Genomic DNA, 55096 nt, shown 5'->3' with positions numbered 1-55096 from the left:
GGGCGTTTGCCAAAAGTGACCCGCTGTAAGAGCGGAACCGCCAGCCGCCATTACCGCAGCAACGGATATACCCCCAATCTACCTAATCAAGCCCACCCCAGCCCAGACCGTATTCCACTACAATCCCCCCCATTCATCCCTGGGGGCTTCATGGACATCGAACTGGCACGCACCTTCCTCGAAATCACCCGCTGCGGCAGCCTGGCCGCCACCGCCGAGAAACTGCACGTCACCCAGACCGCCATCACCGCACGCGTGAAAAACCTCGAAAGCCAGCTCGGCAGCACGCTGTTCATCCGCAACCGCGCCGGCGCCCGCCTGACCGCCGACGGCGAGGCCTTCGTGACATACGCCAACCAACTGCTGCAAACCTGGGAAGCCGCAAAACGCGACCTGCCGTTACCCGACGGTTACCGCAATGTCCTACACATCGGCGGCGAAGTCAGCCTGTGCAATCCGCTGATGCTCGGCTGGGCACAAGCCCTGCGCGAACACATCCCGGGGCACGCCCTGCGCACCGAAGTGCGTGAAGGCGAATACCTGCTGCGCCAACTGGAACTGGGCGTACTCGATGCCGCCCTCGTGTTCCAGCCTCAGTATTGGCCGGGCCTGCAGGTAGAACAGGTGCTGGAAGAAAAACTGATCCTGGTGCAACTGGTGAGCAAGCCGGACCCTTACGTCTACATCGACTGGGGCCCAGGCTTTCGCCAGCAACATGACACCGCCCTGCCCGACAAGGCTCGCGCCGCGCTGAGTTTCAACCTCGGCCCGCTGGCGTTGCAGTACATCCTGGAAAACGGCGGCGCCGGGTATTTCCGCACGCGTGTGGTGCAAAGCTACCTGGGCAGCGGCGTGATGCAGCGCGTGCCGAAAGCGCCGGAGTTCAGCTTTCCAACCTACCTGGTCTATTCACGCGCGCGCGATTCAGCTGTGTTGCAACAGGCCCTGGAATTGCTGCGCGGCGTGGTCAAGGCCGAAAGTGACTGGTCCCAACGCTGGGACCCGCTGATTTGAATCACCCTGGACCTGCGCGCATGCTAGCCTGCGAGTGTTTCCTTTTGCAGCCTGACCGATGAACAAGAAAAAGTCCGTCACCATCAGCGACATCGCCAAACGGGTCGGCATGACCACCATCACCGTGTCCCGCGCGCTGAGCAAACCCGACCTGGTCAAACCCGCCACCCTGGCGCGCATCCTTGAAGTGGCGCGGGAGCTCGATTATGTGCCGAACGCTTTCGCCCGTGGGCTCAAGCGCAGTGAAAGCCTGATCATCGGCGTGATCACCGCCTCGGTAGACAACCCGTTCTACAGCGAAATGATCAAGGCCATTTCCCGTGAGGCCAAACAGCACGGCTACACCATCATGCTGGTGGACACCGACGAACTGGAAGAGCTGGAAAGCAAGGCCGTCGACACCCTGCTGGGCTACCGCGTGGCGGGGATCATCCTCTCGCCGGTCTCCGATGAGCCAAGCTACCAGCCCGATTACCTGGAGCGCCTGGGCAATGGCAAAACCCCGGTGGTGCTGCTCGACCGCACGCTTCACGACAGCCCGTTCAGCCGTGTAGTGCTCGACAACTACCACAGCGGCATCCAGGCCGCGCACTACCTGCTGCGCCAGACGCCCGAGCTCAAGCGCCTGCTGGTGCTGACCGGGCCTGCGCATTCACGTATCACCGTGGAACGCCTCAAGGGCCTGCGCGAAGTGCTTGCCGACCATCCACATATTGAAGTTGAAGTGCAGGCCGGCGACTACACGTTGATGCCGTCGTACCTGCACACCCTCGATTACCTGGCCGAACACACGGCACCGGACGCGATCATGGGCTTCAACCAGTTGATCACCCTCGGCGCATTGCGTGCGTTGCGCATGCACAACATCGCGCACGACAGCCTGACCATCTGCGGCATCGACCGCCTGCCCTTCGCTGATATCTTCGGCGTGCCCATCGCCTGTGTGGCCCACGACGCGTCCCTGGCCGGCAGCAGCGCGGTACGCCTGCTGCTCGACCGCCTGCAAGACCCGTACAAGCCACGCGACAAAGTGGTGATCGCAGGCGTACTGGAAAACGGCTAACGGCTGGTGTAGCCGCCATCGATCGGCAGGCTCACGCCGCTGATCATGCTGGCGGCGCTGCTCAGCAGGAACAGCACCGGCAAGGCCACTTCTAGGGTTTGAGCAAAACGCCCGAGCGGAATCGCCGCCAGCGCCGGGTCGCGCTTGGCGGGCTCGGACCAGGCCATGGTTGCCATCGGCGTGAGCGTGACCGTGGGATTGACGCTGTTGACGCGAATGCCGAAACGGCCCCATTCGGCGCATTGCACGCGGGTGATCGCGTCCAGCGCGGCTTTGGAAGCGCAGTAGGCAAGGTGATCGTCCAGCGCGACCAACGAGGCTTGGCTGGAGACGTTGACGATGCTGCCAGCGACTTTCGCCTCGATCATTTTTGCCGCGACACGGCTGGCAACCTGAGCGGCGCCACGGGCGTTGACCTGCATCACCTGATCGAACGCATCGACGCTGATCGCAACGGCGGGCTCGAGTCGGGAGATGCCCGCGCAATTGACCAGGCCGTGCATGGCCGGCAGGTCTTGCAGGGCCTGGTCGAGGGCGACGCTGTCGGCGATGTCCACGCATACGCGGTGGCAGCCCAGGGTGGCCAGCGCCTCGGCGCCACGCCCAAGCGCAAAGACCTCGGCGCCGCTGGCGATCAGTTGCAGGGCGATTTCGTGGCCGATACCGCTGGTGGCACCGGTAACGAGGATGCGCTGGTGGGTGAAGTCGAAGGCTGCGTTCATGGTCACTGTTCCATAGGCAATGAAGATCCCCTGTGGGAGCTGGCTTGCCTGCGATAGCGGTGGCTCAGTTAACCGATTTGTCACTGAGGCACCGAAAATCGCAGGCAAGCCAGCTCCCACCTTTGGACCGCGTTGTATCAGTTGGTTTGCAGGGCGTGCATGATCGGTTTGAGCGCTGGATACAGCTTCAAGTACTCGCCAAACGCCTGGTCATAGACCGCGACATTTTCGCGCTTGGGCTGCGCCCGCAACTCCAGCTGCACCCAGCCCTTCTCCATCGCCCCATCACTCACCAACCCCACCGTGTGCGCCGCCAGCAACGCTGCGCCCAGCGCCGCTTCCACCTCCTGCACAATGGTGTAGACCGGGTACCGCGTGACGTCCGCAATGATCTGCATCCACAAATCGGAATGGCTCGCCCCACCCACCACAATCAGGCGCGGGTCCAGTGAGTGCGCGCCCTGCGTGCCGGCTTCGATGTTGTGGCGCAGGGCGAAACTCACGCCTTCAAGCACCGCGCGGTACAGGTGGATGCGGCTGTGGTACAGGTTCAGCCCGACAAAACTGCCGCTGGCGCGGTCGTCCCACACCGGGCTGCGCTCGCCCATCAAATACGGCAGGAACAGCAAGCCTTCGCTGCCTGCCGGAACCTTCATCGCGCTCTGCTCCAGCAGCGCCAGGCTGTCCTGCCCGGAGGCCCTGGCCTGCAGCTCTTCGGCCTGACAGAACTGTTCGCGAAACCAACTGACCGACGCCCCGGCGGTGATTGCGCCGCCAAAAATGTACAGGTCTCGATGGCCGTTGTAGACATGCGGCATGCTCACCAACCCGTGGCGCGCGTCCACTTGCTGGTTCAAGTAGCCCCAGCACATGCTGGTGCCGATCATCGCCACGTGGTTGCCCGGTTGCGTGACACCGGCGGCCAACGTCGCCATGGCGGCGTCCACACCTCCGGCGAGGATCGGCGTACCCGCGTGCAACCCCAGGCGCGCAGCCCACGCGCCCAGCAAACCGCCCACGACTTCACCGGAATACACCAGCCGCTCGGGCATCATCGCCAAGGGAATGCCCAGTGCCGCGAGCATCTCTTCAGACCAGCCGCGCTGCGCCACATCGTAGACGCCGCCAATGTTGCCGGCGCTGCTGTGGTCCACCGCCAACTCGCCGGTCAGGCACCAGTTGATGTAACTGTTGGGCGGCAGCAGGTAACGTGTTTGCGCCCACACCTGCGGCTGGTGCTGCTTGAGCCAGAGCATCTTGGTGAAGCCGTAGTAGCTGTCCACCGAGTTGCCGGTGACCGCGAACAGACGCTCCAAATCCACCTGTTCACGCACCCATGCCACTTGCTCACCGGCGCGGCGGTCCATCCAGATCAGGCACGGGTGCAGCGGTGTGATCTGCGCATCCACGGCAATCCCCGAGCCGCCGTACAGGCTGCTGATGCACAGCGCCTTGACCTGCGCTGGCGCCACGCCGGCCTTGGCCATGCACTGCGCCACGCAGGCTTCCACGGCGTCCAGCCACACCTGCGGCCATTGCTCGGCCCAGCGCACTTTCGGGGTATCCACGCGATACCCCTGGCTGTGCTGGGCGATGATCGTGCCTTGACCATCCACCAGCAGCGCCTTGGTGCTCTGGGTTCCTATGTCGACACCTATTACGTATTCCATCATTCAGGCCACCGGCTTCAACAGCACCTTGATCGACTTGGTCGAGTTGGCCAGCTCGAACGCTTCGGCAAAGTTATCCAGCGGGAAATCATGGGTGACGATGCCTTTGGAGGTGACCAGGCCGCGCTCGAACAGGTCGATGGCAATCGGGTAGCAATACGGGCCCAGGTGCGCGCCGCGTACGTCCAGTTCCTTGCGGTCGCCAATGATCGACCAGTCGACGCTGGTCTCGGCGCCAAACACGCTGAATTCGACAAAGCGCCCGAGCTTGCGAATCAGGTCCAGGCCCTGGGTCACGCCGGCCGGTACGCCGGTGGTTTCGATGTACACGTCGCAGCCATAGTTGTCGGTGAGGCCGTTGATGATCTCGCGAGCGTTGTCGCGCGATGGGTTGATCACCACGTCGGCGCCCAATTGCCTGGCCAGCTCCAGGCGCGCGTCGACCATGTCGATCACCACCAGTTTTTTCGGCGTCTTCAACGCGGCGACCTGGACCATGCACAACCCAAGCGTGCCGGCACCGGCAATCACCACCACGTCATCGAGCTGGATTTCACCGCGGTTGACGGTGTGGATCGAGCAAGCCATCGGTTCCACCAGCGCCGAGTCTTCCAGCGACACCGACTCTGGAATCTTGTGCACGATCGCGGTCTTGGGGATGCGCATGTACTGGGCCATGCCGCCTTCGGCCACTTCACGCTGAAAGCCGAAGATATTGTGCACTTCGCACATCCAGTACTTGCCCGACTTGCAGAAGCGGCACTTGGCGCACGGCACGATCTGCTCGGCAATCACTTTGTCGCCGACAGCGACTTCAAAATGCTCCTCGGCGCCCTCGCCCACTTCCTCCACATAGCCGAAAAACTCGTGGCCCGGCACCACCGGCGCCTTGACCCACGGGTTGTCGCCGCCCCAGAACATCGCCGCGCCGGAGTGACATTTGCAGTCACTGGCGCAGATGCCGCAGGCGGCAATGCGGATCACCAGTTCATGGGCGCGCGCCTTGGGTTTGCCGATGCGCTCCAGGCGATAGTCCTTCGGGCCGTGGCAGACGACGGCTTGCATGTGGGTGTGCTTGTCCATGGTGTTCGGTCCTGTCTGGTGGGAATTTATTTGTGCCGCTGACGGCTGATAAAGATCGCCAGCAAAATGATTGCGCCTTTGATCACGCTCTGGACGTAGGGCGAAACGCCGAGCATGTTCAGGCCGTTGTTCAACACGCCCAGGAGCATGGCGCCGAGCAAGGTGCCGACGATGACCCCGCGCCCGCCGGCAATCGACGCGCCACCGAGTACCACCGCGGCAATCGCATCGAGCTCAAACGACACGCCCGCATTCGGCTGGCCGCTCATCAAGCGTGACGTCAGCACCAGCCCGGCAATCGCGGCGGTCAGGCCGCTGATGCCGTACACCAACAACTTGAAGCGCGCCGCCCGTACGCCAGACAAACGCACCGCTTCTTCATTGCCGCCAATGGCGTAGATGTAGCGACCGATGCGCGTGTGTTGCAGCAACACGTAGGCGGCTGCGTAAGTCATCAGCATGATCAGGATCGGCACTTCGATGCCGAACAGGCTCTGGCGCCCAAAGAAGCCGAACCACTCCGGCAACCCGGAAATCGGGTAGCCGTCGGTGTACATCAGGCCCAGCCCACGGGCGATGCCCATGGTTGCCAGGGTGACGATGATCGGCGGCATGTGCAGGTAGGCGACGAACAGCCCGTTGCCGATGCCAAAGGCCACGCCGATCAGCATCCCGGCGCCTATCGCCAGGCCTGGCGGCAAGCCCGCGACCATCAAACCGGCGGTCAACGTACCGGACAGTGCCATCACTGGCCCCACCGACAGGTCGATCCCGCCGGTGAGAATCACGCAGGTCATGCCCACGGCGATGATCGCGTTGATCGACACTTGGCGGGCGATGTTCGACAGGTTGCTGGCGGTCAGGAACGTGTCGCTGGCGAGGATCATCACCAGGGTCACCACCACCAGCCCCACGAACGGATAAAACGCCGGCGAACGCACCAGCCGCGCCAGGTTCAGGCGCAGCCGGCCGGTGTCGCCGGTGTTAATGGACATATTCACTTGAGCCCCCTGTTGCATGGCGCATGACCTCTTGTGGGTTGACGGCGGACGCTTCGAGTACCTTGACGATGGCGCCCTTGTGAAATACGGCGACGCGGTCGCACATGCCGATGACTTCGGGCAGTTCGGAGGAAATCATGATGATTGCGTAGCCCTGCTCGGTGAGGCTGCGCATCAGCGCGTAGATCTGCGCCTTGGCGCCGACGTCGATGCCGCGCGTGGGTTCGTCGAACACCAGCACGTCGCAGTGGTGGTTGATCCAACGCGCGATCACGACCTTTTGCTGGTTGCCGCCGCTGAGGTTGAACACTCGGCTTTCGCCGCTGGGCGCTTTGATCGACAGCTGGCGCATCAGGTCTTCAACACTGGCGCATTCCCTGGCCTTGTCGATCAGCCCGGAGGCGTTCTGGTACTTGGGCAGGTTATTCAGGGAGATGTTTTCGCGAATGCTGAAGTCCGTGATCAATCCTTCGCTCTTGCGGCTTTCGGGCAGCAGGCCGATGCCGTGGGCCAGGGCTTGCGCCGGGTCATCGAGGGTGACTTTCTCGCCGCGCAACCACACCTCTTTGCTCACCGACGGCAGCGCGCCCATCATGCCCAGCGCCAGTTCGGTACGGCCTGAACCCACCAGCCCGGCAAAGCCGAGGATCTCGCCCTTGTGCAACTGGAAGTGGTTATGCGGACCGTTGCGCACCAGCTGAATGTCCTTGACCTCCAGTAACAGCGGGCCGCGTGCATCGGTCGGCTTAGGCGGAAAACTGCATTCCAGGCGGCGGCCGACCATCATCTCGACGAGCCGATCAATGTCACTGTCGGCCACATCGGTCACGCCGACATTGCCGCCGTCGCGCAATACGCTGATGCGATCGCACACCTGGAAGATTTCCTCCAGGTGATGGGAGATAAAAATCACCGCCACGCCCTGGCGTTTGAGTTCGCGCATGATCTGAAACAGCAGCTCGGCCTCGCTGGGCGTCAACGTGGCGGTCGGCTCATCGAGCACCAGCAAACGCGCGTCCAGGGCCAGGGCCTTGGCGATTTCGACAAACTGCTGCTCGGCCACGCTCAGGTGCTTGACCGCGCACTGCAAATCGATGTTCACGCCCAGGCGCTTGAACAATGCTTGCGACGCCTCGACCATCTCGCGCTTGCGCAGCAGGCCGTAGCGGTTGCTCAACTCGTGGCCGAGAAAGATATTTTCCACCGCCGTGAGGTAGGGAATCAGGCTGAATTCCTGGAACACGATGCCAATGCCGGCAGCGATCGCATCGCGGTAGGTCGCGAACTGCTGCGCCTGGCCGTCGATCAGGATCTGCCCTTCGTCCTGATGCTCGACACCTCCGAGGATCTTCATCAGGGTTGACTTGCCCGCGCCGTTTTCCCCGAGCAAGGCGTGAATCTCGCCGCGTTCCACTTGCAGGTTGATGCCCTTGAGGGCCTGCACGCCCGGGTAACGCTTACAGATATTTTCCAGCTTCAGAAGACTGCTCATACCGGCGACCTCGTATTCAGAAGGAGACCTCAAGCCCCACGTGTGACGTGGGGCCCGGGCGATTTACCAGCTGAAGTCCTTGGCCTTGGCCTGATCGATCAAGGTGATGTCCACCGGAAGGGTGGCAGGCACTTGCGAACCCCACTTCTTGGCCAGCGCGATGCCAAGGGCCAAGCGGATCTGATCGCGTGGGTACTGCGCCGAGGTGGCGATGAACTTGCTGCCGAGCTTCTGGATCGCCTTGATCGCTTCCGGCGCGCCGTCGACGCTGACCAGTTTTACGTCCAGGCCACTGGCTTCGATGGCCGACAAGGCGCCGAGAGAACCGTTGTCATTGACGCTGAAAATGCCCTTGAGCGTGGGCTGGGCCTGCAGCATGTTTTCGGTGACGGTCAGCGCCTGGTCACGTTCCTGCTTGCCGTTCTGAATGCTGACGATCTTGATGTCCGGGTGCTTGGCCACCGCCTCTTTGCAGCCGCGCACACGCTCGAGGATCGGCACCACGGCGATGCCGTCGAGGATCGCGATGTTGCCTTTGTCGCCAATGTTCTTGGCCAGGTATTCACACGCCTGGAAACCGGCGTCGAAGTTTTTCGAGCCGACGAAGGAATCCAGTGGGCCGTCGGCTTGCGCGTCTACCGCAACCACCACAACCCCGGCGGCATGGGCGGATTTGACCGCCGATTGCACGCCGACCGAGTCGGTGGGGTTGATCAACAGAATGTCGATGCCCTTTTGCAGCATGTCTTCGACGTCGCTGACCTGTTTGGACACGTCGTGACGGGCGTCAGTGATGATCAGTTTTGCACCGATGGTCGCGCCGGCTTCTTCGAGGGCGTTTTTCATGGTGACGAAATAGGGGTTGTTGATCTCCTGGAAGGAGGCGCCGATGCGGATCGGTTTGGCGGCGTCGGCAAAGGCTGGAGCCGCGCTGCCGAGGGTGATGCTGACAGCCAGTAAACACAGGGTTTTGGGGAGCATTTTCATGGCGTGATTCTCTGTTTTGTTTTTATTGTTAGAGCAAATGTTATCGTTAACATTTTGCGAGAAGCTAGCAAGTAAATCAGGGCTGTGCAAGAGGCCATTGGTCGGTCTTGGTGCAAATGTGGGAGCGGGCTTGCTCGCGAAGAGGGTGTGTCCGTCACTGCATACCGCGACTGGCTAACCGCTTTCGCGAGCAAGCCCGCTCCCACATTTTGATCGGTGTACGGCGCAAAAACTCGCACATTCCCCACCACCAACTAAGCTCAGCCTCCAACAAAAAAATACCGAGCTGACCGCCATGGCCCACCCTACCGAGACCTTCCGCACCCGTTATCGCGCGGCCATAAGCCGCCATTACCACCCATGGCTGCACGCAGGTTTCGTCCTCGGTTATGGCATTTTCTGCATCCTCCTCGCCGGGGCCTCCACCGACCACATCACCGCGCTCCAGTGGCTGACCGTGCCCCTGACCCTGGTGTTCTTCAACCTGTGCATCTACCTCGTGCACCGCCACCTCGGTCATCACAAGCACACCCTCGCCCGGCTGTTTTATGCGCGTCACACCGGCGACCATCACAGTTTCTTCACGCCCGGCCACATGACCTACGACAGCCCTCGGGACTGGCGCGTGATCCTGTTTCCGGCGTGGCTGATCGTGCTGCACAGCCTGGCCATCACCCTGCCCGCCTGGTGGTTGCTCAACCACCTGAGCCCCAACATCGCCGGGCTGTTTGCCGCCTGCATGATCCTCGGTTACTTGCTGTACGAGGTGTTCCACGCCTGCGAACACCTGCCTGCCAACCACCGCGTGGCACGCCTGCCGTGGATCCGCCAGATGCACCAATTGCACGCCCTGCACCACCGCCGCGAACTGATGCAAGGGCGCAATTTCAATATCGTCCTGCCGCTGATGGATTACCTGTTTGGCACTCTGCAGTGGGAACCCAACGCCCACGACAACCAGGAACAGTCATGAGCCACCGCCGTCAAAATCTTCGCCATGGGCTGTTCGTTGTATCGCTTGCGCTGATCGCCTTTCTACTGCTGATGCCCACCCACGTACAACCGGTGAACTGGGCCCCGCCCAAGGCGCCCTCGATGAAGGACGGCACCTACGCCGAGAACCAGCGGCTCAAGACGGTGCAACGAATCGGCGCATCGAACATCGCCGGGCCCGAGGCCTTGTTGCTGGATGCGCAAGGTTTTTTGATCAGTGGCCTGCAGGACGGACGCATCATCCGAACATCGCCCGACAGCCACACCCTGGAAGTGTTGGCCAATACCGGCGGGCGTCCGCTCGGCCTGGCGTTGCACCCGGATGGGCGTTTGATCATTGCCGATGGGGTCAAGGGCTTGCTCGCGCTGGATGCCAATCGCCAACTCACACCGCTGACCAGCAGCGCGAATGGCTTGCCGTTTGGCTTTACCAATGACGTGACCGTTGACGCCAGTGGGCGCTTTGCCTATTTCAGTGACGCGTCAAGTCGCTGGGGCTATGGCCAGGATGGTGAAGCCGTGATCGAACATGGCGGCGATGGTCGGCTGTTGCGCTATGACTTTGCCACCGGCCTCACCGAGGTGTTGCTTGACCAGCTGCAATTTGCTAACGGTGTGGCGCTGGGGCCGGATGAGAACTATGTGCTGGTGAACGAAACCGGCGCCTACCGCATCAGCCGCTACTGGCTCAAGGGTGAGCACGTGGGTAGCCACGACCTGTTTATCGACAATCTGCCGGGCCTGCCGGACAACCTCAGTTTCAACGGCAGCGATCGCTTCTGGGTCGCGCTGTATTCGACACGCAACCCGTTGCTGGATGGCTTCGCCGGCTATCCGTTGCTGCGCAAGGTGATGGTACGGGCGCTGATGGTGGTGCCCAGGCCCATCGAGCGCAAAGCCTTTGTGCTGGGGCTGGATACCGACGGCAAGGTCATCGCCAACTTGCAGGATGGCAGCACGGGCAATTATTCGCCCATCACCACCGCGCGTGAATACGGCGACTGGTTGTACCTGGGCTCGTTGAAAAGCACGAGCATGGCGCGCCTGCCACTGAAGCAGGCACTGGCCCGCGAATAAAAAAGGCAGTCCGGATGGACTGCCCCTTCATGCTTGCGTCAACAGATCAGTGAATGATGTCCTGGGTGCAGATGTGCCCAAAGGTCACGTACGCCACATTGTCACCGCCCACCCCCACGCCGGGGAACTCGTCCAGCTCGATACGCCAGCCGCCGAAGTTGAAGGTGGTCTCCCAGTTGTATTTCACGCCGGTGCTGCTGTCCGGGTATTGCACGCGGTAATCTCCGAAACATTCGCCGAGCGCGGCGCTGGCCTGGGAGGTGCCGGCGCTGTTGGTGCTGGCCTTGAAGTCGGTCCAGTGGTACTCGGCGCCTACAAAGCGCTTGTCCACGCGCAGCACAGGCGTAACCCCCAACAGAGGTGCGCCCGTGGAGTCGGACCAGTTGGTGGTCCAGTTCAACGTGCGCCCGGCCTGGGTCGCCATCCAGAATATCGAAGCCGGTACCCGCACGATGTTGTCGCCCTTCACATCCGATGTGTTCAACCGTGGCGTCGAGCCAAGGCTCAAGGCGTACTGCTTGGTCGGGTCTTGTGCCACGCCCGGGTTGGCACGTACGCGCACCTTGACGGTGGTGCCCGGCGTGACGCTCGGGTAGGTCGACGTGGAGCCGGCCGGCACGGTGACCCAGTTGGCACCATCGAAACGCTCGAAGAGCCACTGGTTGCGGCTGCCATTTTCATCACCCGCCAGGTACATGCTCACGCTTTGGCCGCGCACCGCCTTGAAGTCGAAGTAATCAACGTCATTGGCGTTGTCGAGGTTGCCGGTCACCTTGTTCATCGAGTCCGGCAGCGCAAAGGCACTTTCCGGTGTGTCGTTGGGCTCAAAAGCGTCGATGTTGGTGTCCACCGCCACACCAAAACTGAACTGCGCATTGGTTGCGGTCTTGGCCACCATGAACCAGTAGTAATCACCCGCCGGCAGGATGCCGCCCAGGTATTCATCGGCGTTGCCCGGGTTATCGGACGTATCGATCAATTGCGGGTTGCCCTGGCCGTCATCGCGGAACAGGCTTAGCGACATATCGGCGCCGGCGCTCTGGTTGATCAACTGCACCAATACACGGGCGTTGTGCGGCAGGTTGAAGTGGTAGGGAAACTCCTGGCCGGTTTGCACCTGGTCGATGGTGTAGAGGGTGTTGATATCCAGGGTCGGAAACAGCGGCTCAAAGGCGGCGACGGCAGCACTTTTCAGGTTGGACTGGCTCGGCTTTTTCAGCTCGCCGATGGCAGTGTTGAACGGTGCGGATCTGGCCGCCTTGCCAGCGGGTTTTACCTTGCCGTTTTTAGCATCCAGCAGCTTTTGCAGCAGATCGTCCGGGATCGGCACAGGCGTCAGCGTGCCACCCGGTTTCAGCGCATCGATCACGCCTTGGTTGACCGTACCGGGGGTGAGTATCGGAAGGGTTGGCTCGGCCAGGGCAGAGGCCGAAATAAAGCAGGAGGCCATCATGGCCGCGCCCAGCATAAGGGCTTTTGTCGGTTTCATTTTTTATCCATCCATAGTTAAAAAATTGAAGCTCAGGTGATCGGTGACATCCGGTCACCTGAGATGGAATGTAGAACAAGACTGTATGCATGTACAGTATTTTTGCCGATTTTTTCACGCGCCCGTTTAAACTGAAAACCACCGACGCCTTCAGCCTATAGGCACGCCGATACGGCCCGGACACACGTTCAGGTGCGCACACTCACATTGGGAAGTTGCCTACCGGGCAGAGAAAAAGCGCCTGCACAGAGGCGCGTTAATACCCGGTCATTTCCAGGTACCCCACCCCACCCTCAAACTGCACCGGCCCTTCCCAGTACGGAATGCTCAGGTTCATCCAGGCCTTCGGATTGACGGCCTGGGGGGTGATATCCAGGTGCTTGCCGGGAATTTTCAGTGACCAGCGCGTCGGGATTTGGCGCCCGTCGATCGCGGTAGTGGTCAGTGGCGTGAGCTGGATATCGGCGTTGTGCAGCGTCTCGGTGCGGCCCTGTTGATCAATCCAGGTGCCGGTGAGATAGCCCGCGCCGTCTGTTTGTCGAACGCGAAACAGCATCAACTGCTCGCCGCGATCCAGGTGCAGGGAAAACCAGTCCCAGCCGGTCTGACTGGCCGCCAGCGGTTGGCTGCTCCATTCACGGTCGAGCCACGCCGGGCCGCTGACCTGATAGGGGGTGCCGTCGATGCTGACAGTGCCGGTCGCGGTGAAAAACGGCTGGCTGTAGTAGTAGGACGCCTGGCCCTGATCGGATTTGCGGCTGTAGCCGTTGTCACCTTGCAACACCAGCGGGCGGCTGGAGGTCAGGTGCAGGTCGTAGGCAAATTGCGCACCGCCGGCCTTGAGTTGCATCTGCGCCAGAGGGCTTGCGGCGCCGGGGCGGGTAGCGAAATTCCAGTCGTCGATCCAGGCGTTGAACGGCACCGCCTGGGCGCCGGCCTGGCCGATCCCGCCACGCGCGTAGCGTTCGGCAGCGTAGTGGTGAGTGGCGGAGGTGACGGCGGCGTGGCCGAGCCAGATCGTGGAGTCGTGCCAGCCGGGTTGCGCCGGCCCCGCCTTCAACGCGTTGCGAAACAGCGTCCATTGCACGCCGAACACATTGCCCTGGGCGTCCTTGAGGTTGGCGGTGACGTACCACCATTCAATGCGAAAACCGTCATGGGGGCCGTGGTCCTCGGGAAAACTGAAGACCTTGCCGGGCACCACCTGAGCAAAGTCCGCCGCATCGCTGCCCAGGCCGGCGAAACTTTGCGGCGGCGCGGGGGCTTTGTCGCACGCGGCCAGCAACAGCAAGGCGGTCCACAACCAGGCTTTAATCTTCATTGGCAAACGTCCTCAGCAGATCCGCCGGGCGACTGCGGTACAACTGCCACAACGGCCAGGCCGAGGCCAACAAGGTGGCCAGCAGCGCCAACCCCAACAATTGAGCAAGCTGCCACGGGAACACCTGCAATGGCAGGCGCCAGCCGAATGCCTGCACGTTGATCACCGCGTCCAGGCACCACGCCAGCAGCAGGCCCAGCGGCAACGCCAGCACCAGGGTCAGCACCGCCAACAGCCAGGTCTGGCCCAGGTTGAGCAACATCAATTGCCGACGCGTCACGCCCAGCGCCCACAGGGGCGCGAGTTGGCCCAGTCGACTCTGGCTCTGGGTCAGCAGGCTGATAAACAGCGCCACGCCGGCCACGCCGAGGGTGAGGCTGTTCAAGGCGGCGGTGGCGGCGAAAGTGCGCTCAAACACCTGGCTCGACCAGCCTTTGAGTTGCTGCTGATCGACAATGCGGCTGTCATCCAGGGCGAACGTGCGCTGCACCTCGCGCACCAGCGGTGGCACATCTTGCGGCTGCACCCGCAGGTTGAAGCGGGCCGGTGTCAGCGTTGGCCAATGCGCCAGCAGGTGGTGCGAATTGACCAGCAGATGGCCTTTGGGGTTGCCGTAGTCGGCGTAAATTCCCACCACCTTGGGCGACCAGAGACCCTCAGGCGTGGGGATCGCGATGGCATCGCCCAACTGCACCTTCAAGCGCCTCGCCAATTGTTCGCTGAGCATGACGGTGTCGCCTTGCAGCAACTGGTCCCAAGGTGTGCTTGCCGCCTCCAGCAACGGCCAGTGCTGGCGGTAGGTCGGGTCGTCGACCACGCCGAACACATCCGCCGGCCATCCCTGCAGTTGCACGGCAACCTGCCAGGTCGGTAACACCGCCTGCACCAAGGGTTGCTGCGTCAACCACGTCGCGAGTTGCTCGGCCTGAGCCGGGTTTTGCGGGTTGAGGTACAGCTCCGCCGTGAGGCGTTGCTCCAACCAGTTATTGAAGGTCTGGCGAAAGCCCGAGGTCATGGAGCCCGCGCCGATATTCGCCGCCAGGGCCAGCAGCAAAGCCATCAACGCCAGGCTCAAGGCGGGCAACTGCTGGCGGCAGTCGGCAAGAAACCACTGGCCGAGCACGGAGCGGCTACGCCCGAGCACTGCCGTCAGCAGGCCGTTGAGCACCACCGGCAAGCCGAGTGCTGCGCCCAGCAGCAAGGCGCCCATCAACACAAAACCGGCCGCCAGGCTGTCGCCCAACCCTAGCGCCAGCAGCGCGATGACCAGCGCGGTAGCCGCCACCCAACCCTGGCGTCGCAACCAGCGCGCGTGCGCGTCATGCCAGGCCTGGGCATTGGCCAGTGCCAGCAGCGGCAAGCGCGCCGCTCGCCACAGGCTGCTGCCGCCGGCCAGCAGCGCGCCCACGAGACTCAGGCCCAACCCGGCCATCCACCACCACGGGCTGAGGCTCAACTGGCCCGGCACCTCGGCGCCGTACAGCCCACGTAAACTTGCGGCGACATCCGGCAGCAGCAGGCTCGCCAACAGATACCCGCTGGCGACACCGAGCACACCGCCGAGCAACGACAACACGCCGAGCTCGACGCCCAGGCTGAGGATCAGCATGCGCGCGCTGACCCCGCAGGCGCGCAAGGTACGCAATAATCCGCGCCGTTGTTCCAGCGCCAGGCCGATCGCGGCGTGGACAATAAACAGCCCCACCACAAAGGATAAAAAGCCCAAGGCGTCGAGGTTCAAGTGAAAGCTTTCGGTGAGACGCGCGAGGTTGTTGTCTTCACCCTGCTTGAGTTGCAGCGCAGCCGGTGGCGTGGGATGACCGGCGGCAAAGGCCTTGTCCAGCAGCAGGCGCGACAGCTGCCCCGGCATGCCCAGCAGCGGTTGGGCAAAGCCGATATCGGTCAGCAACAGGCCCGGAGCCATGTCCTGCTGAACCTGCAACGGTGGCAAGGCTTGCCCGCTCGCGGTCAGCGGTTGCTCGCCTTCATGCAACCCCAGGGCCGACAAGGTGTGCGGTGCGATCCAGGTACGCCCCGGCGGGTTGAAAAACGCGATCATCTGCGCCTGGCTCAACCGCTGCCCCGCCACTGCCCCGCCGCCGGGCAACGACAGCGGGTCAATGCCCATTAATTGCAGGCGCAGGTTCTCATGCCCCTTGAGCTGCATGCGGCCCTGCACCACGGGCGATACCGGCCACCCGGCACGGCGCAGCTCGGCAAACAGCGCCTGGGGGAAGCTGGCAGCGTCCGGCGCGCTGAGGCTGGCTTGCGGCTCACCGCCGATCAATTGACTGGCGCGTGCATAACTGTCCCGCGCCTGGCTGTTCAGCGCCTGCACCCCGGTCAACAGTGCGGTGGCCAGCCACAGGCCGGTCAACACGCTGAAAAACTGCACCGGGTGACGCCGCCAATGGCTCAGCAGCGCGCGCAACGTCCAATAAAAAACGTTCATCTCAACGCGCGTCCGCGGGCACGACACGGCCGCGATGCAAGACCACTTGCCGGTCCAGGCGCGCTGCGATGCGCGGGCTGTGGGTGACCATCAACAGGCTGGTCGCGCTGTCACGCAGCAGGTCCAACAGCAATTGCAACACTTCATCGCTGGTGGCTTCGTCCAGATTGCCGGTCGGCTCATCGGCCAGCAGCAAGCCGGGGCGCGAGGCCAGGGCGCGCCCCACCGCCACCCGTTGCTGCTGGCCGCCGGACAGTTGCTCGGGATAGCGCTTGAGCAAGTCACCCAGCCCCAGGCGCTCCACCAATTGTGCCTGCCACTGCGGATCGAAGCGCCCTGCCAGCCGCGCCTGGAACGCCAGGTTGTCCTCGACGCTCAAACTGCCGATCAGGTTGAATTGCTGGAACACCAGGCCGATTTCGGTGCGCCGCCAGTGAGCCAACTGCGCCTCGGTCAGTTGGTCCAGGCGCTGTGCGCCGACCTGGATGCTGCCGCCGTCCACGCGGTCGAGCCCGGCCACCAGATGCAGCAGCGTACTTTTGCCGCTGCCCGACTCGCCCATCAGCGCAAGGCTGCTGCGTTCGCCCAGGTGCAAATCGACGCCCGCCAGCACCGTCAGCGGGCCCTGCGGGGTGGCGTAGCTTTTAAGGACACCGTGCACCTGCAACATAAAAGCGCTCACTTGAAAGACTGCAAACGAGGATAACGGCTGATTGTCGCGCCCACGCAATTTTTTCACATTGATTTCACCGCCCGCCTACCCTCGCCCCTCTAAATTGCCCACCACATACCCACGGCCGGCAACTAGTTAGTTGCCGGCCGTGGCCACTTTTAACCGCTGGATGTTCAGCGAAAAGACAGCAGCCCTATGACAGCCTCTTGCTTAACTTCGGGCATCCGTCGAAGCGTTGCGCCTACTTCAATAAAAACAGTGCAGTACAGTGCCCATGGTGAATGATGTGGTTGACCTTACCCTGACCAAGCCGCGTTCGCGCCGCGGCTATATCAAGTGGTTGCGAAAGTGGTGGGCGGGCCTTGCAGTCATCGCGCTGCTGCTCGCCGGCTTCCTGCTGTGGCCCTCATCACCGCGTGACCTGAGCGTGGGCAATCGCTTGCTGAACTCGCAAGTGCTGCCCAGCTGGCGCGACGGTGACCTGATCGTGCTGGTGCGCCATGAAGAGCGCTGCGACCGCTCGACAAACCCCTGTTTCGGCGGCGCCGAGGGCCTGACAGTCGTCGGCACCCAACGCGCGCAAGAACTGGGCAAGGCCTTCCTCAAACTCGGCATGGAAGGTAGCGACGTGCTTGCCAGCCCCGCATTGCGCACGGCCCAGACCTCACACTTCATGTTCGGCAATGCCGAGCTGACCTCCGGGCAGCAGGCGATCTGCGGCGCGGCCATTGGCGAAGAACTGCTCAGCCACAAGCAGCCCGGGCGCAACCTCGTATTTGTTACCCACAGCGGCTGTATTGCCGACTTCGAAAAGACCCTGGGTTTCCCCCACGCGGCCTTTCCCGAGTACGGCAGCGCCCTGTTTGTTCGGGTCAAGGCCAACGGCAAATTCGAGACCCTGGGCATCATGAACAGCCCCGGGTGGCCCGCCGTCCTGAAAAAACTCTAGACACTTTTTTACATATACCCACCTGTATGTTCAGCAAACCGACAGCCCTCTTCTGGCATGTTTAACTGCGCCTGTTACTTCAGGACGTCATGAATATTTTCAGTGGCTTAGTGAACTTAGTGACTCTTTCTTCTATTACTTACATGCCTCAGTACTCCACCGTTAAACGTCAAGGAGCGACGTTTTGATGACCCGTTTAAAACCTCTGCCGGTATTGTTGCTGGCCTTCGCCGTGTTCTATCTGCTGCCTTTGGGCCTGCACGGTTTATGGATACCGGATGAAACCCGCTACGCCCAGATCAGCCAGGAAATGCTGTTGAGCGGCAACTGGGTGGCGCCTCATTTCATGGGCGTGCGCTACTTCGAAAAGCCTGCCGCCGGCTATTGGCTGATCGCCATCGGCCAGTGGGTGTTTGGCGAAAACCTCTTCGGGGTGCGCATTGCCTCGGCCTTGACCACAGGCCTGAGCGTTGTGCTCGCGTACCTTATCGCCCGCCGCCTGTGGAACGACCCGCGCAAGAGCTTCGCCTGTGCCCTGCTCTACATGAGCTTCGGGCTGGTGGCGGGGCAAGCGGGTTACTCCAACCTCGATCCGCAATTCACCCTGTGGGTCAACCTCAGCCTGGTTGCTCTGTGGTTCGCGCTCGACAGCCGCACCTCACGTGGCCGGCTCGGCGCCTGGGCAGTGCTGGGCGTGGCCTGCGCCATGGGGTTTATGACCAAGGGCTTTCTGGCCTGGCTGTTGCCGGTGCTGATCGCCGTGCCGTACATGCTCTGGCAACGACGCCTGGGTGAATTGTTGCGCTATGGCCCGCTGGCGATCCTGGTGGCGGTGGTGCTGTGCCTGCCGTGGGTGTGGGCGATCCATCTGCAGGAACCGGACTACTGGCGCTTCTTCTTCTGGCACGAGCACATCCGCCGCTTCTCCTCCAACAATGCCCAACACGCCAGGGCCTGGTGGTTCTTCCTGCCGGTCATGGTGGTGGCGTGCCTGCCATGGGCGGCGCTGTTGCCCGCGACCGTGATCAACGCCTGGAAAGACAAAGGCCAACCGGCGATTATTTTTCTGGCCTTGTGGCTGCTGCTGCCGCTGGTTTTTTTCAGCCTGAGCAACGGCAAGCTGCCGACCTACATCATGCCGTGTCTGCTGCCTCTGGCGTTGCTGATGGGGCATGCGTTGATCGACCTGATCAACCGCGGCAAAACACGCAGCCTGCGCATTAACGGCCTGCTCAATTTCGTCATCGGCCTCGGCGCGATGGCGACCCTGATTTACCTGCAAATCGACAAGCCGTTGTACAGCAACAGCCACGCCGAGATGTACAGCCTGTCGCTGACCTTCATCGTGCTGTTGGGCTGGATCCTGGCAAATCTGCTGCAAGCCTTCCGCCCGCTGACGCTGTGGGCCATGCCTGCGCTGGCCATCGGCGTGCTGGTGGCGCTGCTGCCTGCCGGCATGCCGCAAGAGGTTACCGATACCGAAATGCCCGACCAGTTCGTGCTTGAGCATCTGGATGAACTGCAACAAACCCATGCTTTGATCAGCAATGAACTGGGTTCGGCCTCGGCTTTGTCCTGGCGCTTGCGCCGCCCTGACGTGGCGTTCTACGACACCGAGGGCGAACTGCGCTATGGCCTCAAATACGCAGATTCGGTGCACCGCAAAGTCAGCTTTGAAAATGTTCAGCCCTGGCTGAGCGAAGCCCGCCAACAAGGCTCGGTCGGCGTATTGATGCGCGTCAGAAGCACCAGTGAACATCGCGAAGAAGGGCAACTGCCACCCGGAGGCCAGCGCTACCGCAAGGGCGCCATGCTGCTGATCATTTATCCCAAACTTCCTTGACGTCATGCCCACCGTGAGAGCCGCCGATGAATTTCTGGAAAACCGAACGCGGCGCGCTGGTGCTGCTGCTGGGCGTCTCGGCGTTACTCCTGCTGCTGGGCCTGGGCAGTCGCGATTTGTGGGGGCCGGAGACCCGTTGGGCCAACATCGCCCTGCAGATGCTGCAAAGCGGTGACTACTTCGACCCCTACCTCAAGGGCGCACCGTACTACGACAAACCGCTGCCCTCTTACTGGCTGATTACCGCGTGCGCCAACCTGATGGGTGGACTCGGCCCGTGGTCGCTGCGCCTGTCATCCGTGATCGCGGCCTGGCTGAGCATCTGGCTGGTCTACCTGATCGGCGAGCGCCTGTTTCGTAAAGGCACCGGGTTGATTGCCGGCTGGATGCTGGCGACCACCTTCTACTTTCTGTTCTGGGCCCGCGTGGCCACAGCCGATGTGCTGACCGTGTGTGGCGTGCTGTCGGCGGTCTGGTGGTATTGGCGCGGTCCGGATGACACGCGGCTGGGACGCTACACGGTATTTTTCCTGCTGCTGGCGGCAACGTCGCTGTTCAAAGGTTTGATCGGCTTCGTGTTGCCGGGCCTGGTGCTGTTGCCGCACCTGCTCGGCGAACACCGCTACCGACGCCACCTCAACCTGCGCCTGCTGCTGGCCATGCTGATCGCGGCGGCGTTCTATTCGATTCCCTTCGTGTTGTCCCACTTTTACGGGGCACCCACCTATGGCGAGAGCGGCCTTGAACTGGTGTTCAAGGAAAACGTCGTGCGCTTTTTCGACCCCTTCGACCACATGGGGCCGATCTATACCTACCTGATCTACCTGCCCGCCTACACCCTGCCCTGGGCGCCGTGCTGGCTGCTCGGCGTGTGGCTGGCGCTGCGCCATTGGCGTCAAACGCCTCCCAACGTGCGATGGCTGGTGTGGGGCCTGGGCCTGTTGTTTGTGTTCTTTACCGCCAGCGGCAGCCGCCGCAGTTATTACGTGTTGCCGCTGGTGCCTTTCGCCCAGCTGCTGGGCGCCTGGTGGCTGAGTGAACGCCTGCAGCAGCAACCGGCCCGTTGGCCACGCTGGCAGAAGGCGTTTGGCATCACCGCCGGCGTGTTGCTGCTGGTGCTGGGCGTGGTCTACCCCTGGACCACCGGCAACGGCGGCGTCACCCGATTCGCCGAGGATGTGCAAGCCGAGGCGGTGAAAAGCGCGCCGTGGAATCAGTGGCAGATGGTGCTGGTGGAAGTCGACAACAAGGTCCCGATGTACCTGCAAAACGGCGGCAAGCCGTTTTACTACGTGAGCGAAACCCAGGACTTCCCGCGTCAGGGCGACAGCGGCGCCCTGATGGCCTGGCTGGAAAAAACCAGCGGCCAGGGGTTCGACCCGCAGCACACGATCATCGTCGCGCAATACTCAAAGCAAGACCCCACACCGTTGGCCTACCTGGGCACGGATCATCAGGTGATCACCACGCAGCCGGACAATGGCGAGCGGCTGTTCCAGAAACGTTCGGGCGGCAGCGTGGCGTTTATTCCTGTGCCACGCTGACAGGCCCGCTCAGGCGCTGCGAGTCTTCACCTGTGCGTGAAACCCCGCCAGCACCGCCTGCGGTTTTTCCAGCATCAGTTGGTGGCCGCAATTCTCCAACACTTGAAACACTGCGTTGGGCAACTGCGCTGCCAGAGCTTGCCCGCCACTGGCGGGCGTGAGGCCGTCACTGTCGCCGGCCAACACGCTGACCGGCAACAGCAGGCTGCGAACCTGCTCGGCGTCCGGCCATTGGGCGTGCTTCATCAGCGCCTTGAACATGGACAGGCGGTTGCGTTCAGTGAGTTTCTCTTCATAGGCCACCAGCGCCGGGTCGGCCGTGGCGTGCCAGGCGCGCTCGCGAAAGCCCTTGGCCAACACAGGGCGCAGCCATTCCAACAGCCACGCGGGCAACGCCATCAGGCCACCGCCTGTCACCGGTCGATGCAGCTGCGTGCCCAGTAACAGCGCCGCGTCGACGGGCACTGCGGGCTTGGCCAGCAAGGTGCTCAAGCTCAGCCCGGTGCCGAAGGAATGCGCCACGATCACGTTGCGAGCACCGCCGTAGCGTTGCAGGATCGCCAGGTAGTCGGCCACCAGCTCCGACCAGGCATAGGCAGCGGCTTTTCGCGGTTTGGCGCTGTCGCCGTGGCCGAGCAGGTCCCAGGCGACCAGGCTGTAACCCTCAGCCTTCAGCGCCTGCCATTGCAGGCGCCATTGGTCCTTGTTGCCGCCGGCGCCATGGCAGAAAAACACCACGGTGGCGGTTTCGGGCGTGCCGCGGTGGTGGGCGATGCTCAGGAATCGGCCGCGACGGACCTCCACGGCTTCACCGCGCACCACTGGCAACTGGCTAAGGTTGGCACTCATAAACACTGCATTCCTCGATCAAAAAACTCGGTCAGTGTGGCGGCGGCCTTGCCGGCGCCTGCATTAAAGCGTGTCGGCCTCAAGCACGGCGGCGTTCGGCACGCACTGCAACAGCGCTCGGGTATAGGGATGCCGCGCATCGGCAAACAATCTGTCAGTCTCGCCCTGCTCGACCACACGGCCGTGTTGCATCACGGCAATGCGATCACACAACCGCGCCGCCACGCGCAGGTCGTGGGTGATAAACACGATGCTCAATTTAAGGCGCCGTTGCAGCGACTCCAGCAGCTCCAGAATCTGCACCTGAATCAACGCATCCAGAGCCGAAACACACTCATCGGCAATCAGGATTTTCGGTTCCACCGCTAATGCACGGGCGATGCCGATGCGTTGGCGCTGGCCCCCGGAAAATTCGTGCGGGTAGCGCTCGAAGGCCGAGGCCGGCAGGCCCACCAGGTCAAGCAATTGCCGCGCGCGCTGTTCGGCGTCCGCCCTGGAGCGGCCCTGCACCCGCGGCCCGGTCATGATGATACGGCCTACCGTCTGGCGCGGGTTGAGCGAGGCGAACGGGTCCTGGAAAATCATCTGCACCGCGCTGCGCAACGGGCGCAGGCGCCGTTCCGATAAACCGACAACCTCCTGGCCGAGCCATTGGATGTGCCCGCTGTCGGCATGCAACAAGCGCACGAGGCAGCGGCCCAAGGTGGATTTGCCCGAGCCGGACTCACCCACAATCCCCAGGGTTTCGCCTTCGCGCAGTTGCAATTGAACCGCGTCCAGCGCTTGCGTGGTGCGGCGCGCGCCCCACCCTGCACGGGTGCTGAAAACCTTGCCCAGTTGCTCGGCCTTGAGCACCACGGCGCCGTCCACCGCCGTACGCGGTGCCAGCGGCTGTGCCGACACCGCCGCCAGCAGTTGCCGGGTATACGCCGCCTGCGGGTCGCGCAACACCTGTCGGGCGCTGCCCTGCTCCACCAGATGACCCTTTTGCAACACCAGCACGCGGTCGGCAATTGCCTCGACCACGGCAAAATCATGGGTGATAAACAACAGCGCCATGCCCTTGTCCTGTTGGATTTTGCGCAACAGGTCGAGGATCTGCGCCTGAGTGGTCACATCCAGGGCCGAGGTCGGTTCATCGGCAATCAACAGCGCCGGATCGAACGCCAGGGCCATGGCGATCACCACCCGTTGGCGCTGCCCGCCGGACAGCTCGAACGGATAAGCCAGGCGCAGGCGTTCAGGGTCGGGCAGGCCGACATAACCGAGCAGGTCGACCACGCGCCGACGGCGCTCGCGCACCGCGTTCACCCCATGGGCGCGCAGGGTTTCGTCGATCTGCTCACCCACGCGCAGCAGCGGGTTGAGGGCGCTCATCGGCTCCTGAAAGACCATGCTGATATCGCGCCCGCGCAGTTGGCGCATGGCGGTGTCGCTGAGGGCGGCCAGGTCTTGATCACGAAACGCCAGGCGCCCACTTTCCACCGTCAACGGCGTCGGCAGTTGACGCAGCAACGCCTTGGCCAGCATCGACTTGCCCGAGCCGGACTCGCCCACCACACACAGGCATTGGCCGCTGCGCAATTGCAGCGTCAGGTCATACAGCGCATGGCTGCGGTCCCCACCGGGCGGCAAGGCGATACGCAGGTTCTCGACACGCAATAACGTCATAGCGACCTCCCCGGTTCAAAAGCCACGCGCAAGCCTTCGCCCACCCGGTTCACCGCCAGCACGCACAGCACAATCGCCAGGCCCGGCAAAAAGCTCATCCACCAGGCCTCGCGCAACACGCCACGCGAGGCGTTGATCATGTAGCCCCAGCTCATCGCTTCCGGGTCGCTCAACCCGAGGAACGCCAGCGCCGCCTCAGTGAGGATCGCCGTGGCCATCACAAAGGTCATCACCACCAGCAACGGCGCCAGGGCGTTCGGCAGGATCTGTTGGGTGATGATCCCCAGTGGCGATTGCCCCAGCACCCGCGCGGCTTGCACAAACTCACGCTGGCGCAGGGTAAGGAATTCACTGCGCACCAGGCGCGCCACCGCCGGCCAGGCAACCAGGGCGATGGCCAGCACAATGGTGCCCAGAGACGGCTCCAGCACCGCCACCAAAATCACCGCCAGCACCAGCTGCGGAATAATCTGAAAAAACTCGGCGACGCGCATCAGCACGCCGTCGAGCCAACCGCCGAAATAACCGGCCAGCGCGCCGACGATCAAGCCGACCAGCAAGGTTGCCAGGCTCGCCAATGCGCCCACGGCCAGGGACACACGAGCGCCGTAGAGCAAACCGCTGCCCAGGTCGCGGCCGAGCAAATCGCTGCCCAGCCAATGCGCCGAATCATGGAACGGGGCGAGCATCGGCTGGGTGTTCATCTCCCATGGCGAACTGTGGGTGAGCCACGGCGCGGCAATCGCCAACCCCGCGAGTACCAGCAAAAATACCGCGCCCAGCAACGCCGAAGGCTGGCGGATAAAGCGTTTGAGCAGCGCCATCAGCCCTGCCCTCCAACCGCTGGCCGATGCCTACCTGCACGCCTGGTCGCACGCTGAGCGCGCGCCGCGCATTGGCGTGGTCCGCGCGATCTTCCCGGCCGACAGCCGCGCCAGCGCCCAGGCTGAACTGGCGGTGGACATCGAGCGGCACATCCCGCGCCTGCAACGCGAAGGCCTGATCAACGAGGCGCTGGACCTGCAGGAACACCTGCGCCTGATGAACGTGCACCACGGCCATGCCGATGAAGTGATCGAAAGCTTGCAGCACGACCCGTCGCTGCTGCCTTATGCTGATTACGTGATCGCCGTGGTCCAGGCCGAAAGCTCGACCCAGGCGCAGATCCTCAAGCGCCTGGAAATCATCGCCAAGGACATCGCCCCGGCGCTGGGTTGGCAAAAACGATGAAGAATGGAGCGCAGCGATGCCCCTTCAATTCAGCTGGCTGATGCCCCTGTGTACGCCCGATTGGGCGGCGCGGCCGGGGCAATGGATTCAGTTGGCCCAGGCGGTTGAATACGCCGGGCTCGATGGCCTGTGGATACCCGGTGGCGCCTTGTGCGCAGACAGCCTGGGTGTGGCGGCAGCGTTGTGCGCGCACACGCGGCGGGTGCAGTTGTCGGTGAGCGTGCCGCCAGAGGTAATGCTGCCGGCAGCACTGGCAACCACCCTGCAGAGTTTGCAATCGATCAGCGGCCACCGCGTGCAACTGCACCTGCCAAACGCTGAGCGCAGCGCGTTCGGCGAATGGCTCAACCGCGATCAGCGCAGCGAGCGCATCGGCGAATACCTGGACATCCTCCAGCAACTGCTCACAGCCAATAACGGCGGTCTGGACTATCAAGGCCGGTATTTCCAGCTGGAAAACGCCGGCGTCGCCCGCCGCGAGTTGCCCGCGCCTGCGCTGGTGCTGGACGACAGCCAGAGCCATACGCTGGTGGCCGCGCATGCCCAGACCTGCCTGCTGGCGCCTGGGCATCCGCATTGGCTGGCCCAGCAAATACAGGGTTGGCGGCAGAGCCAACCGGACCTTGAGTTTGCCTGCACCTTCGGCCTGATTCTCGGCGACAGCGAAGACCTGGCCTGGGAAACCGCTGCCACCTTGCTGCCCGTGCCGGACCTGCCGGATGAACCGCTGGCCACCCTGCCCCGCGCCCGCCACCCTTTGCGCCAATGGGAAGTGCACCCGAATTTGCTGCAACTGCAGCCCGGGCAACCGCTGATCCTGGTCGGCACCCCGCAACAGGTCGCCACGCGCCTGCAGGAACTGCACGGGCTGGGCCTGAGCCACCTGATCCTGGAAGGCGGCCCGGCGGTCAGCGAAGTACTGCGTTTTGGCGAACAGGTGGTCCCCCTTTTGCGCAAGGAGCGCTTGCACGATGAGCAATGATGTACGCCCACCGATCCAGCTGGACTGGTTCCTGCCCACCAACGGCGACGGCCGCCACCTCACCAGCAGCGGCCTGCCCAAGGTCGGGTTGTTCCAGGAAGGCGAACGCGCACCGACGCTGGACTACCTGCGCCAGATCGTACGCGCCACCGAACAGGCCGGTTTTGACGGCATCATGGTGCCCACCGCCAGCGGTTTCGAAGACCCGTGGCTGATCACCGCCGTGCTGGCCCAGGAAGTGCGCCGCCTGAACTTCCTGCTCACCTTGCGGCCCGGCACCGAATTGCCGGCCTACACCGCCCACCGCGCCGCCACTTTGCAATTGCTCAGCGAGAATCGCCTGGCCTTGCATGTGGTGACCGGCTCCAGCCGTTTCGAGCAGCGCTCGCTGGGCGACTTTCTCGAACACGACGAACGCTATGCGCGCACCGCTGAATTCCTGCAGCAATTCCAGGCTGTCTGGGCCGGCCAGCCTTCGGCGCATCCCGGACGTTATTACCGCAGCGGCACCCACACGCCGATCGCGCCCGGCGCTGTGGTGCCGCCCATCTATTTCGGCGGTGCCTCCGAAGCCGCCGAACGCGTCGGCGCGGCCCATGGGCAAACCTATTTGATGTGGTGCGAACCGCCGGTGATGATCGCCGAGCGCATCCAGCGCATGCGTGATCTGGCCGCCGCTCAGGGCCGCACGCTGCGCTTCGGGCTGCGCCTGCATGTGTTCGCCGCGCCCACCGATGAGCAGGCGTGGGCGCATGTTGAGCGGTTGCTGGAGGAGATCCCCAAGGACGCGATCGACCAGGCGCAACGGCAGATGGCCGCCTATGAGTCTGTCGGCCAGAGCCGCCAGACGCAGTTGATGCAAGGCCGTGGCCGCGGTGCGCGGGAGCTGGAGGTGTCGGCCAACCTGTGGGCGGGCGTGGGTTTGGTACGCGGGGGTGCGGGCACGGCGTTGGTGGGGAGTTATGCGCGGGTGGCGGAGCGGATCGAGGAGTATCACCAACTGGGGGTGGACAGTTTTATCTTGTCTGGTTTTCCTCATTTGGAAGAGGCGATTCATGTGGGGGCGCAGGTGGTGCCACTGTTACGCAAGATTGACGCGGCTCGGGGGGGCAGTGGTGTCGGGCTTGTTGCGCCTAGTGGTGGGTCAGTGAGTTTATGAGTTGGCTGAGCTGGCGTGATTGGGGGCATATCCGTTATTTGGGTGATGGCGGCTTTTGGTTCCGCTCTTACAGCGGGTCACTTTGGAAAAGCCCCAAAGTAACCAAAGGGCTCTTGCCCCACCACTCGGCACCTCGCTTGGGCTCGGTGTGCCCTCACTCCGGCTTGAATCCGTGGGCCGCCGTGACGGGCCATCCATGGCCCAACACGGCTAACCCGGCGTCCTGCCGGGTTACCCACGGATTCAAGCCTGCGTTCGGCCAGCGTGGTTTAACGGGGCGCCTAAGATCAAAGTCAAAGGCAGATCAAGATCAAAAGCAGAGCACGGCGGCCTAGTAGCCGACCTGAGTGGTAGAAGCAAAAGCAAAGCCGAGGCGGCCTGACAGCCGGCCTGATCTTGAAGGCTGAACCCAATTCAATGTGGGAGCTGGCTTGCCTGCGATGGCATCTACTGGTTATGCCTGATACACCGAGGTGTCTGCATCGCAGGCAAGCCAGCTCCCACAGAAAAACAAAGCAGTGCGGTGCTGGAGGCGGGACTCGGTCAAATTGTGGGAGCGGGCTTGCCTGCGGTGGTATCTACTGGTTATGCCTGACGCACCGAGGTGCCTGCATCGCAGGCAAGCCAGCTCCCACAGAAAAGCAAAAGCAGAGTGGTGCAGTGCTGGTAGCTGCACTCGGTCAACTTGTGGGAGCGGGCTTGCTCGCGAAGGCGTTGGGTCAGTTACACATGAGCTAACTGACCCACCGCCTTCGCGAGCAAGCCCGCTCCCACATTTAGAACTCTGTGCATCAGATAGAAGTGTGTTGCTGTGCTTCTGCCCTGCTTTTGCTTCAACCACTCAGGTCGGCTACTAGGCCGCCGTGCTCTGCTTTTGATCTTGCTCTTGATCTGACAGGCCCCGTCAACCACGCTGGCCGAACGCAGGCTTGAATCCGTGGGTAACCCGGCAGGACGCCGGGTTAGCCGCGTTGGGCCATGGATGGCCCGTCGCGGCGGCCCACGGATTCAAGCCGGAGTGAGGGCACACCGAGCCTAAGCGAGGTGCCGAGTGGTGGGGCAAAGACCTTTTGGTTACTTTTGGGGCGTTTGCCAAAAGTGACCCGCTGTAAGAGCGGAACCCTAAGTGGCCGTTACCGCAGCAACGGATATGCACTCACTCCCACAGCACAAACCAAAGCCCACCCCTCACTTCATACTCGTAAACGCAAGCTTCACACCAATCGCAATCAAAACCGCCCCCATGGTCCGATCAAACCAATGCCCCATCCGCGCAAATCCCGCGCGTACCCGCTGCTGACTGAACAACATAGCCACCAGGCAAAACCACAACGCCGTCGCCACCGCCAGGTACACACCGTACCCAGCCTGGATCGCCAGCGGCGTGTGCGGGTTGATCACTACAGTAAACAGCGACAGGAAAAACAGCGTGGCCTTGGGGTTCAAACCATTGGTCACAAACCCCGCAGTAAACGCCGCACGCGGAGTGCGCTCACCCACTTCAGGCCGCAACTCGCCCTCGGCAACCGGCTTGGCCGGCTGCGCACGCAAAGCTTTGAAACCGATGTACAACAAGTACGCCGCCGCCGCCCACTTCAGTGCGTTGAACAGCACGATGGACTGCGACACGATCAAACCAATCCCCAGCAGCGAATAGCCCACGTGCAGGAAAATCGCCGAGCCCACACCCAAAGCGGTCCAGGTGCCGGCGCGACGGCCATGGGTCACACTCTCGCGCACCACCACGGCGAAATCCGGGCCGGGGCTGGCCACCGCCAACAAGTGAATCAAGGCTACGGTCAAAAACTCGGCGGCGTACATGCTCACTCCATTAAGTAACTGATTATTTCATCTGATAGGCTCGGCAGATTACGCCTTCGAACCCTGTCGCAAAAGGTACAGTTGATGACGAACAATCGCCGCGCCGTCTTCCTTGATCACCCGTCCCTGGACCTGGGGGACCTGGACCTCAGCGAATTGCGCAACAGCTTCAGCGACCTGCAGCTTTACGCGCACACCACGCCGCAGAATGTGGTCGAACGCCTGCAAGGCGCTCAAGTGGTCATCAGCAACAAGATCGCGCTGAATACCGAAACGCTGCAAGCCTGCCCCGAACTCAAGCTAATCCTGGTATCGGCCACCGGCACCAACAACGTCGACCTCGCCGCGGCCCGCGCCCATGGCATTACGGTGAGCAACTGCCAGGGCTACGGCACGCCGTCGGTGGCGCAGCACACGATCATGCTGTTGCTGAATCTGGCGACGCGCCTGAACGACTACCAACGCGACGTCAGCGCGGGCAAATGGCAACAAGCCAAACAGTTCTGCCTGCTGGATTACCCGATTGTCGAGCTGGAGGGCAAAACCCTCGGCCTGCTCGGCCACGGCGAACTGGGCAGCGCCGTCGCGCGCCTGGCCGAAGCCTTCGGCATGCGCGTGGTGCTCGGCGCGATTCCGGGCCGCCCTGCCCGCGCTGACCGCGTGCCACTGGATGAACTGCTCGCGCAAGTCGACGCGCTGACCCTGCACTGCCCGCTCAATGAACACACCCGCGACTTTATCGGCGCTCGCGAATTGGCGCTGCTCAAGCCCGGCGCGTTTATCGTCAACACCGCGCGCGGTGGCTTGATCAACGAACAAGCCCTGGCGGACGCGTTGCGCAGCGGCCATCTGGGCGGTGCGGCCACCGATGTGCTGAGCGTGGAGCCACCGGTAAACGGCAACCCGCTGCTGGCCGGCGACATTCCTCGCCTGATCGTGACGCCCCACAACGCCTGGGGCAGTCGCGAAGCGCGGCAGCGCATCGTTGGCCAACTGGCGGAAAACGCCCGTGGCTTTTTCAACGGCACCCCGCTGCGCGTCGTCAGTTGATAAACTGCGCCCCTTTTCAAGGAGCAGACCATGGATCCGCGCAGTGAAGTACTGCTTCGTCAGGCCGAACTTTTTCAAGGCAACCTGCTGCTGGTAGGTTTGCCCGCCGACGATTTGCTCGGCCGCCTGCCCAATGCCTACGGCTGGAGCTGGCATGCCGGCGACCAGGCGGCGCTCGACGCACGCTTCCCCGAACGCAGCCATTTCGGCGTGAACGTGCCCGAACGCGGGTTTGATGCGGCGGTGATTTTCCTGCCCAAATCCAAGGACCTCACCGATTACCTGCTCAACGCCGTGGCCGCACGCCTGCCCGGCGCCGAGCTGTTTCTGGTCGGCGAGAAAAAAGGCGGTATCGAAAGCGCCGCCAAGCAGATGATTCCGTTCGGCAAGCCCCGCAAGCTCGACAACGCGCGGCACTGCCAGCTGTGGCAGGTCACCGTGGCCAATGCCCCGCAAGCGGTCGAACTGGAAAGCCTGGCGCATGTGTTTGAAGTGCCGCTGGCCGAAGGGCCGCTCAAGGTGGTGAGCCTGCCGGGCGTGTTCAGCCACGGTCGCCTGGATCGCGGCACCGAGCTGTTGCTTGCACACCTGGACAAGTTGCCCAGCGGGCACTTGCTCGACTTTGGCTGCGGCGCCGGCGTGCTGGGCGCTGCGGTCAAGCGTCGCTACCCGCACAACACGGTGACGATGCTTGACGTGGATGCGTTCGCCGCCGCCAGCAGCCGCCTGACGTTGGCGGCCAATGGCCTGGAAGCCGAGGTGTTGACCGGGGACGGCATCGACGCTGCGCCGATGGGTTTGAACGCGATTTTGAGCAACCCGCCGTTCCATGTCGGCGTGCACACCGATTATTTCGCCACGGAAAACTTGCTGCGAAAAGCGGCGAAACACCTGGCAAAAGGCGGCGAACTGCGCTTGGTGGCCAACAGCTTCCTCAAGTACCAACCGCTGATCGAAGAGCACTTGGGCGTGTGTGCAATCAAGGCCGAAGGCAACGGTTTTCGCATTTATCGTGCCAAACGCGGCTGATGGCTTTTTGAAAAAGAAGGCTTGCCGAATGGATTTTGCCTAGGCAGAATCCGCTCCGTCCTAGGGGAGTAGTCTCCCACGAGCGCCACGCTCGTCCGGCATACGTCAACATACTTGGTCAGCAGACCATGGCGTATGCGACCCAGGAGTCCGCACAGACGGACCGGGGTTTGACAAGACCTATGACACGCACACCTTACCCGGGGCGGGAAGGCTGTACGTGTCATAGCCGTGTCGACCCGCCCCTGGAAACTTACCTGATGCTGGATTCATTACTCGTTCCTACCGCAATCGTTGCCTTGGCCGAAATCGGCGACAAGACGCAACTGCTCGCGCTCATCCTTGCTGCACGCTTTCGCAAACCCTGGCCCATCATCGCCGGCATCGTCGCCGCGACCCTGGCCAACCATGCGGCTGCCGGTGCCGTGGGCGCCTGGTTCGGCAGTTTCTTCTCGGATGCGGTGTTGCACTGGATCCTCGCGGCGAGCTTCTGCGCTACGGCGCTGTGGACCCTGGTGCCGGACAAACTCGACGATGACGAAGCCAGTACCACGCGCAAGTTCGGCCCGTTTCTGACCACGCTGATTGCGTTCTTCCTCGCCGAAATCGGTGACAAGACGCAGATCGCCACGGTGATGCTGGCGGCGCAATACCCTGAGCTGTGGCTGGTGATTATCGGCACCACCCTGGGCATGCTGATTGCCAACGTGCCGGTGGTTCTGGCGGGGAATTTCGCCGCGGAGAAACTGCCGCTGACCCTGATTCGTCGACTGGCGGCTACGGCGTTTTTCGTTCTGGCAGTGGTGGCGGTGTACAAGGCCATGCAAAGCAGCGGCTGGATCTAGACCTGTAAACCCCATCCAATGTGGGAGCTGGCGTGCCTGCGATGGCATCAACTCGGTATTTCTGAAGGACCGACCCGCCTGCATCGCAGGCAAGCCAGCTCCCACATGGGTCCGCGTTAACTCAGGATTTTTTGGCCTGCTGGTAAAGCGGCATTACTTTCGGAATCGCCGCCTGCAACGAGGCGATTCGGCTGTCGGAGGCCGGGTGCGTGCTCATGAACTCAGGCGGCGCACCTTCCGATGCCTTGGCCATCTTGTTCCACAACGTGATGGCCGCGTTCGGGTTGTAGCCGGCACGAGCCGAGAGCTCCAGGCCGATCAGGTCGGCTTCGTTTTCATTGGCGCGGCTGTTGGGCAGCGTCATGCCGTAGTTGGCCACCGTATCGGCCAGCGCCAGGCTGTCCTGGCCCAGACCGAACAAGGCACCGGCGCCCTGCTTGGCCATCTCGATGCCGTAGGCCTTGGACATGGCTTCACGGCCGTGTTCGCGCAAGGCGTGAGCGATTTCATGGCCCATCACCGCGGCCAGTTCGTCATCGGTGAGCTTGAGGTTGTCGATCAACGCGCTGTACACGAAGATCTTGCCGCCAGGCCCGCAGTTGGCGTTCATCTCATCACTTTTGATCAGGTTCACCTCCCACTTCCACTGCGCCGCATCCGGGCGAAAGGTCGGCGCCTGGGCGATCAGTCGATTGGCGATGGCCTGCACGCGCTTGGCGTTGGCACTGGTTTTATCGAGCATGCCTTTGCCGCTCGCCTCACCCAGCGTCTGCTGGTAGGACTGGGCATACATCTGGTCGACTTCCTGGCTCGACAACATGCTGAACATGTACTGCTTGCGCTCTACCCCGACGGCGCCGCCGCTGGTGGTGTTAACCGACTGGCAACCCGCCAGCAGCATCGCCGCAACCAACCCACTTACCGCCAATGACTTCTTCATGAACACGCTCCCTGAAAACATGGCGCGTATCCTAGGCGCTCATGTGTATCGGCGCCAGATACAACAGACGTGTAACCGCTAACTTTCAGATACATCCCACCTGCCCACAGCGGCGGCCAACAGTCCATTTGCGACATCCGGCACTATTTCACCCGCCGAGCCTTAAGCCTCCCGAGCCCGTGGCCGATACACAAAGGCAGCCCACCTGCCCCTGCGCCCGGAGCTTTCATGAAATTCAAGTCGATTCAGTTTTCTGTCGCAGCACTGACCGGGGCCATCGTGCTGAGTGTGGTCGCCGTTTTGGTGCTCTACGCGGTGTTCGCCGGCGCGCGCACCCAGGAACTGGTGCAGGAACGCACCCAGGCGCAGTTCGAGCAGATCATCGAGCAACGGCTCACCGCCCTGGCGCACACCCAGGCCACGTTGATCCAGCGTGAATTGGAAGCACCCTTGGTGACCGCCAAAGGCCTGGCCACGGCCAACGCCCTGCTCGGCATGAAAGACGCCAAGGGCGAACCGGCCTTGCAAGTGGGCCGCGAACAACTGATCAACCTGTTGCACGAAACCGTGGTGCGCAACCCGAAAATCCTCGGCGCCTATATCGGCTGGGAACCCAATGCGATCGACCATAACGACGCCGCCTACGTGAACACGCCGATCGTCGGCATGGCCGCCGACGGGCGCTTCCTGCCGTGGTGGTACCGCAACGCCGATGGCAGCCTGGGCCTGGACAAACTCGCCGACGTCAACGACCAGAACATCCTCGCCACCGGCGTGCGGGCCAGTGAGTACTACTTGTGCTCCAAAGAAAGCAAGAAGCCCTGCGCCATCGACCCTGCGCCTTACAAGGTCGGCGATGCGATGGTGATGCTGGCCTCGTTTATCGAACCGATCATGATCGACGGCACTTTCCAGGGCATCGTCGGCGCCGACCTGTCGGTGAACTTCATTCAGGACATGCTCACCCGCGCCGACCAGAACCTCTACAACGGCGCCGGCGAACTGGCGCTGATTTCCAGTAACGGTCGCCTGGTGGCCTACACCAAGGACGCGAGCAAGCTGGGCGAAAAAGCCGCTGACTTGCTCGACAGCAACGCGCTGGCCAATCTCGGCCAGTTGAAAGTCGGCGAAGTGCGCTACGACATCGATAAGGAACACGGGCACATCGAGCTGTTCCTGCCCTTCAGCATCGGCCAGGCCGAAGCGCGGTGGACCTTGATGCTGCAACTGCCGCTGAACGCGGTGATGGCCGATTCGCAAAAACTGCAAAGCGACCTGCAAGCCCAGCGCAAGACCGACACTTTCGGCATGGCCATGGTGGGCCTGTTGATCGCCGGCCTCGGCTTGCTGGTGATCTGGCTGGTGGGCCACGGCATCGCCCGCCCCCTCAAGCAAATGGTGGCCATGCTCAATGACATCGCTCAGGGCGAAGGCGACCTGACGCGCCGCCTGACCAGTGACCGGGCCGATGAACTGGGCGCGATTGCCACCGGCTTCAATACTTTCCTGATCAAGCTGCAGGGCATGATCACCCAGGTGGTGAGCTCGGTGCAGAAGGTCAGCGATTCGTCGGAGCACACCGCCGACATCGCGATTCGCACCAACCAGGGCGTGCACAAACAGATGGTCGAGATCGACCAAGTAGCCACCGCCGTGCATGAGATGACGGCCACCGCCCAGGACGTGGCGCGCAACGCCACCCAGGCCGCGCAAGCCGCCAGCCACGCTGACCAGGCCGCAAGCCAGGGCATGCGCATCGTGCGTGATACCTCGACGTCTATCGGCGCATTGGCGCAGGAAATCGGTAAAGCGGTGGGCGTGGTGCAAACCCTGGCCAAGGACAGCGAGAACATCAACGCGATCCTCACAGCGATTCGCGGGATCGCCGAGCAGACCAACCTGCTGGCGCTTAACGCCGCCATCGAGGCCGCGCGGGCCGGCGAGCAAGGCCGTGGTTTTGCGGTGGTGGCAGATGAAGTGCGCAACCTGGCGCAGAAGACGCAGAAGGCCACCGAAGAAATCCAGACCATGATCCAGCAGTTGCAACAAGGCACGCGCGATGTGGTTAAGGTGATGGAAGACAGCCAGAACCGCACCGATGAAAGCGTGCAGCATGCGGCGAAGGCGGCCGAGGCGCTGGAGACGATCACTCAGGCGGTATCGGTGATCAACGACATGAATACCCAGATCGCCAGCGCCGCCGAGGAGCAGAGCGCGGTGGCCGAGGACATCAATCGCAATGTGATCAATATCGGCCAGGTGGCCAATGAAGTGGCGGGCGGCGCGGATGAATCGAGCGCAGCCAGTGCGGAGTTGACCAAGCTGGCGGAGCAGCAGCGGCGCTTGATCAATCAGTTTAAGGTTTAGGAATTGGCGGTGGTCTTCAGGCCGCTATCGCAGGCAAGCCAGCTCCCACATTTTGATGTGTGAACACCTTCAAATGGAGGAGCTGGCATGGAGTGAGCCCGACTTCAGCCTGGGGTCAGGCACTCCGGCCCATTCAGTTTCGGATCATTGACCATATTGGCCAACACCCGCTCGCGCAACGCAGCCGGCTCACTGGCCAGCAAACCCTGCAACACCGGCAACGGCGTCTGCGGATTCAGCCACGCCTCCTGCCCCGCCGCATCCAGGATCAACGGCCGCCGCTGACTCTGCGCCGCCTGGGTCACCACCGCGGTGCTCAGCCACACCTGTTCCTGCACCGGATACGCTTCCCAGATCGCCGCAAAAAACAGCGTCGAGCCCTCGCCCGGCGTCAGCCAGTACGGGCGCTTGCGCTGGGTGCCGCGCCATTCGTAAAACCCGTTGGCGGGCAGCAGGCAGCGGCGCTGGCGGAAGGCTTCGCGGAACATCGGTTGCTCGGCCAGGGTTTCGGCGCGGGCATGGGCCGGGGTGCGGGAAAGGTCAGTCAGCCAGGGCGGCGTCAGGCCCCAGCGCGCGCGCGCCAGGGTGCGCTGGCCTTCGCTCAAGCGCTGAATCAGCACCGAATCATTCGGGGAGATGTTCCACTGGGCCTGCTGGTCGGCCGGGAAGCCCGGCAAGGCAGCAAACGTAGGGTTCCAGCGAAACAGGGCATAACGTCCACACATGGGGTAACACGACTCTTGGGTAAACCGACCGACAGCCTAACAGACCAATACGTCGGGAAAGCTGTCGGGTTCATCGCCGGGCAATGGTTGCGCACCGATGTAGGCCGTAATCAGCTCACGGGCGTAAACGGCCTGGTCGTTGTCCACCTCCAGGCCCAGCAGGCCGAAAATCGGCAATTCGCCGGTACCGCCGAGCAAATGGCGCCCCACCAGGTGCGCCTCGATGCCCTCGCTGGCGAGCATTTGTTGCAGCAACTCGCCTTCCATCAGGTTTTCCGGTTCATAGATTCGCTGCATGGGCGTACCTGTTACTCGTTTTCGCTACGGACCGTGAGCATCCATTCGTCATCGTGTACCTGCAGATCAAAAATTATTGGCCGGCAACACACCGGGCAGTCTTCAATGTATGACTGATCGCCGCCGGAAAGGTCCAGCACGGCCTCAGCCGGCTCACCACAATAAGGACAATCGTACGACTCGGTTTCCAGCATCGCGGTCTCCCAGGTGACTTGTGCGTATAATCGCCGGTCTATTTACAGGGCTATTCACGGCAGAGCCAATATTGCGGCCGCACCCTGATATTTCCTTTACTTACACTAGCCGTTTCTAACAAGAGAGCATGATGGGCGAATTCGATACCATCCGACCTTACAACGACAGCGAAGTCCCGGCAGTGCTGGCGCGTCTGTTCAGTGACAAGGCCTTTCTGGACATCCTGACCCACTTCCGCTTCCCGCGCTTTGCCGGCGCCCTGGGCTGGCTGCTCAAGCCGATGATCGCCCGCAAGCTGCGCCGCGAGTTCGCCGGTGTCACCACCGTGGCCACGCTGCAGGACAAAGTCGAATATTACGTCGACCACACCATTGACCGCGCAACCGACGGGGTGACGTACACCGGCGTCGAACAGCTGAAGTCGGGCACCGCCTACCTGTTTCTGGCCAACCATCGCGACATCGTGATGGACCCCGCCTTCGTCAACTACGCCGTGTACCACGCCGGCCTGCCGACGCCGCGCATTGCCATTGGCGACAACCTGCTGCAAAAGCCGTTTGTCAGCGACCTGATGCGCCTGAACAAGAGCTTCATCGTGCACCGCTCGATCACCGGGCGAAAGGAAAAGATGGCGGCGTATAACCTGCTGTCGGCCTACATCAACCATTCGATCCGCAACGACTGTCAGTCGATCTGGATCGCCCAGGCCGAAGGCCGGGCCAAGGATGGCGACGATCGCACCGAGTCGGCGATCCTCAAGATGTTTCACGTCAGCCGCAAGGATGAGCCGTTTGCCGAGGTGATCCAGTCGCTGAACCTGACGCCGGTGTCGATCAGCTACGAATACGACCCCTGCGACACGGCCAAGGCCCGCGAACTGTATATCCGCGCCACCACCGGCACCTACAGCAAGGCGCCGGGCGAGGATGATGTGAGCATCGCCCTGGGCATCACCGGCTACAAGGGCCGTGTGCATGTGAACTTTGCGCCGCCGATCACCGAACGTTTCGAGGACACCAAGTTGCTGGCGGTGGAAATGGACCGGCAGATTCTCGGCGGCTATCGCCTGTTCCCGGTGCATTACCTGGCGTACGCGCAGTGGAGCGACGCCGACCCGCAATTGCAGGTGCCGACGGCGGCCGAGGTGTTCCCGGCCGACGAGTTGGCCAAGGCGCAAGCGGAGTGGGAACGGCGCTTGAGTGAGTGCCCGGCCGAGCACCGGCCGTATCTGGTGGTGCAGTACGCGACGCCGGTGAGGAATCAATATCGGGTTAAAGCCGGGATTGCACTGTAAACACCGAAGCAAAATGTGGGAGCGGGCTTGCACGCGAAAGCGCGGGTTCAGTCAAGGATGTATCGACTGAGCCCCTGCCTTCGCGGGCAAGCCCGCTCCCACATTTGTTTTGTGGTGTTTTTTAGAGGTGAGTACTGAGCCAGGACGTGGCCAGCGCCAGCCCGAGGCAGGCAAACCCTAAGCGATAAGCCAGACGATGCGCCCGTTCGGTGCGCACATCCAGAAACAACATCGGCTGGTCAATCGCGCGATCTTCGCTTTGCGCGGTCAGATCGGCCAGTGCGCGCTGCTCGCGCAAACGGGTGATGAACAGCAGCGCTGCGCCTGGGCAGGCCACCAGTAGAGCCACAACATTGATCAGCAGTGCAGGCAGCGCCATCGCAAACCTCAGTCGTACAGTGTGCTGGTATCAATTCAGATACAAACCTGAGTGATATTGGCCTCCTGCCGCTGAAACGTTCCGTCCCCCAAGTACGATCAATGTATCCATTAATTTACAGCGTCACCTGAACGTCACCTTAACAAGCCACGCTGTTGCCCTTCGAACACCCGGGAGCTTGTCATGCTGCATGCGCAAAACCAGGATCGGCTGTATTTGATCGCCCCAAACGATGAGCAAGAGGCGCTGGTTGGCGCACTCGCCTTCAACGTCCAGGATCGCCACTGGCTGGTGTATTGCGCGCTGGGCGGGCACCAGCACGCCGACCTGCCGGAGCTGGACCTGCTCACCGGTGTGAGTGTGCTGGACTTTTATGTCGAAACCGCGGCATGAAGCGACAGGCGTAAAAAAACCGGGCTCATCGCTGAGCCCGGTTTTTTTATGCAGGGTTACTGCGCGCTGAGCAGTTGGCCGATGCTTGGGTCTTTGAACAGGCGAGTCAGGGCGTCACTGAGGACGTCGCTGACCAGCTTGGTGTTGGTCTCTTGATTGGGCGACATGCCGAAACGCTGATTCAGCGATGCGCCGTAGCGGCCGCTGTAGCGACGGGTGCCGGCACTGACGTCGGACTTGAACGTCGCGCCAATGGAGGCTTCAGTCACGTACAAGCCTTCTTTGGGCGACTGGTATTTCAGTTCGGCCAGGGTGATGGTCAGCTGAGGCGCGCCCGGCGAGTTGGCCGGTGTGAAGCCCAACAGGCGCACGGCGGCTTCGGCCTGGGCCTGCAGCTTGGGCAGCACGTCTTGACCGGTGACCGAAATAAGCGCGGTCTCAGGGTACAGCCCACCACGCGAACCCAGCGTCGGCGACGGACGACCGTCCACCACACGCACCGATACCGGCTGGCCGTGACCGACAGGCGCCAGCTGCGCGGTGACTTTAGGTTGCGGGCTGAGTTGTTGCGGGCTGTTGGCGCAGCCAACCAGGGTCAAACTGGTCACAGTGATCAAACCGAACAACAGGCGTTGCAACATACTCATTTCTCCAGGACTAGATGCAAACAGGGCGCCAGTATAACGGTGCATGCGCGCCACTCACCAGCCATCCTGAACGGCAGCTGAAGGCATGCTCAAATTACAATTTCGCATAAATCCGTCATTCCAATGTCATGCCACACTGGCAACCTTCAAGCATGTAACGCAACAGGTACAAAGCCATGCGCCTTCTCAAGTCATTGTTCATGCAACACACCCGTCATCGCCACTATGCGCTGCTTGATGCGCACGGCCATTGCCTGGCGTTCAAGCAGTGCAACCTGCCGCCTGTCGGCGAAGGTTGGGTGGAAGTCTCGGAGACTCATCTGGGCTGGATGCACCGCCCGCTGCCGGCAAGCGCGCGGGTCAGCCCGAAGGTTATGCACGCACAACCCCGGCATGCGTTGGCCTCCTGACCGAGACACGAATAAAAGTCATAAAACACGCCCATTTCCCCGGCGTTCTTCGCTACAATCTCCCCCCGATTATAAGGACGTCTCCTGATCGGGCCTCGCAGCATCGTTAATGCCTCGGTATTAACCCATGAATCGCCCACAGAGAGCCGCCCACACAGATCGAGTGAAGCTGGCGCGCTTGCTGTTTTCTTTGCAACCCACCCGCCTTACCGAATCTGCCAGAGCTGCCATTGCGCTCGGCCACTTGAGTTGTTTGCCTGTTTTGCCGCGTGTCGGCAGAGGTTTGCGGGCCAGGTGCCAGGCTGGGGCAGCCCTTTTTTGAGGTTCACGTCTTCAAAAGAGCGTGAAAAAACGGGTTTTCACAACTTCACAAGAGTGTGGCGAGCAAATGAATAGTTTGGCGTTTGTACAAGCACCATCAGCGTCTGGAACAGCCCAACCACACAGGACCGAGCACTCCTCAAACACCGGAGCTTGAGCCTGTCCGCTACGGATTGGTTGCACAAATCGCACGCTTTGACCATAAGTCGAATTGCCACAGGCGCCTATGAATGCGTTCATAGGCAGATTAGCCCGGCAGGAAGCGTGTGCTGAAGTTGCAAAGAATTGCGAATCGGACATGGCGATCCTGGCCATGGGTAATCTGGGGCAACACGTGAACCGCCCCGTCACTCCTGGCAGCCATGCCGTCAATTTGGTGCTGCAGATTTTGGAGACGCGTTAAATGGCGCATAACGAAGCAGTCGACGTAGTACTGGTAGGGGCCGGCATCATGAGTGCCACCCTGGCCGTACTGCTCAAAGAGCTCGACCCCGGCCTCAAGCTGGAAGTCGTTGAGCTGATGGATTCGGGTGCCGCGGAAAGTTCCAACCCGTGGAACAACGCCGGTACCGGTCACGCCGGGCTGTGTGAGCTGAACTACACACCGCAGGCCGCTGATGGCTCCATCGACATCAAGAAAGCCGTGCACATCAACACCCAGTTCGAGGTGTCGAAGCAGTTCTGGGCGTACCTGACCAAAAAAGGCACCTTTGGCTCGTCCAAATCCTTTATCAGCCCCGTGCCGCACCTGAGCTTCGTGCAGGGCGAAAAGGGCGTGTCCTTCCTCAAGAAACGCTTTGAAACCCTCAGCCAGCACCACGCGTTCTCGGACATGCACTACACCGAAGACCGCAGCGAGATGGCCGAGTGGATGCCGCTGATGATGCCGGGCCGCCCGCTCGACGAAAAAATCGCTGCCACCCGCGTGATGAATGGCACCGACGTCAACTTCGGCGCCCTGACCAATCAATTGCTGTCGCACCTGACCAGCGCACCGGATGCTCAGGTCAAGTACTGCAAGCGCGTCACTGGCCTCAAGCGCAACGGCGCGGGCTGGACCGTGAGCATCAAGGACGTCAACAGCGGCAACAGCCGTGAAGTCGACGCCAAGTTCGTGTTCCTCGGCGCCGGTGGCGCGGCCCTGCCGCTGCTGCAAGCCTCGGGCATCGAAGAAAGCAAAGGCTTCGGCGGCTTCCCGGTCAGCGGCCAGTGGCTGCGCTGCGACAACCCGGAGGTGGTCAAGCACCACCAGGCCAAGGTCTACAGCCAGGCCGCGGTAGGTTCGCCGCCGATGTCCGTGCCGCACCTGGACACCCGTGTGGTCGATGGCAAGAAGTCCCTGCTGTTCGGGCCCTATGCCGGCTTTACCACCAAGTTCCTCAAGCACGGCTCGTTCCTGGACCTGCCAATGTCGATTCGCGCCGGCAACATCGGCCCGATGCTGGCCGTGGCTCGCGACAACATGGACCTGACCAAGTACCTGGTCAGCGAAGTGCGCCAATCCATGGAGCAGCGCCTGGAATCCCTGCGCCGCTTCTACCCTGAGGCGAAAGCCGAAGACTGGCGCCTGGAAGTGGCCGGTCAGCGGGTGCAGATCATCAAGAAAGACCCGAAAAAAGGCGGCGTGCTGCAATTTGGCACCGAGCTGGTTGCAGCCAAAGACGGCTCGCTGGCCGCCCTGCTGGGCGCGTCTCCAGGTGCTTCGGTGACCGTGTCGATCATGCTGGAACTGATCGAGCGCTGCTTCCCGCAAAAGGCTGCGGGCGAGTGGGCGGCCAAACTGCACGAGATCTTCCCGGCGCGCGAAAAAGTCCTGGAGACCGATGCCGAGCTGTATCGCAAGATCAATACGCAGAACAACATCAGCCTGGAACTGGTTGAGCAAAGCAACGAAGCCGAAAGCTACGCATAAGGCTTCGACGCAATAAAAAACGCCCCGCTCTCGGCATGAGAACGGGGCGTTTTTGTGTGGCTTGGATAATCAGCCGCGAGCGTTGTCGATCAGCTCAATGTACTCGGCGGCGTTACGCTGATCCTTGATCAGGTCAACGAAGGTCTGGCCATGCTCGTCCTTGCCGTCCAGATCCAGGCCGGCTTCCTTGAAAAAGCCCAGGAACCGCGCGAAGTCGTCGATGCGCAAGCCACGGTAGGCTTTGATCAGTTTGTGCAGGGACGGTGAAGTTGCGTCAACCGGCTCGAAGTCCAGGAACAACTTGATCTGGTCGTCGCCAATCTCGTCACCAATCACCTGTTTCTTATCTTTACGCATTACCGACTCCAGCCTGCAGACATTACACGGGAAACGCAGTTTACCTGCGGCACACACGCTTCGGAAGCGACCAAGAACCTATGGGGGAGCTGCCTTGCCTGCGATGGCGGTGCATCAGTGACAGTTGGGCCCACTGAGCCGCCACCATCGCAGCATAAAAGGCCGCCACAAAAGCTCGCCTGCTGCAGATTTTGTGTTCGCCAACAGTTGTGTAGATACCTGCGGTCCCACTATTTAGCGCGAACGGCGCCGGTGTGCAGGTCCGCCCAAATGTGCCCGTTGGCGTAGCTGAGGAACTGCACATACACCGTGTCGTTGCGTAGCAGGTCGACGATCACGCGGTACTGGGCCACCGGGTAAGACAAGGTCAGGGTCTTACTGCTCTCATCGAACACCGGCTTTTTCAGGCTTTTGCTTTCGGCATCAAAATTGAGCACCACCTGGGCGATGGTCGCGCCTTTGTTCAAGGGTTTGCCCTTGAGGCGAATCATCAGCGGCGACGTCACCGGGATCGGCTGCTGAGTCGATTGACGCTGATTGCCGACCACCACCGCATATTCGGTGATTTGCAGCAGTTGCTGCTGATCGGGCGTGGCGGCACGCAAGGTGAGGTCGTCGGGCGGCAGGAACTGGCTGTGCATCGGCGCAGGCGCCGCAGCCAGCGGCAAGCTGAGGGTCAACGCCAGGGCGGCGCAGGTGCGTTTCAACAGGCTCATGGGCCGCTCCGAGAGAGATGGCCGAGCACTGTAGCTCAATCGAACTGGGCGAGCATCCAGCGTCGATACTCGGCAACGCCAGCATCGCCTTCGTGTGGCGCCCAGTCAGCCAACTCGCCCTCGCCTACGGGTCGATACGGCCCGGCCTTGCATTCAAACATCACGCTGTCGGGCTCCAGCACCACCAGGCCGTGAAATACGCCGGGCGGCAGGTCGACACCTGCACACTCGCCGCCCGCCCGCAGGACGCGCTTGGCGATCACCTCACCGGTTTCGCTGAAAACCAGCAGGCCCAGGGCGCCCTTGAGCACCATCAGGGTCTCTGCCTTGTCCGCACTCAGGTGCCGATGCGGCGGCACATAGGTGTCGGGTTGCATGCCAACGGCCAGGCGATGGCAAGGCTCTTCCATCTGATGAAGGTTATGATGGTGCCGGCCACGGGGGCTGGCGGCCGCTTTCTCGGCCAGTTCGGTGAACAGTGTTTGATCAAGAAAGCGGACCATGGCTTACATCCCTTTGACGGCGAAGATCCCATTGGCATTACGCCAGTAGCCTTTGTAGTCCATGCCGTAACCGAAAATGTAGCGGTCGATGCATGGCAGACCGACGTAATCGGCTTTCAGGTCCGGACGTGCTTTGCGGTCATGGTCTTTGTCGATCAGCACGGCGGTGTGCACTTTGCGCGCGCCGGCGTGTTTGCAGAAGTCGATGATCGCGCCCAGGGTGTGCCCTTCATCGAGGATGTCGTCGATGATCAGCACGTCGCGGTCGATGAACGAGACTTCCGGCTTGGCTTTCCAGAACAGGTCGCCGCCGCTGGTTTCGTTGCGATAACGGGTGGCGTGCAGGTAGGAGGCTTCCAGCGGGAACTGCAGGTGAGTCAGCAGTTTGCCGGCGAAGATCAGGCCACCGTTCATCACGCAGAAGACCACCGGGTTGGTGTCGGCCATTTCGCGGGTGATGTGCGCGCCGACCTTGGCGATCGCCTCTTCGACTTGCGCTTCGGTGTACAGGCAGTCAGCCTCGCGCATGATTTGACGGATATGCTCGAGATCAGCGGACATGGCGCTCTCCAAGGGGGTGCTGTGGCAAGAAAAGCGGGCAAAGGTACGCATGTGAGGCGCAACGATCAAGCCTTAATGGACTAACGTACTAGATGTCTATAGGACAACACCCTCGGATAGATTAATCTAGGCCGGTTTTTTTGCCCGCCGCCGGAGCTTTTCCCATGCCCACTCGCGAGATCCGCCACCCGCTGATCAGACACAAACTCGGCCTTATGCGCCGTGCCGACATTAGCACGAAGAACTTCCGTGAGCTTGCTCAGGAAGTCGGAGCGCTGCTCACTTACGAAGCAACCAAAGATTTGCCCCTGGAAACCTACGAGATTCCTGGTTGGGCCGGCCCCGTCCAGGTCGAGAAAATCGCCGGTAAGAAAATCACCGTGGTACCGATCCTGCGCGCCGGTATCGGCATGCTCGAGGGCGTGCTCAGCCTGATCCCGGGCGCCAAAGTCAGCGCCGTCGGCGTTGCCCGTAATGAGGAAACCTTGCAGGCTCACACCTACCTGGAAAAACTCGTTCCGGAAATCAACGAGCGCCTGGCGATGATCATCGACCCGATGCTCGCCACCGGCAGTTCCATGGTCGCCACCATCGACCTGCTGAAAAAAGCCGGCTGCAAAGACATCCGCGCCATGGTGCTGGTGGCTGCGCCCGAAGGCATCGCCGCCGTCGAGAAGGCCCACCCGGACGTGCAGATCTACACCGCGTCCATCGATGAGCGCCTGAACGAACACGGCTACATCATCCCAGGCCTGGGCGATGCCGGTGACAAGATCTTCGGCACCAAGCAGAAGGACGCGTGAGCATGCAGGATGATTTCAACGACCCGCTTTGGCGCCAGATCCTGTCTGGCGCACAGATGCTCTTCGTAGCATTTGGCGCGTTGGTGTTGATGCCGCTGATCACAGGTCTTGATCCAAACGTCGCACTGTTTACCGCTGGCCTGGGCACGTTGCTGTTCCAGGTGGTGACAGGGCGGCAGGTGCCGGTATTCCTGGCATCGAGCTTTGCGTTTATCACCCCGATCATTCTCGCCAAGGGCCAGTTCGGCCTCGCGGCGACCATGGGCGGGGTGATGGCGGCCGGTTTCGTTTATACCTTCCTCGGCCTGGCAGTGAAGGTCAAAGGCACCGGTTTCATCGACCGGCTGCTGCCGCCGGTGGTCATCGGCCCGGTGATCATTTCCATCGGCCTGGCCATGGCGCCGATTGCCGCCAACATGGCAATGGGCAAAGCCGGGGATGGCAGCGAGCTGATCCATTACCAGACGGCGATGCTGATCTCGATGCCGGCGCTGCTGACCACGTTGATCGTGGCGGTGTTCGGCAAAGGCATATTCCGCCTGGTGCCGATCATTTCCGGTGTGCTGGTGGGCTTTGCCATGTCGTTCTACTTTGGTGTAGTCGACACGGCGAAGATCGCCGCTGCGCCCTGGTTCGCCCTGCCCCACTTCACCGCGCCGGAGTTCAACTGGCAGGCGATTCTGTTCATCGTCCCGGTGGCCCTGGCCCCGGCGATCGAGCATATCGGCGGTGTAATTGCGGTGGGCAGCGTGACCGGTCGCGACTACCTGAAGAAACCTGGACTGCATCGCACGCTGTTGGGTGACGGTATTGCCACCACGGCCGCCGGCCTGTTTGGCGGCCCGCCGAACACCACCTACGCCGAAGTGACCGGCGCGGTGATGCTGACCAAGAACTACAACCCGAAAATCATGACCTGGGCGGCGGTATTTGCCATCAGCCTGGCGTTTATCGGTAAGTTCGGCGCACTGCTGCAAAGCATCCCAGTGCCGGTGATGGGCGGCATTCTGTGCCTGCTGTTCGGCTCGATTGCGGCGGTGGGCATGAACACGCTGATCCGCCACAAGATCGACCTCGGCGAGGCGCGCAATCTGGTGATTGTGTCGGTGACCCTGGTGTTCGGGATTGGCGGTGTGCTGGTCGGCACCGGCACCGGCCCGGATGATTTCGGCCTCAAGGGCATTGCCCTGTGCGCGGTGGTAGCGATTGGTTTGAACCTGCTGCTGCCGGGCAATGATGGCTGGAAGAACAAGAAGCCGGATGAGCCGCTGATCTAACTGCCAACGCAACACGAATGTGGGAGCGGGCTTGCTCGCGAATGCAGTGTGTCATTGAGCACATCAGTGACTGAACCTCTGCATTCGCGAGCAACCCCGCTCCCACATTTTTTGAGCTTCAGTGTGGCTTAGAGCTCGCCCAACGCATCAATCAGCGCCTGGTTCTGCTCAGGCGTGCCAATACTGATCCGCAGGAACTGGGCAATCCGCTCCTGCTTGAAGTGCCGCACAATCACCCCCTGCTCCCGCACTTTGGCCGCCAGCCCGGCAGCGTCGTGCCCTGGATGCCGAGCAAAGATGAAGTTGGCCGCAGACGGCAGTACTTCAAACCCCTTGGCTTCCAGTTGCGCCACGAGCTTTTCACGGCTGTCGATCACCAATTGGCAGGTCTTCTGGAAGTACTCACGGTCTTCAAACGCCGCCGCCGCGCCGACAATCGCCAGGCGATCCAGCGGGTAGGAGTTGAAGCTGTTCTTGACCCGCTCCAGCGCCTCAATCAGGTCCGGGTGCCCCACCGCCAGGCCTACACGCAGACCGGCCAGTGAGCGCGACTTGGACAGGGTCTGGGTCACCAGCAGGTTCGGGTAACGGTCTACCAGGCTAATAGCGGTTTCGCCGCCGAAGTCGATATAGGCTTCATCGACCACCACCACCGAGTCCGGGCTGGCCTTGAGGAGTTGCTCCACCGCGTCCAGCGCCAGTACGCAGCCGGTAGGCGCGTTCGGGTTGGGGAAGATGATCCCGCCATTGGGCTTCGCGTAGTCGGCCACACGAATCTGGAACTGCTCGTCCAGCGGCACCGGTTCAGACGTGATGCCGTAGAGCCCGCAGTAGACCGGATAGAAGCTGTAGCTGATGTCCGGGAACAACAACGGCAAGTCGTGCTGGAACAGGCCGTGAAAGATGTGCGCCAGGACTTCATCGGAACCGTTGCCGAGAAAGACCTTGCCGGCGTCGATTCCGTAATACTTGGCTACCGCCTGCTTGAGCAGGTCGCTGTTGGGGTCCGGGTACAGGCGCAAGTTGTCGTTCAACTCGACCTGCATTGCCGCGAGCGCCTTGGGCGATGGGCCGTAGGGGTTCTCGTTGGTGTTGAGCTTGACCAGCTTGGTCAGCTTCGGCTGCTCGCCGGGCACGTACGGCACGAGATTCTTGACGAAGGGGCTCCAGAATTTGCTCATGTCTCAGTTCCCCTCTTCAAGGATGCGGTATTCGGCGCTGCGGGCGTGAGCGCTCAGGGATTCACCACGGGCCAGCACCGAGGCGGTCTTGCCCAGCTCGGAAGCGCCTTGTGGCGAGCAGAAGATGATCGAGGAGCGCTTCTGGAAGTCATACACGCCGAGCGGCGACGAGAAACGCGCGGTGCCGGAGGTCGGCAGCACGTGGTTCGGGCCGGCGCAGTAGTCGCCCAGGGCTTCACTGGTGTGGCGGCCCATGAAGATCGCGCCAGCGTGGCGAATCGACGGCAGCCAGGCTTGTGGGTCGGCCACGGACAACTCCAGGTGCTCCGGCGCGATGCGGTTGGCCACCTCGATGGCCTGCTCCATGTCGCGTACCAGGATCAGCGCGCCACGGCCATTGATCGACTTCTCGATGATCTCGGCGCGGTCCATGGTCGGCAGCAGCTTGTCGATGCTGGCGGCGACCTTGTCGAGGAACTCGGCGTCGGGGCTGACCAGGATCGCCTGGGCGTCCTCGTCATGCTCGGCCTGGGAGAACAGGTCCATGGCGATCCAGTCCGGGTCGGTCTGGCCGTCACACACCACCAGGATTTCCGAAGGGCCGGCGATCATGTCGATACCGACCTGGCCGAACACGTGGCGCTTGGCGGTGGCGACATAGATGTTGCCTGGGCCGACCACTTTATCGACCTTCGGCACACTTTCGGTGCCATAGGCCAGGGCCGCGACAGCTTGAGCGCCGCCGATGGTGAACACGCGGTCAACCCCGGCGATGCACGCGGCAGCCAGCACCAACTCGTTGATTTCGCCACGCGGCGTTGGCACGACCATGACCACTTCGGTCACGCCCGCCACTTTGGCCGGGATAGCGTTCATCAACACCGACGACGGGTACGAGGCTTTACCGCCCGGCACGTACAGCCCCGCGCGGTCCAGCGGCGTGACCTTCTGGCCCAGCACGGTGCCGTCGGCCTCGGTGTAGCTCCAGGAATCCTGTTTCTGTTTTTCGTGGTAGCTGCGTACGCGTGCCGCTGCCACTTCCAGGGCTTCACGCTGGGGCGCGGTGATGCGTGTGAGGGCCAGCTCCAGGCGCTCGCGCGGCAGGATCAGGTCGGACATCGACGCGACGTCGAGGCCGTCGAACTGGCGGGTGAAATCTACCAGCGCCGCATCACCGCGCTCGCGCACGGCCTTGATGATGTCGAGCACCCGCTGGTTGACCGAGTCGTCGGACACGCTTTCCCAGCTCAGCAGATGATCCAGATGATGGGCGAAATCCGGGTCGGCAGCGTTGAGTCGGGCAATTGCAGTGGACGTGGTCATAGCGAGGGCCTCATAGGATTGGCAAAAATGCTCAGGCGCCGAACGTTAGCAGTCGATCCGCTTGGGCACCTGAGAATTCTGGCTATGAGGCGGATAGACGGGCGCGACCTAGGGCCGCGCAGGTGAGTCAACCGCGGTGTCGAGACTCCACTGCCTTGCGCAGGGTGTCGATCAACGCCTGGATACGGGCGTGTTGCATTTTCATCGAAGCTTTGTTGACGATCAGTCGCGAGCTGATGTCGGCAATAAAATCCTGAGGCTCAAGGCCGTTGGCACGCAGCGTGTTGCCGGTGTCGACTACGTCGATGATCTTGTCGGCCAGGCCGATCAGCGGTGCCAGTTCCATCGAGCCGTAGAGCTTGATGATGTCGACCTGGCGACCTTGCTCGGCATAGTAACGCTTGGCAACGTTGACGAACTTGGTCGCCACGCGCAGGCGGCCTTTGGGCTCGACGTCACCGACACGGCCGGCGGTCATCAGCTTGCACAGGGCAATACGCAGGTCCAATGGCTCGTACAGGCCCTGGCCGCCGTATTCCATCAACACGTCTTTACCCGCGACACCGAGGTCGGCCGCGCCATGTTCAACGTAAGTCGGCACGTCAGTGGCACGCACGATCAGCAGGCGAACGTCGTCCTGGGTCGTGGGGATGATCAGCTTGCGGCTCTTGTCCGGATTCTCGGTCGGCACGATGCCCGCTTCAGCCAGAAGCGGCAAAGTGTCGTCAAGGATGCGGCCCTTGGACAGTGCGATGGTCAACATGGGAAACGTCAGTCCTTCATCAGGCTATTGCTGTCCGGTCGCAGACGGCGCCAGACACAGATCGAGGCCATTACAGCCTCGATTTGAAACAAATTCAGCAGGGACACACTCAGTTAACAGCAAAACACCATCCCGTGGCGAGCGGGCTTGTCCAACGCTGGACTGCATAGCAGTCCCGTCTTGGAGGGCGCTACGCGGCCGGTACGACGACTCGACAAGCCCGTTCGCCACAGTGACGGTGTTTACCGCTACTGCGACTAGCCCGGCACGCGGCGGATCTTGGCGCCGAGCATCTGCAGTTTCTCTTCGATGCACTCGTAACCACGGTCTATGTGGTAGATGCGGTCGATCAGCGTGTCGCCGTCAGCGCACAGTGCCGAGATGACCAGGCTGGCCGACGCGCGCAGGTCGGTAGCCATCACTGGCGCGCCCTTGAGCTTGTCGATACCGGTGACGATGGCGGTGTTGCCTTCGACCTGAATCTTGGCGCCCATGCGGTGAAGTTCATACACGTGCATGAAGCGGTTTTCGAAAATGGTTTCGATCACGGCACCGGTGCCTTCGGCAATCGCGTTCAAGGAAATGAACTGCGCTTGCATGTCGGTCGGGAACGCCGGGTAAGGAGCGGTCCGCACGTTGACGGCTTTTGGCCGCTTGCCGTGCATGTTCAGCTCGATCCAGTCGGCACCGGTGGTGATTTCAGCACCGGCTTCCTTGAGTTTTTCCAGGACGGCTTCAAGGATGGTCGGATCGGTGTCCTTGACCTTGACGCGGCCACCCGTAACGGCGGCAGCCACCAGGTAGGTGCCGGTCTCGATACGGTCCGGCATCACTTTATAAGTGGCCGAGTGCAGACGCTTAACACCGTCGATGGTGATGGTGTCAGTGCCGGCGCCGGTGATGTTGGCACCCATGGCGATCAGGAAGTTGGCCAGGTCGACTACTTCCGGCTCGCGCGCGGCGTTTTGCAGGACGCTGCGGCCGTTGGCCAGGGCTGCGGCCATCATGATGTTCTCGGTACCGGTCACGCTGACGGTATCAAAGAAGAAGTTGGCACCACGCAGGCCGCCTTCCGGCGCCTTGGCCTTGATGTAGCCGCCTTCGACGTCGATGGTTGCGCCCATGGCCTCAAGGCCACGGATGTGCAGGTCGACCGGACGCGAACCGATGGCGCAACCGCCAGGCAGTGCCACTTCGGCCTCACCGAAACGGGCAACCATAGGGCCCAGCACCAGGATCGATGCGCGCATGGTTTTCACCAGCTCGTACGGAGCGATCAGAGTCTTGATGGTGCGCGGGTCGATTTCGACGGACAGTTTCTCGTCGATCACAGGCTCAATGCCCATGCGACCGAACAGCTCGATCATGGTGGTGATGTCGTGCAAGTGCGGCAGGTTGGCCACAGTCACCGGGCCATCGCACAGCAGGGTCGCTGCCAGAATCGGCAAGGCAGAGTTTTTCGCACCGGAAATGCGGATCTCGCCATCAAGGCGGGCACCGCCGGTAATAATCAATTTATCCATAAGAATCTCGACGCCTTGGGGGCTCAGGTGCGCTCGGCCCAGGCCGCGCGGCTGAAAAATTTCATAGTGACCGCGTGGATGCTGCCATCGGTGATCCACGGGTTTAAATGGGCATAGATCTGCTGTTGACGCTTGACCGGGCTCAATGCCGCCAGTTCATCGCTAATCACGTTCAGCTGGAAATTGCAGCCTTCGCCTTCAACTTCTACGTTCGTTTCGGGCAGCTTTCCTTCAAGGAAGCTTTTAACTTCTAGGGCCTGCATGCTCAACCTCTATCGGCGCCCAGTGCGCACGGGTCGCACATCATACAAAAAAGCCCCGCGCCTGCGAACCCCGCATAGCAGGACTCTGACGGGGGGCTTCCTTGATATTGGCTATTAAGGATGCGCCAGAAGCTCGGTCAGACCGGAAACTTCGGCAATTTCGCGCATGTCCTCAGGCAACGCACGGATGCTGACCGGCTTTTTGACCGCCTCGGCATCACGCATGAAGCACAGCAACAATGACAAACCGACGCTGCTGGACTTGGTCACTGCCGAGCAGTCCAGCACCAGCGCAGGCGCGTTGCTGCTGTTGATCAGCGCCTGGCCCTGCTTGCGCAGGTCAGGCCCGGAGCGGTAATCGAGCACGCCGCTCAGAAATAACTCGCCAGCGTCGCCAAGCCGAACAGCCGACTCGGTCATTGCGCAGGCTTCCCGGCAGCTTGTTTGTCGGTTTCTTCCTTGGCCTTGGCGACTTCACCGGCCCAACCATTGATGGTTTTGTCCAGGTCGTTGCCATTGCGCTGCATGGCGTCAGCGAACTGATCGCGGAACAGCTTGCCAATGTTGATGCCGTTGATGATCACGTTGCGCAGTTTCCACTCGCCTTTGACCTTCTCCAGCGTGTACTGCACAGGGTAGACGGCGCCGTTGGTGCCTTTGACGGTCATGTTGACGCTGGTGCGGTCACCTGACTCATCCCCGGCCGGAGCAACGGTAATCCCCTGGTTGTTGTATTCCAGCAGGGCATTACCGTAGAACTGGAACAGGCCCTTTTTGAAGTTTTCCTGGAAGGTCTGCATCTGCGCAGGCGTTGCCTTGCGCGAATACTTGACCGTCATGATGCTGCGGGAAATGCCTTCGGCATCAACCACTGGCCCGACAATGGTGTTGAGCGCATCGTAGAACTTGCTTGGGTCTTGCTTGTACTGCTCTTTGTTGGCAGTCAGGTCAGCCAACATTTTGTTGGTCGTGTCCTGCACCAGATCGTGCGCAGAACCCGCCGCGTTGGCCATCAAGGGCAGCGCTGCAAGCAGCACCAGCAGGCCACGTCGCAAGGTAGAGATCATGAACAGATTCCTCATTTGGCGTCTTTATTGACCGTATTGAGCAGGAATTTACCGATCAAGTCTTCAAGCACCAGCGACGACTGTGTGTCGTGGATTGTCGAACCATCCTTGAGCAGGGCTGTTTCCCCGCCCACGCTGACGCCGATGTACTTCTCGCCCAGCAGACCCGCAGTGAGAATAGATGCAGTGGAGTCAGTCGGCAGATTATCTACCTTCTTGTCTACCTGCATGGTTACTCGCCCGGTGAAGCTGTCGCGATCCAGATCGATTGCCGTGACCTTGCCGATGGTCACACCGGCCATGGTCACTTTAGCTCTGACAGTCAAACCGGCGATATTGTCGAAGTAAGCGTAAAGTTTATAAGTATCGGCGGTCGGGCTGGCCGAAAGGCCACTGACTCGCAGGGCCAGCAACAGTAAAGCCAGGATGCCAGCCAGCAAGAAAAGGCCGACACCGATTTCCACAGTGCGGTTTTGCATCAGAAATCTCCAAACATCAAGGCGGTCAAAATGAAGTCAAGGCCCAGTACCGCCAGCGAGGCGTACACAACGGTCTTGGTGGTGGCGCGACTGATCCCCTCTGAAGTGGGCTCACAGTCATAGCCTTGGAATACGGCGATCCAGGTCACTACAAAGGCGAAAACGATGCTTTTGATGATGCCATTGAGCACGTCGCCGCTGAAGGTCACGCTGTTTTGCATGTTGCCCCAGTACGAGCCGTCATAGACGCCCAACCAGTCAACCGCCACCCACGAACCGCCCCAGATGCCTACCACGCTGAAAATCATCGCCAGCAGTGGCAGGGAAATGAAGCCGGCCCACAGGCGCGGGGCAACGATGTACTTGAGCGGGTCCACGCCGATCATTTCCAGGCTGGACAACTGCTCGGTGGACTTCATGTTACCGATCTCGGCAGTCAGCGCAGAACCTGCGCGCCCGGCAAACAGCAAGGCGGTGACCACCGGGCCCAGTTCACGCAACAGCGTCAGGGCGACCATCTGCCCCACTGCCTGCTCCGAGCCGTAGCTGGAGAGAATGTTGAACCCCTGCAACGCCAGCACCATGCCGATGAAAATCCCGGAAACCACGATGATGACCAGGGACATCACGCCGACGGAGTGCAGTTGTTTGAGCAGCAGACCAAAGCCGCCACCAATGCCGCCGCGACCGAGCAACGCGTGAAACAGGAAAATCGTCGAACGCCCAAGCACTTCGACCATGTCGATGCCCGAGCGACCGAAAAGGCGAACCTTTTCGATGAGAGATGTCTTGCGCATCAGCGCTTCCCCAGAAGATCTGAGCGGTAGTCCGCTGCCGGAAAATGAAAAGGCACCGGGCCATCAGGATCGCCGGTCATGAATTGGCGAATGCGCGGGTTGTCAGCGTTCATCAACTCTTCAGGCGTGCCTTGTCCCAGCACCTGACCATCGCCTACTACATAAAGGTAGTCGGCGATGCTCGCGGTTTCAGCCAGGTCGTGGGACACCACGATACTGGTGATGCCGAGCGCATCGTTGAGCAGGCGGATCAACCGCACCAGCACGCCCATGGCGATGGGGTCCTGACCGACGAAGGGCTCGTCATACATGAGGATCTGCGGATCGAGAGCAATGGCACGCGCCAAAGCGACACGGCGCTTCATGCCGCCGGACAATTCATCAGGCATCAGGTCAATGGCGCCGCGAAGGCCAACGGCCTGCAGTTTCAGCAACACGATGTCACGAATCATTTCATCGGACAGCTCGGTATGCACCCGCAGCGGAAACGCCACGTTTTCGAAAACATCGAGGTCGGTGAACAAGGCGCCGCTCTGGAACAGCACGCCCATATGCTTGCGGGCATCGAACAGATCGCTGCGCGACAGCGTCGGCAGGTTCTGGCCGTTGACCCACACTTCGCCGGCGCTAGGGCGCAATTGCATACCCATCAGGCGCAACAGGGTGGTCTTGCCGCAACCGGAAGGCCCCATGATGCCCGTGACTTTACCGCGGGGAATGCGAATATCGACGTTATTGAAGATGCTGCGCGTCCCGCGCTTGAAGGTAAGGCCCTTCAGCTCGACCGCGTAGGCGTTATCGGCACTCATCTAATCTCCTTGGGATGCAGCCTTTCACTCAGACACCATGTTTGCGACATTCGTTTGCAATGGTCGCGCAATAGTTTGCAACGGGTGCGCATTATTTAGTCACATGGGTTGGGCGGACCGAACTGGCGGCGAACTATATCACTGCTGGTACAGAGCCCCCAAGGCCGGAACAGCGCTCGTTCAGATTGGGGACAGGGAAAAAAACCCTGCCGGGCATGATTCTCTTGCTCAAGCAGAATAAACCCTGACGAACTTGCGTGAGGGAATTGATCATTACCGCTATAATCGCCGACTTTTCGTCAGGCTATACGATTTCAGACATGAGCCAATCCAGCGACCTTATTCAATCCGCACAACGCACCATCCGTCTCGAGCTAGAAGCCGTAGAAGGCTTGCTGGCCCATATCGACGCGGATTTCGTACGTGCCTGCGAGATGATTCTGGCCAGCAAAGGCCGCGTTGTCGTGGTTGGCATGGGCAAGTCAGGCCACGTCGGCAACAAGATTGCCGCTACGTTGGCCAGCACCGGAACCACGGCTTTTTTCGTACACCCGGCCGAAGCCAGCCACGGCGACATGGGCATGATCACCAAGGATGACATCATCCTGGCATTGTCGAACTCCGGCACCACCAACGAAATCGTGACCCTGCTGCCGCTGATCAAGCGCCTGGGCATCAAGATGGTCAGCATTACCGGCAACCCGGATTCGACGCTGGCCAAGGCCGCGGAAGTGAACTTGAATGTTCACGTCGCCCACGAGGCCTGCCCGCTGAACCTGGCGCCG

General features: G+C 61.7%; 55 protein-coding genes, 1 pseudogene and 1 riboswitch (1 of these 57 running past the window's edge). Of the genes and pseudogenes, 22 read left to right on the top strand and 34 right to left on the bottom strand.

Annotated elements, in window-relative coordinates:
- Positions 1 to 150: 150 nt before the first annotated feature.
- Both AC19YS_RS13125 and AC19YS_RS13120 read left to right on the top strand, forming a co-directional pair.
- Positions 151 to 1014 (top strand): LysR family transcriptional regulator, encoded by an 864-nt coding sequence (locus AC19YS_RS13125; RefSeq protein WP_448197734.1) that lies wholly within the window; start codon positions 151 to 153, stop codon positions 1012 to 1014.
- A 58-nt stretch (positions 1015 to 1072) separates the two neighbouring features.
- Entirely contained in the window at positions 1073 to 2077 is a 1005-nt protein-coding gene (locus AC19YS_RS13120; RefSeq protein ID WP_106578890.1) for a LacI family DNA-binding transcriptional regulator, read from the top strand.
- On the opposite strand, the gene AC19YS_RS13115 is transcribed toward AC19YS_RS13120, so the two are convergent.
- The 6 genes from AC19YS_RS13115 to AC19YS_RS13090 all read right to left on the bottom strand — a co-directional run bounded on the left by AC19YS_RS13115 (position 2074) and on the right by AC19YS_RS13090 (position 9032).
- Positions 2074 to 2799 carry an SDR family oxidoreductase gene (locus tag AC19YS_RS13115; RefSeq protein ID WP_500601889.1) on the bottom strand — a complete coding sequence of 242 codons (726 nt, stop codon included), beginning with the start codon at positions 2797 to 2799 and terminating at the stop codon, positions 2074 to 2076. The two genes, AC19YS_RS13120 and AC19YS_RS13115, sit on opposite strands and share 4 nt — an antisense overlap.
- 137 nt (positions 2800 to 2936) lie before the next feature.
- A complete protein-coding gene (locus tag AC19YS_RS13110) occupies positions 2937 to 4469 on the bottom strand; it encodes an FGGY-family carbohydrate kinase (RefSeq protein ID WP_500602040.1) in 1533 nt (510 codons plus the stop codon).
- A 3-nt stretch (positions 4470 to 4472) separates the two neighbouring features.
- On the bottom strand, positions 4473 to 5552 hold the full coding sequence (locus AC19YS_RS13105; protein ID WP_106578892.1) for an alcohol dehydrogenase catalytic domain-containing protein: 1080 nt from the start codon (positions 5550 to 5552) through the stop codon (positions 4473 to 4475).
- Between the two features lie 26 nt (positions 5553 to 5578).
- Positions 5579 to 6571: an ABC transporter permease gene (locus tag AC19YS_RS13100; protein WP_106578893.1), complete on the bottom strand. Its 993-nt coding sequence runs from the start codon at positions 6569 to 6571 to the stop codon at positions 5579 to 5581.
- Positions 6537 to 8045, bottom strand: a complete 1509-nt coding sequence (locus AC19YS_RS13095) for a sugar ABC transporter ATP-binding protein (RefSeq protein ID WP_448197736.1) — start codon at positions 8043 to 8045, stop codon at positions 6537 to 6539. The genes AC19YS_RS13100 and AC19YS_RS13095 overlap by 35 nt, the downstream gene beginning before the upstream one ends.
- A gap of 63 nt (positions 8046 to 8108) precedes the next feature.
- Positions 8109 to 9032, bottom strand: coding sequence for a substrate-binding domain-containing protein (locus AC19YS_RS13090; protein ID WP_500601888.1), 924 nt, complete (start codon positions 9030 to 9032; stop codon positions 8109 to 8111).
- Between the two features lie 295 nt (positions 9033 to 9327).
- Here AC19YS_RS13090 and AC19YS_RS13085 point away from each other — a divergent pair, with 295 nt between their 5' ends.
- Positions 9328 to 10005: a sterol desaturase family protein gene (locus AC19YS_RS13085; RefSeq protein ID WP_169367158.1), complete on the top strand. Its 678-nt coding sequence runs from the start codon at positions 9328 to 9330 to the stop codon at positions 10003 to 10005.
- Positions 10002 to 11102 carry an SMP-30/gluconolactonase/LRE family protein gene (locus AC19YS_RS13080; protein WP_500601886.1) on the top strand — a complete coding sequence of 367 codons (1101 nt, stop codon included), beginning with the start codon at positions 10002 to 10004 and terminating at the stop codon, positions 11100 to 11102. Before AC19YS_RS13085 ends, AC19YS_RS13080 begins: the two co-directional genes overlap by 4 nt.
- Before the next feature lie 46 nt (positions 11103 to 11148).
- On the opposite strand, the gene AC19YS_RS13075 is transcribed toward AC19YS_RS13080, so the two are convergent.
- The 4 genes from AC19YS_RS13075 to AC19YS_RS13060 form a co-directional block, all read right to left on the bottom strand.
- The gene (locus tag AC19YS_RS13075) at positions 11149 to 12591 is read right to left on the bottom strand and encodes a hypothetical protein (RefSeq protein WP_179677101.1); all 1443 of its coding nucleotides are present in this window, start codon (positions 12589 to 12591) and stop codon (positions 11149 to 11151) included.
- A 256-nt stretch (positions 12592 to 12847) separates the two neighbouring features.
- Positions 12848 to 13912 (bottom strand): lipocalin-like domain-containing protein, encoded by a 1065-nt coding sequence (locus AC19YS_RS13070; protein ID WP_500601885.1) that lies wholly within the window; start codon positions 13910 to 13912, stop codon positions 12848 to 12850.
- Positions 13902 to 16364 carry an FtsX-like permease family protein gene (locus tag AC19YS_RS13065; protein ID WP_500601884.1) on the bottom strand — a complete coding sequence of 821 codons (2463 nt, stop codon included), beginning with the start codon at positions 16362 to 16364 and terminating at the stop codon, positions 13902 to 13904. The genes AC19YS_RS13070 and AC19YS_RS13065 overlap by 11 nt, the downstream gene beginning before the upstream one ends.
- A gap of 1 nt (position 16365) precedes the next feature.
- Positions 16366 to 17034 carry an ABC transporter ATP-binding protein gene (locus AC19YS_RS13060; RefSeq protein ID WP_500601882.1) on the bottom strand — a complete coding sequence of 223 codons (669 nt, stop codon included), beginning with the start codon at positions 17032 to 17034 and terminating at the stop codon, positions 16366 to 16368.
- A 277-nt stretch (positions 17035 to 17311) separates the two neighbouring features.
- Here AC19YS_RS13060 and pmrG point away from each other — a divergent pair, with 277 nt between their 5' ends.
- The 3 genes from pmrG (at position 17312) to AC19YS_RS13045 (ending at position 21373) form a co-directional block, all read left to right on the top strand.
- On the top strand, positions 17312 to 17986 hold the full coding sequence (gene pmrG, locus AC19YS_RS13055; RefSeq protein WP_169368669.1) for a lipopolysaccharide core heptose(II)-phosphate phosphatase PmrG: 675 nt from the start codon (positions 17312 to 17314) through the stop codon (positions 17984 to 17986).
- A 187-nt stretch (positions 17987 to 18173) separates the two neighbouring features.
- Positions 18174 to 19829, top strand: a complete 1656-nt coding sequence (gene arnT, locus AC19YS_RS13050) for a lipid IV(A) 4-amino-4-deoxy-L-arabinosyltransferase (protein ID WP_500601880.1) — start codon at positions 18174 to 18176, stop codon at positions 19827 to 19829.
- A 26-nt stretch (positions 19830 to 19855) separates the two neighbouring features.
- Positions 19856 to 21373, top strand: coding sequence for an ArnT family glycosyltransferase (locus AC19YS_RS13045; protein ID WP_500601878.1), 1518 nt, complete (start codon positions 19856 to 19858; stop codon positions 21371 to 21373).
- A gap of 9 nt (positions 21374 to 21382) precedes the next feature.
- Here the strand turns inward: AC19YS_RS13045 and AC19YS_RS13040 are convergent, their stop codons facing one another.
- From AC19YS_RS13040 to AC19YS_RS13030, 3 genes are all read right to left on the bottom strand, one after another.
- Positions 21383 to 22222, bottom strand: a complete 840-nt coding sequence (locus AC19YS_RS13040; protein ID WP_500601876.1) for an alpha/beta fold hydrolase — start codon at positions 22220 to 22222, stop codon at positions 21383 to 21385.
- Between the two features lie 63 nt (positions 22223 to 22285).
- Positions 22286 to 23893: a dipeptide ABC transporter ATP-binding protein gene (locus AC19YS_RS13035; protein WP_500601874.1), complete on the bottom strand. Its 1608-nt coding sequence runs from the start codon at positions 23891 to 23893 to the stop codon at positions 22286 to 22288.
- Positions 23890 to 24717 carry an ABC transporter permease gene (locus tag AC19YS_RS13030; RefSeq protein ID WP_119735769.1) on the bottom strand — a complete coding sequence of 276 codons (828 nt, stop codon included), beginning with the start codon at positions 24715 to 24717 and terminating at the stop codon, positions 23890 to 23892. The genes AC19YS_RS13035 and AC19YS_RS13030 overlap by 4 nt, the downstream gene beginning before the upstream one ends.
- Between AC19YS_RS13030 and AC19YS_RS13025 the strand changes: the two genes are divergently transcribed.
- Genes AC19YS_RS13025 through AC19YS_RS13015 form a run of 3 tightly spaced genes read left to right on the top strand, consistent with a single transcriptional unit; the run spans position 24704 to position 27264 of the window.
- Complete coding sequence (locus AC19YS_RS13025) at positions 24704 to 25123, top strand: hypothetical protein (RefSeq protein ID WP_500601872.1); 420 nt, start codon at positions 24704 to 24706, stop codon at positions 25121 to 25123. The two genes, AC19YS_RS13030 and AC19YS_RS13025, sit on opposite strands and share 14 nt — an antisense overlap.
- Before the next feature lie 16 nt (positions 25124 to 25139).
- A complete protein-coding gene (locus AC19YS_RS13020; RefSeq protein WP_124417977.1) occupies positions 25140 to 26105 on the top strand; it encodes an LLM class flavin-dependent oxidoreductase in 966 nt (321 codons plus the stop codon).
- Positions 26095 to 27264, top strand: coding sequence for an LLM class flavin-dependent oxidoreductase (locus tag AC19YS_RS13015; RefSeq protein WP_500601871.1), 1170 nt, complete (start codon positions 26095 to 26097; stop codon positions 27262 to 27264). The genes AC19YS_RS13020 and AC19YS_RS13015 overlap by 11 nt, the downstream gene beginning before the upstream one ends.
- A 1188-nt stretch (positions 27265 to 28452) precedes the next feature.
- Here the strand turns inward: AC19YS_RS13015 and AC19YS_RS13010 are convergent.
- Positions 28453 to 29085, bottom strand: a complete 633-nt coding sequence (locus tag AC19YS_RS13010; protein WP_106578706.1) for a LysE family translocator — start codon at positions 29083 to 29085, stop codon at positions 28453 to 28455.
- 84 nt (positions 29086 to 29169) lie between these two features.
- Between AC19YS_RS13010 and AC19YS_RS13005 the strand changes: the two genes are divergently transcribed.
- From AC19YS_RS13005 to AC19YS_RS12995, 3 genes are all read left to right on the top strand, one after another.
- Positions 29170 to 30135 carry a 2-hydroxyacid dehydrogenase gene (locus AC19YS_RS13005; RefSeq protein WP_124416452.1) on the top strand — a complete coding sequence of 322 codons (966 nt, stop codon included), beginning with the start codon at positions 29170 to 29172 and terminating at the stop codon, positions 30133 to 30135.
- A gap of 30 nt (positions 30136 to 30165) precedes the next feature.
- The gene (locus AC19YS_RS13000; protein WP_500601869.1) at positions 30166 to 31164 is read left to right on the top strand and encodes a methyltransferase; all 999 of its coding nucleotides are present in this window, start codon (positions 30166 to 30168) and stop codon (positions 31162 to 31164) included.
- A 50-nt stretch (positions 31165 to 31214) separates the two neighbouring features.
- A riboswitch (yybP-ykoY riboswitch) is annotated at positions 31215 to 31336 on the top strand.
- An 88-nt stretch (positions 31337 to 31424) separates the two neighbouring features.
- Complete coding sequence (locus tag AC19YS_RS12995; protein WP_016974259.1) at positions 31425 to 32009, top strand: TMEM165/GDT1 family protein; 585 nt, start codon at positions 31425 to 31427, stop codon at positions 32007 to 32009.
- A 121-nt stretch (positions 32010 to 32130) separates the two neighbouring features.
- On the opposite strand, the gene AC19YS_RS12990 is transcribed toward AC19YS_RS12995, so the two are convergent.
- Positions 32131 to 32949 (bottom strand): M48 family metallopeptidase, encoded by an 819-nt coding sequence (locus tag AC19YS_RS12990; RefSeq protein ID WP_145165144.1) that lies wholly within the window; start codon positions 32947 to 32949, stop codon positions 32131 to 32133.
- Between the two features lie 228 nt (positions 32950 to 33177).
- Here AC19YS_RS12990 and AC19YS_RS12985 point away from each other — a divergent pair.
- Together AC19YS_RS12985 and AC19YS_RS12980 are read left to right on the top strand one after the other, a co-directional pair.
- Positions 33178 to 34458 (top strand): annotated as a pseudogene (locus AC19YS_RS12985) (methyl-accepting chemotaxis protein); the annotation flags it as partial.
- Between the two features lie 15 nt (positions 34459 to 34473).
- On the top strand, positions 34474 to 35316 hold the full coding sequence (locus AC19YS_RS12980) for a methyl-accepting chemotaxis protein (RefSeq protein WP_372239320.1): 843 nt from the start codon (positions 34474 to 34476) through the stop codon (positions 35314 to 35316).
- Between the two features lie 104 nt (positions 35317 to 35420).
- Here AC19YS_RS12980 and AC19YS_RS12975 read toward each other — a convergent pair whose 3' ends face one another.
- Genes AC19YS_RS12975 through AC19YS_RS12965 form a run of 3 tightly spaced genes read right to left on the bottom strand, consistent with a single transcriptional unit; the run spans position 35421 to position 36532 of the window.
- Positions 35421 to 36041 carry an SOS response-associated peptidase gene (locus AC19YS_RS12975; RefSeq protein ID WP_106578702.1) on the bottom strand — a complete coding sequence of 207 codons (621 nt, stop codon included), beginning with the start codon at positions 36039 to 36041 and terminating at the stop codon, positions 35421 to 35423.
- A gap of 36 nt (positions 36042 to 36077) precedes the next feature.
- Entirely contained in the window at positions 36078 to 36338 is a 261-nt protein-coding gene (locus tag AC19YS_RS12970) for a putative signal transducing protein (RefSeq protein ID WP_106578701.1), read from the bottom strand.
- 11 nt (positions 36339 to 36349) lie between these two features.
- Entirely contained in the window at positions 36350 to 36532 is a 183-nt protein-coding gene (locus tag AC19YS_RS12965) for a CPXCG motif-containing cysteine-rich protein (protein ID WP_106578700.1), read from the bottom strand.
- A 131-nt stretch (positions 36533 to 36663) separates the two neighbouring features.
- Between AC19YS_RS12965 and AC19YS_RS12960 the strand changes: the two genes are divergently transcribed.
- On the top strand, positions 36664 to 37827 hold the full coding sequence (locus tag AC19YS_RS12960) for a 1-acyl-sn-glycerol-3-phosphate acyltransferase (RefSeq protein ID WP_177410108.1): 1164 nt from the start codon (positions 36664 to 36666) through the stop codon (positions 37825 to 37827).
- A 121-nt stretch (positions 37828 to 37948) separates the two neighbouring features.
- Here the strand turns inward: AC19YS_RS12960 and AC19YS_RS12955 are convergent, their stop codons facing one another.
- Entirely contained in the window at positions 37949 to 38206 is a 258-nt protein-coding gene (locus tag AC19YS_RS12955; protein WP_106578698.1) for a hypothetical protein, read from the bottom strand.
- A 183-nt stretch (positions 38207 to 38389) separates the two neighbouring features.
- On the opposite strand from AC19YS_RS12955, the gene AC19YS_RS12950 reads away from it, so the two are divergent.
- A complete protein-coding gene (locus AC19YS_RS12950; protein WP_106578697.1) occupies positions 38390 to 38599 on the top strand; it encodes a hypothetical protein in 210 nt (69 codons plus the stop codon).
- 56 nt (positions 38600 to 38655) lie between these two features.
- Here the strand turns inward: AC19YS_RS12950 and AC19YS_RS12945 are convergent, their stop codons facing one another.
- Complete coding sequence (locus AC19YS_RS12945) at positions 38656 to 39240, bottom strand: YajG family lipoprotein (RefSeq protein WP_064450736.1); 585 nt, start codon at positions 39238 to 39240, stop codon at positions 38656 to 38658.
- A gap of 182 nt (positions 39241 to 39422) precedes the next feature.
- Between AC19YS_RS12945 and AC19YS_RS12940 the strand changes: the two genes are divergently transcribed.
- Together AC19YS_RS12940 and mqo are read left to right on the top strand one after the other, a co-directional pair.
- A complete protein-coding gene (locus AC19YS_RS12940) occupies positions 39423 to 39656 on the top strand; it encodes a hypothetical protein (protein ID WP_200624381.1) in 234 nt (77 codons plus the stop codon).
- Between the two features lie 724 nt (positions 39657 to 40380).
- Positions 40381 to 41889 carry a malate dehydrogenase (quinone) gene (gene mqo / locus AC19YS_RS12935; protein WP_200624380.1) on the top strand — a complete coding sequence of 503 codons (1509 nt, stop codon included), beginning with the start codon at positions 40381 to 40383 and terminating at the stop codon, positions 41887 to 41889.
- Between the two features lie 69 nt (positions 41890 to 41958).
- Here mqo and AC19YS_RS12930 read toward each other — a convergent pair whose 3' ends face one another.
- The 4 genes from AC19YS_RS12930 to AC19YS_RS12915 form a co-directional block, all read right to left on the bottom strand.
- A complete protein-coding gene (locus AC19YS_RS12930; protein ID WP_106578694.1) occupies positions 41959 to 42246 on the bottom strand; it encodes a PA4642 family protein in 288 nt (95 codons plus the stop codon).
- 230 nt (positions 42247 to 42476) lie between these two features.
- A complete protein-coding gene (locus AC19YS_RS12925; RefSeq protein ID WP_119736630.1) occupies positions 42477 to 42962 on the bottom strand; it encodes a hypothetical protein in 486 nt (161 codons plus the stop codon).
- 35 nt (positions 42963 to 42997) lie between these two features.
- Positions 42998 to 43465 carry a WbuC family cupin fold metalloprotein gene (locus AC19YS_RS12920; protein ID WP_119736627.1) on the bottom strand — a complete coding sequence of 156 codons (468 nt, stop codon included), beginning with the start codon at positions 43463 to 43465 and terminating at the stop codon, positions 42998 to 43000.
- A 3-nt stretch (positions 43466 to 43468) separates the two neighbouring features.
- Positions 43469 to 44026, bottom strand: a complete 558-nt coding sequence (locus AC19YS_RS12915; RefSeq protein WP_025856323.1) for a hypoxanthine-guanine phosphoribosyltransferase — start codon at positions 44024 to 44026, stop codon at positions 43469 to 43471.
- A 164-nt stretch (positions 44027 to 44190) separates the two neighbouring features.
- Between AC19YS_RS12915 and upp the strand changes: the two genes are divergently transcribed.
- Together upp and AC19YS_RS12905 are read left to right on the top strand one after the other, a co-directional pair.
- On the top strand, positions 44191 to 44829 hold the full coding sequence (gene upp / locus AC19YS_RS12910; RefSeq protein ID WP_017138223.1) for a uracil phosphoribosyltransferase: 639 nt from the start codon (positions 44191 to 44193) through the stop codon (positions 44827 to 44829).
- Positions 44830 to 44831: 2 nt separating this feature from the next.
- Positions 44832 to 46106, top strand: coding sequence for a uracil-xanthine permease family protein (locus tag AC19YS_RS12905; protein WP_106578691.1), 1275 nt, complete (start codon positions 44832 to 44834; stop codon positions 46104 to 46106).
- Between the two features lie 128 nt (positions 46107 to 46234).
- On the opposite strand, the gene hisC is transcribed toward AC19YS_RS12905, so the two are convergent.
- From hisC to AC19YS_RS12855, 10 genes are all read right to left on the bottom strand, one after another.
- Complete coding sequence (hisC, locus tag AC19YS_RS12900; RefSeq protein WP_200624378.1) at positions 46235 to 47287, bottom strand: histidinol-phosphate transaminase; 1053 nt, start codon at positions 47285 to 47287, stop codon at positions 46235 to 46237.
- Between the two features lie 3 nt (positions 47288 to 47290).
- On the bottom strand, positions 47291 to 48610 hold the full coding sequence (hisD, locus tag AC19YS_RS12895; RefSeq protein ID WP_106578689.1) for a histidinol dehydrogenase: 1320 nt from the start codon (positions 48608 to 48610) through the stop codon (positions 47291 to 47293).
- 127 nt (positions 48611 to 48737) lie between these two features.
- Positions 48738 to 49373 carry an ATP phosphoribosyltransferase gene (gene hisG / locus AC19YS_RS12890; RefSeq protein ID WP_003188599.1) on the bottom strand — a complete coding sequence of 212 codons (636 nt, stop codon included), beginning with the start codon at positions 49371 to 49373 and terminating at the stop codon, positions 48738 to 48740.
- A gap of 257 nt (positions 49374 to 49630) precedes the next feature.
- Positions 49631 to 50896, bottom strand: coding sequence for a UDP-N-acetylglucosamine 1-carboxyvinyltransferase (gene murA / locus AC19YS_RS12885; RefSeq protein ID WP_106578687.1), 1266 nt, complete (start codon positions 50894 to 50896; stop codon positions 49631 to 49633).
- Positions 50897 to 50919: 23 nt separating this feature from the next.
- Complete coding sequence (locus AC19YS_RS12880; RefSeq protein ID WP_008434291.1) at positions 50920 to 51159, bottom strand: BolA family protein; 240 nt, start codon at positions 51157 to 51159, stop codon at positions 50920 to 50922.
- Positions 51160 to 51273: 114 nt separating this feature from the next.
- Entirely contained in the window at positions 51274 to 51579 is a 306-nt protein-coding gene (locus AC19YS_RS12875; protein ID WP_106578686.1) for an STAS domain-containing protein, read from the bottom strand.
- Positions 51576 to 52226: an MlaC/ttg2D family ABC transporter substrate-binding protein gene (locus AC19YS_RS12870; RefSeq protein ID WP_119736621.1), complete on the bottom strand. Its 651-nt coding sequence runs from the start codon at positions 52224 to 52226 to the stop codon at positions 51576 to 51578. The genes AC19YS_RS12875 and AC19YS_RS12870 overlap by 4 nt, the downstream gene beginning before the upstream one ends.
- Before the next feature lie 11 nt (positions 52227 to 52237).
- Positions 52238 to 52705, bottom strand: a complete 468-nt coding sequence (mlaD, locus tag AC19YS_RS12865) for an outer membrane lipid asymmetry maintenance protein MlaD (protein WP_005784855.1) — start codon at positions 52703 to 52705, stop codon at positions 52238 to 52240.
- Positions 52705 to 53502: a lipid asymmetry maintenance ABC transporter permease subunit MlaE gene (gene mlaE, locus AC19YS_RS12860; RefSeq protein ID WP_106578684.1), complete on the bottom strand. Its 798-nt coding sequence runs from the start codon at positions 53500 to 53502 to the stop codon at positions 52705 to 52707. The genes mlaD and mlaE overlap by 1 nt, the downstream gene beginning before the upstream one ends.
- Positions 53502 to 54311: an ATP-binding cassette domain-containing protein gene (locus AC19YS_RS12855; protein ID WP_200624377.1), complete on the bottom strand. Its 810-nt coding sequence runs from the start codon at positions 54309 to 54311 to the stop codon at positions 53502 to 53504. The genes mlaE and AC19YS_RS12855 overlap by 1 nt, the downstream gene beginning before the upstream one ends.
- 320 nt (positions 54312 to 54631) lie before the next feature.
- Here AC19YS_RS12855 and AC19YS_RS12850 point away from each other — a divergent pair, with 320 nt between their 5' ends.
- On the top strand, positions 54632 to 55096 hold the start of the coding sequence (locus AC19YS_RS12850) for a KpsF/GutQ family sugar-phosphate isomerase (protein WP_106578683.1). Its footprint extends 510 nt past the window's final position; the window shows 465 of its 975 coding nt (coding positions 1-465); it begins with the start codon at positions 54632 to 54634; the stop codon falls past the right edge of the window.

The organism is Pseudomonas sp. MF08831 (assembly GCF_059862645.1).
This window is presented reverse-complemented; position numbering and strand designations above follow the sequence as displayed.

Excerpts from the sequence above, each read along its gene's own strand:
- hisC (WP_200624378.1), bottom strand. The coding sequence starts at position 47,287 with ATGAGCAAATTCTGGAGCCCCTTCGTCAAGAATCTCGTGCCGTACGTG.
- hisG (WP_003188599.1), bottom strand. The coding sequence starts at position 49,373 with ATGTTGACCATCGCACTGTCCAAGGGCCGCATCCTTGACGACACTTTG.
- AC19YS_RS12925 (WP_119736630.1), bottom strand. The coding sequence starts at position 42,962 with ATGAGCCTGTTGAAACGCACCTGCGCCGCCCTGGCGTTGACCCTCAGC.
- AC19YS_RS13115 (WP_500601889.1), bottom strand. The coding sequence starts at position 2,799 with ATGAACGCAGCCTTCGACTTCACCCACCAGCGCATCCTCGTTACCGGT.
- AC19YS_RS13100 (WP_106578893.1), bottom strand. The coding sequence starts at position 6,571 with ATGCAACAGGGGGCTCAAGTGAATATGTCCATTAACACCGGCGACACC.
- AC19YS_RS13005 (WP_124416452.1), top strand. The coding sequence starts at position 29,170 with ATGACGAACAATCGCCGCGCCGTCTTCCTTGATCACCCGTCCCTGGAC.
- AC19YS_RS12915 (WP_025856323.1), bottom strand. The coding sequence starts at position 44,026 with ATGTCCGCTGATCTCGAGCATATCCGTCAAATCATGCGCGAGGCTGAC.
- upp (WP_017138223.1), top strand. The coding sequence starts at position 44,191 with ATGCCCACTCGCGAGATCCGCCACCCGCTGATCAGACACAAACTCGGC.
- AC19YS_RS13095 (WP_448197736.1), bottom strand. The coding sequence starts at position 8,045 with ATGAGCAGTCTTCTGAAGCTGGAAAATATCTGTAAGCGTTACCCGGGC.
- mlaE (WP_106578684.1), bottom strand. The coding sequence starts at position 53,502 with ATGCGCAAGACATCTCTCATCGAAAAGGTTCGCCTTTTCGGTCGCTCG.
- AC19YS_RS12965 (WP_106578700.1), bottom strand. The coding sequence starts at position 36,532 with ATGCTGGAAACCGAGTCGTACGATTGTCCTTATTGTGGTGAGCCGGCT.
- AC19YS_RS13030 (WP_119735769.1), bottom strand. The coding sequence starts at position 24,717 with ATGGCGCTGCTCAAACGCTTTATCCGCCAGCCTTCGGCGTTGCTGGGC.
- AC19YS_RS12970 (WP_106578701.1), bottom strand. The coding sequence starts at position 36,338 with ATGCAGCGAATCTATGAACCGGAAAACCTGATGGAAGGCGAGTTGCTG.
- AC19YS_RS12855 (WP_200624377.1), bottom strand. The coding sequence starts at position 54,311 with ATGAGTGCCGATAACGCCTACGCGGTCGAGCTGAAGGGCCTTACCTTC.
- AC19YS_RS12990 (WP_145165144.1), bottom strand. The coding sequence starts at position 32,949 with ATGAAGAAGTCATTGGCGGTAAGTGGGTTGGTTGCGGCGATGCTGCTG.
- AC19YS_RS12870 (WP_119736621.1), bottom strand. The coding sequence starts at position 52,226 with ATGATCTCTACCTTGCGACGTGGCCTGCTGGTGCTGCTTGCAGCGCTG.
- AC19YS_RS12880 (WP_008434291.1), bottom strand. The coding sequence starts at position 51,159 with ATGCAGGCCCTAGAAGTTAAAAGCTTCCTTGAAGGAAAGCTGCCCGAA.
- mlaD (WP_005784855.1), bottom strand. The coding sequence starts at position 52,705 with ATGCAAAACCGCACTGTGGAAATCGGTGTCGGCCTTTTCTTGCTGGCT.
- AC19YS_RS12955 (WP_106578698.1), bottom strand. The coding sequence starts at position 38,206 with ATGGCGCTGCCTGCACTGCTGATCAATGTTGTGGCTCTACTGGTGGCC.
- AC19YS_RS12995 (WP_016974259.1), top strand. The coding sequence starts at position 31,425 with ATGCTGGATTCATTACTCGTTCCTACCGCAATCGTTGCCTTGGCCGAA.
- AC19YS_RS13125 (WP_448197734.1), top strand. The coding sequence starts at position 151 with ATGGACATCGAACTGGCACGCACCTTCCTCGAAATCACCCGCTGCGGC.
- murA (WP_106578687.1), bottom strand. The coding sequence starts at position 50,896 with ATGGATAAATTGATTATTACCGGCGGTGCCCGCCTTGATGGCGAGATC.
- AC19YS_RS13015 (WP_500601871.1), top strand. The coding sequence starts at position 26,095 with ATGAGCAATGATGTACGCCCACCGATCCAGCTGGACTGGTTCCTGCCC.
- AC19YS_RS13085 (WP_169367158.1), top strand. The coding sequence starts at position 9,328 with ATGGCCCACCCTACCGAGACCTTCCGCACCCGTTATCGCGCGGCCATA.
- hisD (WP_106578689.1), bottom strand. The coding sequence starts at position 48,610 with ATGACCACGTCCACTGCAATTGCCCGACTCAACGCTGCCGACCCGGAT.
- AC19YS_RS13000 (WP_500601869.1), top strand. The coding sequence starts at position 30,166 with ATGGATCCGCGCAGTGAAGTACTGCTTCGTCAGGCCGAACTTTTTCAA.
- AC19YS_RS13040 (WP_500601876.1), bottom strand. The coding sequence starts at position 22,222 with ATGAGTGCCAACCTTAGCCAGTTGCCAGTGGTGCGCGGTGAAGCCGTG.
- AC19YS_RS13070 (WP_500601885.1), bottom strand. The coding sequence starts at position 13,912 with ATGAAGATTAAAGCCTGGTTGTGGACCGCCTTGCTGTTGCTGGCCGCG.
- mqo (WP_200624380.1), top strand. The coding sequence starts at position 40,381 with ATGGCGCATAACGAAGCAGTCGACGTAGTACTGGTAGGGGCCGGCATC.
- AC19YS_RS13080 (WP_500601886.1), top strand. The coding sequence starts at position 10,002 with ATGAGCCACCGCCGTCAAAATCTTCGCCATGGGCTGTTCGTTGTATCG.
- AC19YS_RS13075 (WP_179677101.1), bottom strand. The coding sequence starts at position 12,591 with ATGAAACCGACAAAAGCCCTTATGCTGGGCGCGGCCATGATGGCCTCC.
- AC19YS_RS13020 (WP_124417977.1), top strand. The coding sequence starts at position 25,140 with ATGCCCCTTCAATTCAGCTGGCTGATGCCCCTGTGTACGCCCGATTGG.
- AC19YS_RS13060 (WP_500601882.1), bottom strand. The coding sequence starts at position 17,034 with ATGTTGCAGGTGCACGGTGTCCTTAAAAGCTACGCCACCCCGCAGGGC.
- AC19YS_RS13120 (WP_106578890.1), top strand. The coding sequence starts at position 1,073 with ATGAACAAGAAAAAGTCCGTCACCATCAGCGACATCGCCAAACGGGTC.
- AC19YS_RS12920 (WP_119736627.1), bottom strand. The coding sequence starts at position 43,465 with ATGGTCCGCTTTCTTGATCAAACACTGTTCACCGAACTGGCCGAGAAA.
- AC19YS_RS13010 (WP_106578706.1), bottom strand. The coding sequence starts at position 29,085 with ATGTACGCCGCCGAGTTTTTGACCGTAGCCTTGATTCACTTGTTGGCG.
- arnT (WP_500601880.1), top strand. The coding sequence starts at position 18,174 with ATGACCCGTTTAAAACCTCTGCCGGTATTGTTGCTGGCCTTCGCCGTG.
- pmrG (WP_169368669.1), top strand. The coding sequence starts at position 17,312 with ATGGTGAATGATGTGGTTGACCTTACCCTGACCAAGCCGCGTTCGCGC.
- AC19YS_RS12945 (WP_064450736.1), bottom strand. The coding sequence starts at position 39,240 with ATGTTGCAACGCCTGTTGTTCGGTTTGATCACTGTGACCAGTTTGACC.
- AC19YS_RS12975 (WP_106578702.1), bottom strand. The coding sequence starts at position 36,041 with ATGTGTGGACGTTATGCCCTGTTTCGCTGGAACCCTACGTTTGCTGCC.
- AC19YS_RS13105 (WP_106578892.1), bottom strand. The coding sequence starts at position 5,552 with ATGGACAAGCACACCCACATGCAAGCCGTCGTCTGCCACGGCCCGAAG.
- AC19YS_RS13110 (WP_500602040.1), bottom strand. The coding sequence starts at position 4,469 with ATGGAATACGTAATAGGTGTCGACATAGGAACCCAGAGCACCAAGGCG.
- AC19YS_RS12940 (WP_200624381.1), top strand. The coding sequence starts at position 39,423 with ATGCGCCTTCTCAAGTCATTGTTCATGCAACACACCCGTCATCGCCAC.
- AC19YS_RS13035 (WP_500601874.1), bottom strand. The coding sequence starts at position 23,893 with ATGACGTTATTGCGTGTCGAGAACCTGCGTATCGCCTTGCCGCCCGGT.
- AC19YS_RS12875 (WP_106578686.1), bottom strand. The coding sequence starts at position 51,579 with ATGACCGAGTCGGCTGTTCGGCTTGGCGACGCTGGCGAGTTATTTCTG.
- AC19YS_RS12930 (WP_106578694.1), bottom strand. The coding sequence starts at position 42,246 with ATGCGTAAAGATAAGAAACAGGTGATTGGTGACGAGATTGGCGACGAC.
- AC19YS_RS12950 (WP_106578697.1), top strand. The coding sequence starts at position 38,390 with ATGCTGCATGCGCAAAACCAGGATCGGCTGTATTTGATCGCCCCAAAC.
- AC19YS_RS12905 (WP_106578691.1), top strand. The coding sequence starts at position 44,832 with ATGCAGGATGATTTCAACGACCCGCTTTGGCGCCAGATCCTGTCTGGC.
- AC19YS_RS12960 (WP_177410108.1), top strand. The coding sequence starts at position 36,664 with ATGGGCGAATTCGATACCATCCGACCTTACAACGACAGCGAAGTCCCG.
- AC19YS_RS13045 (WP_500601878.1), top strand. The coding sequence starts at position 19,856 with ATGAATTTCTGGAAAACCGAACGCGGCGCGCTGGTGCTGCTGCTGGGC.
- AC19YS_RS12980 (WP_372239320.1), top strand. The coding sequence starts at position 34,474 with ATGATCACCCAGGTGGTGAGCTCGGTGCAGAAGGTCAGCGATTCGTCG.
- AC19YS_RS13065 (WP_500601884.1), bottom strand. The coding sequence starts at position 16,364 with ATGAACGTTTTTTATTGGACGTTGCGCGCGCTGCTGAGCCATTGGCGG.
- AC19YS_RS13090 (WP_500601888.1), bottom strand. The coding sequence starts at position 9,032 with ATGAAAATGCTCCCCAAAACCCTGTGTTTACTGGCTGTCAGCATCACC.